The organism is Undibacterium sp. Ji42W (genome assembly GCF_049340405.1).
Taxonomy (GTDB): Bacteria; Pseudomonadota; Gammaproteobacteria; order Burkholderiales; family Burkholderiaceae_D; genus Undibacterium.
Window position 1 is genome coordinate 1 of record NZ_JBMPOV010000009.1, and the last position, 57,068, is coordinate 57,068.

The following is a 57,068-nucleotide window of genomic DNA, read 5'->3' on the forward strand; positions in this document are numbered from 1 at the left end:
GGGGCGGTGGTTTCACTTCTTCGACCAGCTTGACTTCTGCTGGCTTGATCACCACTTCCATCGCTTTGCGCGCCAATCCAGATACCAGGGCATATACCACCAGTACGTGAAATGCGATAACCAGCCCTAAGCCTATAAACTTCTTCCCCGGCTCTTGCTGGCGATTTGAAAAATCCATTCCGGCTGTCTCCTCGATCTTAGAATATGAAGGCGGTAATAATAACCGCTGTTGGTGTTAAATTTACGTTTCTTGACTGAAAACTTTTCATATTTTTTGTAGCAAGCATATGAATCTCTTCCCTAAATAATCGGCGGCTGCTGATTTGTACCCCGTCGCAGGCAATTTCCTTGTGTATTTTCACCTTCAAAATAGCTAAGCAATAAGCAATATTTGAACCATGTTGAAGGCTACCTTTCTCGCCAGTAAAGCATCTATATGGAAAAATTTTGCACTGCATGACGCCTGTTGCGCACCAAAATCAACATTACACACCTGAAGTTATGCGCCAAAAAGATAAGGCTGACTTCTACTTCCTTCCTATTGTCCTACAAAGCCTACAGCACTCAGGGCGGGAATCGTACACCGCCCACTGATACTCTCATATTTCGCTTCTGCTGCAACACGTTTATCTGTTGCTTGTGTAAGCAAATGTGTGGGGTGCAATTGATAGCTGCGCTGACTTTGTTTGTCTATCATTAATGATTGCGCTTCGGGACTGATATTGATGAAGCACATGGCAGAGTCAAAATTTGCTCCCGTCAATTGTTTGCACATCCAGATGTGCTGCAATCAGCAGGGGATTTTGCGTGGGGCCGGTATTGTAGAAATGCTGGCGCTGTGAGATATCGGATGCAGTAGACAATCTGAACAGGCTGGAGCTGGCCCTGATCTGCAATAAATCACGGAATTGATCCTGTCTGTAAGTAATATCTGCACGCGTCGGCTTACTATTTGCCTGCTTCAGTGCCGCCTTGATGTAAGGGTAAAACTGGGCATTGTCTTTTTCTGGTGGCAAGCCCGTAGCAAAATAATTGTCGCCATAGTTCCAGTCCAGCCGGTTGAACCAGTCGCCGGAATTGTAGCTATTGCTGTCCATGGATTTGGAACGCAGGATGTCAACGCCCACATGGTGCAAGGCCACGACCATTTTCCTGAATTCGATGATATGTTTGGTGCCCTCACTGTCTTCGGTGACGAGCATTACTTGCGATTGATGTAATGAGCGCAATTGTTGCAAACTGGCAGAAGAGAGCTCAACTACTTTACCTGGCTTAGTAAAGTCAAAGCGTTTTGCAATGTCACTATCTAGTGCCGTGTCTGATTCGGTCAGTACAACTACTTCATCAAAGCCGTCTGGTTTAGTGTCCCTGCTCAGTTTAAGTTGCCCCATCCTGGATAGGTATAGCTTGACTTTGTTCCCCGCTGCCAAGCCTGGCCAGCGTATCAACTTACTGGAGAGCCAATAGGCATGTGCTTTTGTGGCTGGTATTGCGGCTGGCGACAAGGTGCTTTCAAACTGCCCCGCATTGCATGTGGCAATGCGTGTGTCTGACACATTGCTGGCGACAGCATGGCTGCCACAAGTTGCGACACAAGTCGTGAGCGCGCACACCATTAAAAAGCTGCGGTAGCTTTTTGGATGGGCAATTGTTTGTTCGAAAAACAAAACAGTCTCCTTGATAAAACAAGCTTCCTTACTCTGATTTTAGCCAGGTCCGAACCACTAAAAAGTAGTGTGACTACATAATTAAAATCATGTTTACAGCGAGTTTTACCGGTTTTATTGTGGTTTAAGTCAGCATCAAGGCAACATTTTTTTAAATTTTAACCTAATAATCGTAAATTTGTTAGACACCAGGTGCTGATATATGTAGTATTGTTACATAAAATTTGTTGGCGGCCTGTTTTTTTATTTCGGCACCACTCAGGCGCAAAAAACATAAATGGTGAGATGTTGAGTAATAATCTAAAAAAATCATGTAATGCTGGTCCGCGCTTGCTGGCAGACATAGGTGGCACCAATGCGCGTTTCGCCTTGGAAATGCAGAGCCATGAATTTACCGCCATTGCGGTATTGCCATGTAATGCTTATCCTGACCTGCAATCTGCCATAGCCGCCTATTTATCCAGTCCAGAAGTGATAGCGGTATGTCAGTCGCCAGTTAAAAATGCGGCCATCGCCATTGCCAATCCTGTTGATGGTGATCTGGTACGCATGACCAACCATCACTGGACTTTTTCCATAGAATCTTTACGTCAGGCTGCCGGGTTTGATAATCTGGTCGTCGTCAATGACTTCACCGCACTGGCGATGGCCTTGCCGCATCTTGCTGCCCATGAGCGCGTACAGATAGGTGGCGGCTGTGCCCAGGCCGATCGCGCCATAGGTTTGATAGGCCCCGGTACCGGCCTTGGCGTGTCGGGCATCATTCCATCTGCCGGGCACTGGGTCGCATTGTCCAGCGAAGGTGGACATGTGAGTTTTTCTCCCAGCAATGAGTTGGAGATAGCTATCCTGCGCGAGGTCTGGAAAGAATATCCGCATGCCTCTGCCGAAAGGCTGATTTCAGGCATGGGTCTGGAATTGATGTACCGCATCCTGGCGCAAATGGATAAACAAACCCATACTAAAGAAATGAATGCGGCAGATATCACCCGTCGCGCACTCGATGGCAGTTGTGCGATCTGCACACGCACTGTAGATTATTTTTGCGCCATGCTGGGCACCATCGCTGGCAATCTGGCCATGACATTGGGCGCGACAGGTGGAGTGTATATAGGTGGTGGTATCGTACCTCGCCTGGGGGAATTTTTCACCCTGTCAGCTTTTCGCCAGCGCTTTGAAGCGAAGGGGCGCTTTGCTGACTATCTGGCACAAATACCGACTTACCTGATCACGGCAGAGTATCCTGCTTTTCTGGGCGTTTCTGCAATATTGAATGAACGACTGTTGCTGGCTGGACATGCTGATACATAGCGGAGGCTCTGAGGGAAAAGCTTGATCTGGTAAGTAAAACTCTCCTTCATGTTTTCTCTTTGCCTTTCTCTGTATCCCTGTGTCTCCGTGTCCCTGTGTTGAGAGGCCTTGCTTTTCAGATTAATAATCAAACTCCATTTCCATGAATAACTCTAACAAAGAGCAAACAAGCGACTGGTGGCGTGATGCCGTGATTTACCAGGTCTATCCGCGCAGTTTTTCTGACAGCAATGGTGATGGCATAGGCGATTTGCCTGGTATTACTTCTAAACTCGATTACATCGCCAGCCTGGGCGTTGATATCGTCTGGATCTCGCCTTTTTTCACTTCGCCCATGAAAGACTTTGGTTACGACGTCGCAGACTATTGCGATGTCGATCCCATTTTTGGCACGCTGGCTGATGTTGATACCTTGCTCAAGCGTGCGCATGAGCTAGGTTTGAAGATCATGATAGACCAGGTCTTGTCGCACTGCTCGGAAGTGCACCCCTGGTTTGTTGAAAGCCGCAAGAGCCGCGACAACCCCAAGGCCGACTGGTATGTCTGGGCCAATCCCAAGGCAGACGGTTCACCGCCGAATAACTGGCTGTCTGTATTTGGAGGTTCTGCCTGGCAGTGGGATGCACGCCGTCGTCAATACTATATGCATAATTTTCTTGTCAGCCAGCCTGACCTGAATTTCCACAACCCGGAAGTGCAGCAGGCGCATCTCGACAATATGCGTTTTTGGTTGCGACGTGGTGTGGATGGTTTCCGTCTCGATGCTTGCAATTTCCATTTTCATGACCAGGCTTTGCGGGATAATCCACCCAGCCAGGTGCGCGATAACAAGACTGTGCAGGACAATAATCCCTATGGCATGCAGGCGCATATTCATGACAAGACACAGCCAGAGAACTTGGCCTTCCTGGAAAAAATTCGCAGCTTGTTGAATGAATATGGCGCGATCGCCATCGGTGAAGTAGGGGCCGATGATTCGCTGGCCGTAATGGCAGATTACACCGCCCATGGCAATAAATTGCAGATGGCCTATAGCTTCAATTTGCTGACAGCGACTTACTCTGCTGCCTACATCCGCCAGCAAGTGGAGGAGTACGAAGCGCGGGTCAAAGGTGGCTGGGTATCCTGGTCCGTGGGTAACCATGATTCTGTGCGCGTCATGACGCGCTGGGGTGGGGCAGGGGCGACGCCGCAATTTGCCAAGATGCTGCTGGTCATGCAAATGGCCTTGAAAGGCACACCCTGCCTGTATCAGGGAGATGAGCTGGCGCTGACAGAAGCCGACATCGCCTATGAGGATATACAAGACCCGTACGGCATTACTTTCTGGCCAGAATTCAAGGGCCGCGACGGTTGCCGCACGCCCATGCCCTGGCAGGCAGATCAAGTAAATGCCGGCTTCAGTTCTGGCAAACCATGGTTGCCGGTTCCGGCTGAGCATGCGGCACATGCAGTTTCTGCACAAGATCAGGATGATCAGTCTGTCTTGAATTTTGCCCGCCATATCCTGGCATGGCGCAAAAAATATCCGCAACTCAGCCGGGGAGAAATCAGTTTCTTCGATGCCCCTGAGCCGGTATTGGCGATACGCCGTGACCTGGCTGGCAGCAATAGTTTGCTGGCCGCATTCAATCTCGGGAACCAGCCCGTCAGTTTTACATGGCCAGCGGTGGCAGGTGCTACGCAATTGAAGGAAGCAGGTCTGCCAGGAAACGTCAGGGACGATGTCGTTGAGCTCCCGGCTTATGGTGCCTGGTTTGGGGGATTGTCAGCATAATTTTTATTGCAGAGCGCTTGACAGGGTTGTACGAAGTTCGTGCAGCCCTTTTTTTCTGGATTTGAAATCTGAGCATTACAACAATGTGTGTGCATCGATAGAAAATTGCTTGCGATAATTGCCGGGACTGTTCGCAACGATGCGGCGGAAATGGCGGCGCAGGGATTCTTCTGAACCAAAGCCTGCCAGCTCGGCGATCTTTGGCAGGCTGCTTACTGGTGACTCCAGCAATTCCTTGGCGATGGCAACGCGTTCACGTATCAGCCATTCACCTGGTGCCATGCCTGTGCTGTCCCTGAAATGACGTTGCAGGGTGCGGGTACTCATGGCAGCTTTCTCGGCCATTGAGGCCAGATTATGCGGCAGGGCAGGGTTGGACCTGACCCAGTCCATTAATTTGGCCAGACGTGCATGTTCATCTGCGGGCATGGGGCGTGGTACAAACTGTGCCTGCCCACCTGCGCGATGCGGCGGTACCACAAGGCGTTGTGCGACCATATTGGCGACCTTCGCACCATAATCCTTGCGTACCAGATGCAGCAACATATCCAGCCCTGCGGCAGAACCTGCTGAAGTCATGATTTGCCCCTGATCTACATACAAGGCGTTTGCCTGAACTGTGATTTCTGGATAGCGTCTCAGCAATTTTTCGGCATAGCGCCAGTGAGTGGTGACGGTTTTGCCATCGAGTATGCCAGCAGCAGCGAGGATGAATACGCCAGAGCAGATAGTACAGATACGCGCACCACGCGCATGTGCCATGCGGATTTTGTCCAGCAAAGCTGGCTGCGGTATTTCATCTGCGTCCCGCCAGCCAGGGATGATGATAGTGTCAGCCTGATCCAGCATATCCAGGCCATGTGGCACTTCTACCGTAATACCGCCGGCGGCCCGCAACTTACCAGGCTCGGCAGCGCAGACGGCGAAGTCATACCAGTTTACACCCAGTTCCGGGCGGCTCAGGGCGAATAATTCTACTGTGCAGCCAAATTCAAAGGTGCACAATTGATCATAGGCAAGGGCAACGACAAGATGTGGTTTCATGGCCTGATCTTACCGCATCTTTAGATTTGCGACATATTCCATGCTGCCAAACTGATTATTCGCGCATCCAGTCACGCAATTCATAGTACCAATAGGCGCATTGCGCTCCCATCAAGCCCAGGCTGCCAAAGGCGGGCGGCAAGCCGTAGTGATCAAGTCCGTGAGGTAAAGTTTGCTTGTGAGCGATTGCCTGCGCCACGACTTCGCCTGCCAGCGTGGTTGGTGCTATGCCATGGCCGCCAAAACCCATGGCATACCAGATACCGTCAGGCAGGCAGCCAATTTGTGGCATCTTGTGCTGGGCATAGCTCATCAAGCCGCTCCACGCATATGCGACCTTTGTTCCAGCCAGTTGCGGATACACCTTGAGCATGTCACCGTATAGCAAATCGGCGACTTCGGCGGGCTGCCTGTCGCGTATAGAAATACGCCCGCCCCAGAGCAGGCGGCTGTCTGCCAGTGGCCGGTAATAATCAAAGGCAAAGCGGGTATCATAAACCGCAGCGCCGGTTTGCATCGCGCTTGCCAGTTTGTCGCCCAGTTTTTCAGTCGCCATGACATAGGTGGCGATAGGCAGCACCGAGCGCCCCAACTGTGGATAAAGCTTCTCTATGTAGCCGCCACAACAGACGACCACATGTTGCGCTTTCACCGAGCCATTTGCAGTGCGCACGATCTTTTCAGCGCTACCAGCATCGATTGCGCTTACGCGGCTATGCTCATGAATGCGCACAGCCCCGACGCTCAACACCCTGGCCAGAGCCTGGACATATTTCAGTGGGTGGAAGTGAAATGCATTCCGTTCATGCAAGGCACCAAAATACCGCTCAGTATGTAACACGGCACGGGTCTGTTCCCGGGACCACGGCGTCCAGTCGACTTCAAATTCGCGCAGCATGAAATCTCTTTGTTGCTCGAGCTTTTTCGCATTATCAAACCAGTTGGCCAGCAAGACTCCGTTATCGTTGACGTCGCATTCCATCTGATGTTGCTTGATGCGTTGGCGTATCAGGGCAACTGCATCCAGCGTCAATTGATACAGCTTGCGTGCAGGTTCAGGGCCAACTTGCTTGATCAGGTTTGCATTGTCGAGGCTGAAACCGCCAAACACAAAACCACCATTGCGGCCAGAGGCACCGTGGCCTATCTCTTCCGCTTCCAGCAAAACGATATTGCGGAGTCCACGCTCCAGCAATCCCATTGCCGTTGCCAGACCAGCAAAACCACCGCCGATGATGCAGACTTCGCAATCAAGGTTTTCTTGCAGAGATGGGTAGTCAATAGCCGCAGTACTTGCCTGATAAAAGGTATGCTGCAAATTTTCCTGGAGGGTCATGAGCGCTTGTTTACAGAAAAGCCGTCAAATTACACGCAATAGCATTGGCAAGGCAAGCATGCACGCTTCTCTGTCCCTTGATTTGCTTAATTTTAAGCAGTTGAACAATTTTTATTGCTCCCACTGATTAAAAAATAATCGGTTCAGTGTTCAACTGAACCAAAACCTTCGTCAGATTTTGCAAAAAAATGCTGATCTGGTGAAGGGATTTGGTTTAACTGAACACTGAACAGGGCAGTGGTTCGGCTACTTGACTAGCGGGGCTAATAGGTGACCCCAATTTTAATGGGTGACCCCGGCTTTTCGAAAAATTGATCGGTTCCGCGCTAAGCACTGTCTGGTTTTGTTGCGCAACTCTGCTAGCCTGAGTCAGCGAGAAATGGCGGGAAATAGCAGGAAACAGAAGCCAAGTAGAAACATCTGCTTACAAGTAATTACGATTTATCACGTACAAATCATTGTGAATTTTATATTATTGTTTTTTGTAAATATATTTTCTGATGATGCATGAATTTTCATTCATTGTCTTAATTCGTAACAATGAATGCCGCATTTCTACAAGTAGTAAAAGACCGCAAACTTGCCCATGAACTGAGGCAGGTTGCGGATGATTTTGAAATCCTCGATTTTTTCAGGCAATACGGTAGTTGCTGTTTTGCGATGTCTGCCATGTTGACGCACATACTATCAAAAAAAGGCTATGCAGCCAGAGTACAGGGATGCTATGCCGAAATCACGCAAAATAACGGTGTTTTTTACATAGGCTTTAAGGGTTTTTCGCATGAGCAGCAAAAGGAAGGTCATGCTGTCTGCATAGTCGATGAGCAGTACCTTATCGATTTTGGACTGGGAACTTTAAGAAAGTTTTATGCCGAAGATTTCAGTCACGCGCTGGCCTGCGAAATTTCGGGCGGCAATCCAGTGCTGGGCCATCTTGAACTGGATAATGGCGCAATAATGACTTGGCGTACAGACTGGATTTCACCCATCGTGAGCACAAAACTGGAACACCAGCTTGCGACAGTCGAACTTATATTAAATGGTTATGACGACTTCCAGAAGAACCGCATGGCTTACCTGGTCAAGAAATTATTTGCCGGGGAGAATACTCCCTTGGCGCCTCCTGCCTTATTGAGCAGAGTCAATGCCAAGCCGCAGGCACTCCTAAAAACGCAAAAAAGTGAGTTGCCTGCCGCGCGCGATTAAGCAGATTTTTCGACGGATTTTTCAACAGACTTTTTCTCTGCCAAAGCCTTGCTTTCTTTTTTCAGGGACTTGGATACCGGGCACACTGCCTGCATGAAACTAGCCAGTGTATTTGCCAGATTGTCCCCCTGCAGACGATAGAAAACAAATTGCCCGCGCTTGTCGCTGGCAATCAGTCCTGCTGACTCCAGTATGCGCAAATGCTTGGACAAGGACGGTTTGGTCATCTCGAAACGCGCAGCAATTTCCCCGGCAGACAATTCTGTCTCCGATAAATAAGCCAGAATCTTCCGGCGTGGCGTCGATGCCAGGGCTTCAAATACTTTTTCCATAATACGTAAAAACTGTTGATTACCCATCATAGCATTTTGGCTGGCAATGTGAAGTTAATTAGATAATTAGGCATTTAGCTAAATAAGGTATATGCTTGAATCGTGAACTGAAGAAAAGCAGACAGGTATCATGGAAACTGACAAAGACATTGCAGGCAGCACGACGGTCTATTACAACAGTGCCTGCCCTGTATGTGATGCTGGCATACGCGATCAGCGCGGGCGCATGCAGATTTGCAAGATCAACTGGGTAGATGTGCATACTGACCCTGATGCAGTAAAAGAAATCAACAGCGAGCTGGAAGCCGTACGCGAGCGCCTGCATGTGCGCAATGCCAATGGCGAGCTGCTGACAGGTGAGCAGGCATTGGCTGCCTTGTGGTCGCAAACCAGTGGCCGTCGCTGGCTGGCCTGGCTGACATTAAGGCTGAGTTTTTTCACGCGGCCACTGTATAACTTCATCGCCAGACACCTGTACCGCTGGAACCGCAGGCGCGGTCACTGGTAAGACCCTGATTCGATTATCATCAATCAATAGAAAATGTCATGAGCACAATTCATACGATAGCAAGCAATGCCGACCCAGCTGAACTGGCACGTTTCAATAGCCTGGCAAGCCGCTGGTGGGATGAGAATTCAGAATTCAAGCCTCTGCACAGAATTAATCCACACAGGCTGGAATGGATAGACAGCCTGGCTCAGCTGGCAGGCAAGCAGGTGCTGGATGTGGGTTGTGGTGGCGGTATTTTGGCAGAATCCATGGCGCGCAAGAGTGCCAAAGTCACAGGCATAGACCTGGCTGATAAACCCTTGCAAATCGCCCAGTGGCATGCGCAAGGCCAGGATGTGGATGTGCATTATGCTAAAAGTAGTGCCGAGGCATGGGCCGGGGGACATGCTGGACACTACGATGTCATTACCTGCATGGAAATGCTGGAACATGTGCCATCTCCCGCTGCTGTCATCCAGGCCTGTGCAGAGATGGTCAAACCTGGTGGCTGGGTATTTTTCTCAACGATCAACCGAAATCCCCTGAGTTATGCGCTGGCGATTGTGGGGATGGAATATTTCATGCGGATCCTGCCGCGAGGTACCCATCAATATGCGCGATTTATCAAACCAGCAGAATTACTCGCCATGGCAAACAGCAGCGGCCTGGCGTTGCAGGGCCAGCATGGCCTGGGCTATAACCCGCTGACTCAGCACTTTCGCCTGCATGGTTTCATGGGGGTAGGCTATCTGCTGGCGATGCAGAAACCATTGCAGGTGCAAGTTCCAGCAAGCCAGAGTAACTGAGCAGCAAGCCCAGGCCAGGCATGACAAAGCCTACATAAAAACGATAGCGTCCATCTTCTATGCATTTATAGGCCTGCGATTGCGGAAACAGCTTCACTGGCAAGGGTATGCCATGCAGGTGTGCCGCAAGAACGCGCCAGCTCCAGCCGCCGCCTTCAAGAATGTCTACCGTCAGGCGGAAATGCATCAACCCTGTGCTTTCTTGCCAATAAGCATGCGGATATTGGCCATGCGGCGTAAACACAGTGACCAGTTTTTCTACCTTGCCATCCGGCGCAATGAATTCTCTGGCCCAAATCAATTGTCCTGGCGCATGGGTGATACTGACCTTGTAGCCTGATCGGGCATGTGTGGTCGGTATGCCCAGCTTCTTTGCCAGCCCGCGTCCCAGAAAGCCAGCCAGCCCCTTTCCCAGCTTGATATCTATCTCGCCTTGCAGCGAACCGCCATGGAGATGGATTTTCTGCAGGAGAGGATGCAAATTGTTGAAAGAATCACCAAACCACTCACGAACCGAAGTAAGAGGGGGACTCTGCATCGTGGTTTCTGTAGTCATGCGTGCCATTGTAATGCTGCAAACCAAGCCTGCAAAGTAAGCCAGAAAAATAAAAAAGCATCGCTGACACTGTTCGGTGTGGCCCTGATTTATCTTGATTGCAGAGGCGCAGTAAAATGCCTTAGCCACAGGCAAAACAGGCTTATGCTTCTTTTTTACAGCACATGGCATTAAAATCCCGCACCAAACATATATTTTGTTCAAGAGCTGGCCATAGATGGAAATGGCGGGCGCTGTGATCATCGAGTACAAATAAGCAAGCACAAGAGAAAGTACAAAACATGGTTTTTAGTACGGTGAGTTTTTTATTTTATTTTTTACCGATCTTTCTCGTCTTGTATTTTGCATTGCCGTTTCACCATATCCGCAATATTGTCTTGCTGCTCGCCAGTCTGATATTTTATGCCTGGGGAGAGCCAAAGAACCTGCCCTTATTATTGATGTCCATCCTGCTCAATTACTTGTGCGGGCTGGGCATGGGCCGGGCGCAAGAAAAAGGCCGTACTCGAAAATCCATCTTCATCGCAGGCATAGGTTTTAATCTCCTCTTGCTGGGTTACTTCAAATATTTCAATTTTGTGCTCGATAGTCTGTACGCCGTGCTAAATGGTGTCGGCATTGATATGCCCAAGGCAGAGGCAGTTACGCTGCCGCTGGGTATTTCTTTCTTTTGCTTCCATGCGATTTCTTATCTGGTGGATGTTTATCGCAAAAAGACGACACATGAAAAGAATTTGTTTGCCCTTGCCATGTATATCACTATGTTTCCGCAGTTGATTGCCGGGCCCATCATTCGTTTCTCTACGATCGCCAGGCAATTACACCAGCGTCACCATACTGTGCGCAGAGTGGAGTTGGGTATCAAGATTTTTATTCTCGGCTTGGCGCAAAAAGTCTTGATCGCCAATAGTGTGGCCTTGCCTGCTGACCAGATATTTTCATTGGCACCAGAATCTTTGGGGCTAGCCAGCGCCTGGCTGGGCATCACTTGCTATACCTTGCAAATCTATTTTGATTTCTTTGGCTATTCGAATATGGCGATAGGTCTGGGCCTGGTCACCGGTTTTACGTTTCCGCGCAATTTCAATTATCCTTATGTCGCGCAATCCATCACGGAGTTCTGGCAACGCTGGCACCTGAGCTTGTCACGCTGGTTCCGTGACTATCTGTATATACCGCTCGGTGGGAACCGTGGCTCCAGTCTTACCACTTACCGCAATCTGTTGATCGTTTTTTTCCTGTGCGGGCTCTGGCATGGCGCAAGCTGGACCTTTGTGGCCTGGGGCCTCTATCACGGCGCTTTTCTGGTGCTGGAACGTACCGGTCTGCAAAACGTGCTGGAAGCCTTGCCCAGAGCATGCAGGCATGTGTATACGATACTGGTGGTGATGGTGGGCTGGGTATTTTTCCGTTGCGACAGTTTTGTCCAGGCCTTGCATTACCTCCTTGCCATGGCAGGTGGCATGCCCGCAGATAATGCAGTCGCTCCTGTCATGAGTTTCATGAATGGAACGGTCATTACGGCTCTGTGCATAGGTACCCTGGTGTCTACTCCTGTCGTCCAGGTGGTAAATAAATCGCTGGTAGCTGTCAGGATGATCGCACCTGCTCTTAGCCTGATATTGTTTGTCTTGTCGGCAGTCAGCCTGGCGACCGGGGCTTACAATCCTTTTATTTATTTTCGTTTTTGAGACTGGAAGCAAAAGATGAAATCATCCAGTTCAGCCACCTCATCCACAGGCTATAAAAAAAGTTTTTATAGCAGGATAATCTTTATCTTTGTTTTCTTTGGCTTGTTGATAATGCCAGTCCTCATTCACCTGAGCGGCAAATGGCAGGGCAGCAACACGGAAAATCGCGTCCTGGCAAGCGCACCGGTATTGCCTGCGAATATGGCAGATGTGTTGAAATTCCCAGCCTTAGCCGACGCCTATCTGAACGACCATTTTGGTCTCAGGAATAATCTGGTTGCATGGAATAACAGTCTGCGATATCACTTGCTGGGTGACGTCAATGCAGTGCAACTGACTGCAGGTAAAGATGGGTTTATCTTTTTTAACTCACATGCCGCCAATGCGCCCTTGAGTATGGTGCATTTTCTGTGCGGGAAAAATGTGAGTGTGCAAGACCGGGCAGGCATGGTGGAAACTGCATCTCGCTTCATGCAGACAGCCTTGCAGCTAAAGGCAGATAGCTATCTGCTGATGGTACCTACAAAGCCGGTAGTGTATGCAGAAAAAATGCCTGACTGGGTACAGCGTCAATGCCAGTTGTATACCCCTACATTGCCTGGCGTGATTGCCCGCCTCAATGAGGAACCAGCACTGGCAGGCAGGGTGATATATCCTTTGCCTGAAATGCACGCACTCAAGGCAAGGGGTGAGGTCTATCCAAAGAACACCTTTCACTGGACAGGAATGGGACCGCAACCAGTGGCACAGTGGTTGTCTGAGACCTACTTCAAGCATCCCAGATTAACTAGTCTCACAGGTAAAATGCACGATGTACCCTCTGACATACAGCAGTTCTTACCCGGTGTGACATTGAATGTACCCACCAGGGATGTCGATTACGCGCTGGCAGGTATACATGCTTGTGAAGGTGTAGCCTGTTTCCCTGAATGGAAGGGAGTAGCGGCCGCACTGGGTGATGTGTCCCGCTTCAGCCGCCTTAAAAAGCAGGGGCCAAGATTGCTCCTGATCTCAGATTCTTTTGGGCACGGAATTGCTGGTTTTTTTTCTGAATACTATGGTGAAGTCTGGCACCTGTCCATGAACAGCATTAATTTGCTTCCGGAAGCAGAGCGCGCCCGTTTGAAGAAAATTGTATTTGAAGATTTTGCGCCGGACCAAGTGCTGTATGTATTCCACGACGCAGCCATCTCTTATTTTGAACGGGCACCAAGCCTGCTTTTAAACGCAAAAGACTGACTGCTCCTACACAGTGTTACTTTGAGGTAATGTTGTAATGTTGCCGCATAAAAATGCATGCGATCTTTTTAAGTCATTGATTTTTAAGGATGATGGCGCTGTTTTTTCAAAACAAGCGCTGCTAAATCCATGCTCATTCTCAGCCTGTTTTGTTGTCAATTTCTTCTTGTCCTACAAACCCACAGTCCCGCGTCCTATATCTGCTCACCAAGGGCGATGCTACGATGCAATCCATGAACTGACCTTGCAATTCACTGATCAGACGAACGATCAGGCGAGGTGAGTCAGAAAAGAAGATTGGTGAATTTGTGTAATAGCTTTGTGTGGAATGAGCCGCAAAATTTCAAGAACCCCAGGCGCAGTTTTGCATGAGAACTGCACGATGAAACCAGCCATCAATCTCAAATGGTCTTTGCTGTAAGCATTGTATTTTAATTAAATAAGTTGTGACTAAGTGGCATCCGACAATATGAATGATGTCATTGAATGCGCCAAATTCTAACTTTAAAAGGAAATATCATGAAAAAATTATTCTCTGTCCTGATGATCTCTGTTGCTGGTATCACTGCAAGTTCCATGAGTTTTGCAGCAACCAGCGAAGCAAAAGCAAACTTCAAAGCTACTGAAGAACGCGCTGAAGCAGACTACAAAGTAGCCAAAGCCAAATGTGATGCATTGAAAGACAATGCAAAAGATATTTGTGTTGAAGAAGCCAAGGTAGTGCGCACCCGTGCCAAGGCAGAGGCCCTGGTTAACTACGAAAATACACCAAAAAACCACGTAAAAGCAGCGAAAGACGTGGCAGATGCAGAGTATGCACTGGCTGAAGAAAAATGCGATGACAAATCCGGCAATGATAAAGATGTGTGCAAAAAAGAAGCTAAAGCTGCACAAAAAATAGCAATTGCCGATGCTAAAGCAGGCAAGAAAATTTTTGATGCCAAAGTAGACGCCGTCGTTACAGCTAATGATGCCAACTACAAAGTAGCAGTTGAAAAATGTGATGCAATGTCTGGCGCTGCTAAAGACCAATGCGTTGCAGCAGCAAAAAAACAGTATAAATAATAGTGTATTCAGTGCTATCCGATCGACTCACGGGCTGGCGCATGGCTGCTAACACCGACAAGGCCAGCCTTTGTTGTACCTTTGTTTTGTTGTGCCTTTTTGCAGTAGATTCTCAAGCAGTTGTTGAAATATAAATAGAAGTAACAATGCAGTATTTACAGTATTAATAGTTAATAACCCACTCAAGGAGTATAAAAATGAATAACTTCGTAAAAAAAATCATGGGCATTTTTCTGGCTAGTATGATGGTTTTCATGGTCGGCTGCGCTTCAACATCCAAGCAAGAAAGCACTGGCGAATATATTGATGACACGCTCATCACGACCAAGGTAAAAGCCGCTATCGTGAATGAACCAACGTTGAAAGCAAGTGAAATCAATGTTGAGACTTACAAAGGCATCGTTCAATTGAGCGGCTTTGTCGCTGATCCAGCTTCTTCCAGCAAAGCTGTGAGTGTAACGAGTGAAGTTAAAGGCGTGAAATCCGTCAAAAACGATATCCGCGTCAAATAAGCACGCTTGTGGCGTGAGTAGATTCTCCAGAATTTACTCACGCTGGAATCATATGCCAGGAATATGCCAGGAGTTCAAAGACTCAGCTAATTTTGCAGTACGTTTCTCAGGAGTAGTTTATGCAAACTAATACAATCGCCACCAAAACAAATACCGCACTTGATGCGGCCAATAATTTAGCCACCCATGTTGGCAGCTCGGTCGGCAACGTCCTTGGCGTTACCAAAGCAGCGGGCAAGCAAATCAGCTCTGCCGCGCATGATGAAATGCTGAATTTGAAAGCAGATCTGGATGAGCTGATTGCACGCCTCCCATCACTTTCTGATGTTGATTTAAACGCTGCAAAAACAGCATTGCTGGAAAAAATTGCCAGCACTAAAGAAGCCGCGCTGGATGCGACATCTGACGTCCGCGCCCAATTCAATGACAGTGTCGATAGCGTAGGCACTTATGTCAAAGAGCGGCCATTACGTTCTGTGGCCGCTGTCGCTGGTGCAGGGATATTGATCGGTTACCTGCTGGCAAAGAAATAGGATGGCCTAGCGCATGCCGCATCATTAATTGCAAGCATGCTAGTGCCGGCGCAAGCGTCGGCACTTTGTTTTTTAACCCATTGAAAACCTATCTCTTTGGAGAATGCTGTGTTTGAAACCATCGATAAAGCCAGGCAACTAGCCGTCATTGGCCTTGACCGCATCGTCGATTACCTTGAATTGCTGCGTATCGAAATTGACATACAGCGTCACGATGTCGCAACCCGCCTGATAAATCTGGTGGCAAGTATGTTGTTCATTTTAATGGCTGGAATATTTCTCGGATTTGCCATCATCGTGACTTACTGGGAAAGTGACTACCGTATCATTGCCGCCTGGTGCGTAGCTGGTTTTTATATTCTCTTGGCCCTCGTGACTTTTTGGAAGGCTAACAAACATAGTCCTGCACCTCCAATGTTCGCGACATTAAAGCAAGAGATGCAAGATGACATGAAGATGCTCAAGGACTTGTTATGAGTACTTCATTGCCAGATTTAGAAAAAGAAAAGCAGGCAGTGTTAGAGCGTTTGCGTAACAGCCGTAAAAAAATGCGTAGCCAATTTGCATCAGAGACAGAAGATGATGCAGTTGATCATCACCCAGGCAATAAACGGAGTAAGGCAGATGGTTTTCCGCAGAGTCATGTCATGCAACTGATCCTTGCCCATCCAGGCTGGGTACTCGCGGGTACAGTGCTATTGTTCGTGATAGGCCCAAGAAAAATAATCAAGGCAGGCTTTGAAACCGGAGTGACTATGCTCACGACTGTGATTGCCAGCAAAGAAGTCAGGCATATATTTAGTCAGATGCTGCCAGATTTACTTCCTTATTTGTTGCAAATATTCTCTTCCACGCAATCACGCGACAGCCAGACGTGATTGCCTTGCGCTCCACAATCAGAATTTTTTTCAGATTGTGGAGTTTTTTTATTCCTGCGTTCGCTAGCGCACCGAAGTAATTTTTACTCTCACATACACTGAGTCTACTTCAATACTGTGCTGTGACAGATTCGCAATTTACTATGCATGTCCAGAGCGATTGAAGTAATAAACTTTTTATGCAAACAATCTTTTAAACAGGAGTTTCAACATGAATTCTGATCAAATCAAAGGCGAAGCAAAAAAAGTAGCAGGTAAAGTCCAGGAAGAAGCAGGCAAACTGGTCGGTAGTAAAGAGCAGCAAGTCAAAGGCGCTGCAAAGCAAGTAGAAGGTAGCGTGCAAAAAGGTTTTGGTAATTTGAAAGAAGCACTCAAAGATAGCCAAAAGCACTAAGCGCATGACACTTCCCGGACTTTTGCAGCAACTTTGTTGATGCAAAAGTCCGGAAATTTCTTATTCATTGAAAGAGTTCGCGATTGCTGTTTTTTAGTTTTAGAAATCAAGACCAGGTCAATATTTAAACGCTTACGACAAGCGTTTATGACAAGCGCTTACAAAATAATGTAAATAAAATTAAAAATAATTAAAACAGGCGGGCTCAAGCGATGGACATACCAATATCAGATGATCGCATTGCGAATGATAGCAAGCCAAATGTCGCAGCCACTCCAGATTCAATCTCAGCCCCATCTCCTGCCGAGAACGATGCTGTGCTTGAGGACCCGGCAATTGCCACACCTGCCGAAACCCAACCCCAATTATTTCCAAGAGTCCATGTTGATGCGCGCGGCGTTGCGCTGACGACATTGGCCATAGTCGCTTTTGTCTTTGCTTTACGCGAAGCACAACGTTTTTTCATACCGCTGACCTTTGGCATCTTTATTGCATATACCCTCACCCCACTAGTCGATGCATTGCAACGTTTTCGCATCCCACGCGTGATTGCCGCAACTCTGGTGATGATCAGTATGGTGTCCATGGTTGCCATGCACATTAGCTCTTTGCACACCGAATTTGATGCAATCCTCGATCAATTGCCGGTAGCAACCCGAAAATTCTCTAATGAAATGAGTAAACTGCAATATGGGCAAAATAGCCTGATGCAGAAAATGCAGACTGCTGCCACAGAGATAGAGAAAGCAACCACCCAGGCAACGGCTGGCGCTGCGTCCAACGTAAAAAAAGCTGTAGTGAATGAAGCCCCGGTTGTCCGGCTACGAGAGCTATTGCTGGCTGGATCACTGGGCATCATGGATTTGCTGGGGCAGGCCACCATGATGATATTTCTCATTTTCTTCTTACTGCTCTCTGGCGACAAATTCAAACGCAAGCTGGTCAAGATCACGGGTCCCTCGTTGACGCAAAAACGGATCACCGTACAGATACTCAGCAAAATCAATACCTCAGTACAGCAATACATGTTCATGCTGCTGATTACCAATGGCATGCTGGCCCTGCTGACCTGGATCGCTTTTCATCTGATTGGCCTGGAAAATGCCGGTGCCTGGGCAGTGACTAGTGGTTTGCTGCATATCATTCCTTATTTTGGCTCACTGCTCATGGCGCTGGCCGCCTTTCTGGTTGCCTATGTACAGTTTGGCACCTTATCAATGGCCTTGATCGTGGCTGGTGTCTCAATCGCGATTGCAACTCTTGTAGGCACTTTGGTCACGACCTGGATGACAGGGCGAATTACCCAGATGAATGCCGCTGCAGTCTTTATTTCACTCCTGTTCTGGGGCTGGTTATGGGGTGCCTGGGGTTTGTTGCTGGGCGTACCCATTATTGTCATCATCAAAGTCGTTTCTGAGCATGTAGACGGCATGCAAGCCGTTGCTGAATTACTGAGTGAATAGCGGGTTGAGTAATCATTGAGCAAAATACCGCCAACATGAATCCGACAATTGAATAGGGAGTTGAGTGCTATCGGTAGTTTTTGTGTCTATTTTTGCATTTTTAATTAACGTCTAAAGAAAAGGATTCCCATGTTATATACCATCGCTGTGATACTACTCATCTTGTGGGTATTGGGTCTGGTCAGCTCCTATACCATAGGCGGTTTCATTCATATATTATTGATTGTTGCGATCGTCATGGTATTGGTACGTGTTATTTCTGGACGCAAGCTTTAGCTGAAATCGTATTGTAAAAAAAAGCCAGACCAGGCATTTTTGCTGAGCTGGCTTTTTGTTGCTATCACTATTGCTGGAGTAGTTAAATAAAAAGTCATGCTCTGTACAGAGCATGACTTTTTATTTTGTTCTTCAAATATTTATCTTGCTAATCTTGGGCTAATTTATTGACCAGATTTTTTCAGTTTAGCCACGGAACACATGGTTGTCTTTGACATAGACGCGATTACCAACGCGCAGATCTACAATATTATCTTGCAGGATCGTTTGATACACACCATTGTCCAGGCGCACACTAATTTGGTAGGCTTCGCGCACTTGCTGACTACGGTTGTTTTTTTCTATATTGTTCCCGACGATCGCACCGCCGACTACGCCTGCTGCAGTAGCTGCCGCATTACCCAAGCCGCCACCTACCTGGTTACCCAAAATGCCACCAACTATGCCGCCCACTACAGCACCAGCACCCGGGCCCTTACTTTCATTTGAAACCTGCACTACTTCGATGGATTCAATGACTCCATAAGTATTGTAAGACACTTGTGTAGCTGGATAGCCGGTTGTCATGGATGGCGAGCTGCTACCACAGGCGCTCAGCAGCGCAGAAGCAGCAATCGTGACAGCGACGGCAGTTTGCTTGTACATATTCATGATCATTCTCCGTTGTTGGTGACGAAGAGAATGATAGACATTGATTTCAAATATCACCGTGCGATAGCGCACCTTGTTTATTAGCGATGGCAGCTCAAAAAAATGTCCTACATAAAAACCTGTTGTAGGACAGTGAAAAAATAAGTTTAAAAAAAACCTGAAAAATAATGATTTCTCCTATGAAAACCCCGATTTTTTTAACTCATTTTTTCTTTTCCTCTTCGTCTTTTTTGATCTGCATTCAGGATTGCGTGTAGGGTTTTTCCTACATGTTGCAGCGCGTTCAGCGTACAAACCACTGCCAGACTATCTGATGTTCTCCTGGGCAGGAAAAACATAAAGTGTAATCAGTTCGACAGACATCAAAAAGTGCTTAAAAAGCAGTGATGTCTAGAAAGAAAAAATCATCGTGTACTTTGTTAAATTGCAAACACGGCACGACATTCAATATTTTTGATAAGAGGCGAAAAAATGAACAGCACTCAGACACATATTTCAATGACTGCACATCCATCGCTGTCTTCTGGCGGGACGCTCCATCGTAGATATTCAGTAGACTACACACCTGTAGTATCCATGCCTTTGGATCTGCTGGATGAACCTATACAAAATGATATTCTGGCTGCCTTGCCTGAAGATGAGCTGGCATTTTTGATGCCGCATCTGGAGCTGGTACACCTGCCTTTTGATAAAGAGCTGTATGAATATGGTGCAAAGCTGTCGCATGTATACTTCCCGACGACAGCCGTAGTCGCTTCGTTATATGTGCTGGCGGATGGCGATGTCACTGAAATTGGTGTAACTGGCCATGAAGGTTTGCTCGGCATCTCCGTTTTGATGGGGGAGCGTGCGATGGGTACAGCCATGGTGCAATGTGCAGGTGACGCCTACAAGCTGAAAGCGTCAGTACTGAAAGAAGCTAATGCCCGTGGTGGCAAGTTGCAGCAAATATTGATGCGTTATACGCAAGCACTGTTTGCCCAAATGGCTCAAAATTCTGTGTGTGGTCGCCACTATTCCATCGATCAGCAGTTGTCTCGCTGGTTACTCGACAGGTTCGATCGTTTGTATACCAATGAAATCAAAGTAACCCAGGAAATGATAGCCAATATGCTGGGTGTACGTCGCGAGAGCGTGACGGAAGCAGCGGGCAAATTGCAAAGTGAGGGACTGATCCAATACAAACGCGGCAACATCACAATGCTTGACCGCGAAGGGCTCGAAGCACACGCCGGTGAATGCTATCGCGTTTCCAGGCAAGAGTTTGAACAAATCTTGTCCATCGGCATGACACGTTAATATATCGTTTTATTTGCCTTATAAGGCGTGGTGAAAATATGGTACAGACCATGAATTGAAAAACTGAAATAGCACTCAACCTTTATTTCAAGCTGCACTATCAGACCCCGTTGTTAAAACAACGGGGTCTTTCTTTATGACTGGAAGGGAATAAAAGCCTCGACAGCCGTGCCGCGGTTTAATACGCCTGGCTTGACAGAAAAAGTACCACCCAATAGCAAGGCGCGTTCACGCATACCCAATATGCCATGCGATTTCGGCTTGGTAATGGCGTCTTTTGGTATGCCTATGCCATCGTCAAGTACTTGCAGCCACAGGCCCTTGTCAGTACGCTTCAGGCTGATCTTGACCTCGGTGGCCTGCGCATATTTGATGACGTTATTGAGTGACTCCTGGGTAATGCGGAACAAGGCAATTGACCAGGCCGGATCTATCGTATCAAAATCCTCCGTGATATCGGTGACATAAGACAAGCCAGCAATTGCAGTGGCTTCTTCACAATAGTGCTGTATGGAGGCAGACAAGCCGAGATTGTCCAGCATACTCGGGCGCAAGTCTTCTATGATACGGCGCTTCAAATCTACCGTGTCCAGCAGTGCCCGTTTGGTTCTTTGCAATTGCTTGGCCAGCTCAGGTTCTTTTTCTTTCAGTTTTTCCGTGACAACTGAAATGTCCATGCTGATCGCTGTGAGGTTCGACCCCATCTCATCATGCAGTTCACGCGCCAGTTTGGCTTTTTCTTTTTCCGAGACATTGAGCAAATGATGCGACAAAACCGACAATTGCTCAGTCCGTTTCAATACCGTGCTTTCCAGATTATCGTTAGCAACCTTCAATGCGTTTTCTATGCCACGCTGTTTGTAGAAACTACGGTAGATCAGGCGATAGAACAGGATCAGCACCAGTATGGCAATGCTATTGGTTGCCGTACCAAAAAACAGGGCGTCTTTATATTCCTTGTAAAAATTTTGGCGCCTGGCTGCCAGTACTTCGTTTTCTTCCTTTTCCATGATGATATCGAGTAGCCTGATCTCATCCATGACTTCCCGTCCTTCGCCAGCTTTGGAAAGCTCGACGATGCCTGTCAGGCCAAACTCTTTATAAGCTGAAATGCCATGTTCAAAAAAACTGGCTTTACTGTTATATAGTTTGCGCAGTTCAGCCAGGTTCTTGATCTGCGCAGGATTATTTTGCAACAATCTTTCCAGTTCCTTGAAGTCATTCTCCAGCTTGCTCTTGGCGATGTCCCAAGGGCGCAGGTAGACTTCATTACCGGACATGTAATAGCCACGGAGACTGCTCTCAGAATCCATGATGAGCAGATTGATATTCTTTAGTTTGTCCTTGACGCTCCAGTTATGTTCTACCCAGTCATTGTTGAGCTTGAGCTTTTCCATATTCTGATAAGCAGAATAGGCATTGCCAATTAAAATGACGAGACAGGTCACAAATAACACCGTGATATAAAGCGGTATTGAAGTTGATGCAGATTTTTTCATGAAAATTTCCTCAAATAGCGCGTCAAAGCATTATGTTTTTGCTGAAAAAGATTAAAACCGGTCATAGGGCATTTACAGCTATGATTTTCATTCAAGGCAGTGATTTTTTCAGATGCAGTCGATGAAAACATGCCTGAACTGATAAATTATGTGTCATATATCGTGAGAAGTCTTGTCTAGCCCCGAAGAGTTTCGAACGTAGGCTTACTCCTACAAACGATTCCGCGAAAGATTATTGCCAATCAACTTTGGTAACCTTAAAATAATCCGAATAGAGGCTCTGTAAAGCGACATTATAGTTTTATTACGGTAAATTTCAGTTCGTCAGAGTTTGGAACAAAATGAGCGACAATAAAAAATTAAAAGTATTCTTAATTGAAGATGCACAACGAATTCGTTCAGTGCTCATCGAGGTACTGCAGCAGACTGGAAATATAGAGGTCATCGGTTTCGCTGATAGTGAAAAAGAGGCTTTATTCCAGTTGCGCTCTATCGAGTGGGATGTCGCCATTGTAGATATAGGCTTGCGTGAAGGAAGTGGGCTGGCAGTATTGTCAGGTCTTAAAAATGATGGCCGTCAATATGGTTCGCGCCTGGTATTTACCAGTAATCCCAGCAATGCTTTAAAAACACGCACCATGTCGCTGGGAGCCGAAGGTTTTTTTGATAAATCCCGTGAAATGGACAGTCTGGTCGGCTATATCCAGGCACTTGTCCATTAACTTGCGCAACAATTTTATCTCCAGCGCTAACTGCTTACTCCGTCAACGCAAAATCAGCTCCAGGTCACTTCCATCAGCTCCAGGTCACTTCCAACAGCGTAAGCACTGCAGTATCCCGGCAGATTTTCTTTCCAGCACACATTCCAGACAAGTGGCGATACGGCTTTGCCGTCTCTTCCAGTGGCGTTCATTCCAGTAAATTATTTTTCATCGCGTAATAAGTCAGATCACAATTGGATTGCAAATTCATTTTCTCCATGACGCGGGTACGATAAGTGCTGATGGTTTTTACGCTAAGTGACAAGGTCACTGCGATGTCAGAGACCGACTCGCCTTTAGCCAGTCTTAAAAATACCTGGAATTCACGGTCAGACAGTTCTGTGTGCAAGGCAGTTTCTGCGTCATGATCAAAACCCTGCGCCAGGATCTCACCCACGTCTGCACTCACATAGCGGCGCCCGGTGGATACTGTCCTGATGGCCTTGATCAGCTCATCTGCATCGCATTCTTTATTCAAATAGCCATTGGCACCCATTTTCAAGAGATTCACCGCGTATTGTTGTGCCGGGTAACCACTTAAAATCAGAATAGGGAGCTCTGGCTGGCCTTGCTTGATCGTGCGCAAGGTGTCAATGCCACTTTGATCGGGCATGCTGATATCCAGCAGCATCACGTCGCAAGCCTCTTTTCTGGCAATTTCAAGCGCTTCGCGACCAGTCGTCGCTTCAGCTACCACCTCGAAATCACTGACTCCTGCAAATATTTGCTTGAAGCCGGCCCGCACAATTTGATGGTCATCACAGACAGCAATACGTATCATTCTATTCCTTCAAATGTGTGTACACACAAAATTACATCTACTTGTTTCAATACAGCAAGATACAGATGGTCAAACAAGAACGCGCACAGTCTCATATGACTATCGTACTTTTGGCATCAAGTATATTGCACACTTATTGAACACTATTTGCCTTTATTTATGCTGATAGCATAACACTTGCACCGATTAAGGGTAAGTGAGCGTATTAAATGCCTGGCAAAATCCCTGCCTCACCCCTATAAAACCTATCTTCAAAGTATGGGCAGTATTGCTTTGTGCAAGCAATTTTTGACAAAGCCGACAGGGAAATGCACATTTACAATCCATAATAAAAAACAGCAAGATAAAATATTCCTGCTGTTCCTTATTGAGTTTTGCAGCTTAAAACAGTCAACTAACAGTCGTTTTGAGTGCTTGCGCGGCCCAGTCTTGGTACTAGCAGCGAGCTAGCGCGTCTGACGGCGGAACAGGTATCCAAGTGCCACGACCGTTGCCACTGTCAAGCCCAGAACAGTCATCGGTTTTTTTCTGACCTGAATACGACAAGTATCCAGCAGCTTGGCCTGGGAGGTATATAGTTTTTCACTATGATCACTCAATTTTGATACTGCCTGGCTCGCGCCTGAGCTTAATTTAGTACTTGCCTGGTCTTTTAATACCGCCAGCTTTTCAACGACTGGTTTCACCACTTCGGCAGTTTTTTCCTGAATTTGCTCAACCAGTTGTGGTGGCTTATCGCTAGTCGGAAAAGGGATGGTCGTATGATTGATGTTTTCCGTTGTTTTTTCTGCCGCTGCCTGGCCGACAGAGGCTGTAGTATTGTTCGGGTTATTAGGCATGATTCTTCCTTTTTATTTGATCAAAACTGGTGCACTGTCATTAACAGATGCCCGACGTATTGTTCAGGTAATTGTACAGGTCAATTATTGGGGGGCGGCAGCGCTATCGCTAGCAGGACGGCTTACTCTTGGCGGCAGATTGCCGCCTTCACCTTCCCAGGTACTTAATTCGATTTTGTGCAGCTTCTTGGCCGCATGTTTTTCGTGATAGCGTTTTTTACCGAAGGCTGTCATCAAAGCCCAACTGGCGATACCGGCAACAAGGAACAAATGTTTGGTGGCAATCATATATTTCTCCAGGTTAATTGTAGTTACTTCATTTATTAAAAATCATGGGTGCTTAGGGCCGTAAGGCCAACCTATTCAGACCTGTCTGGCGTTAGGACCGTGAAACCGCTGTAAGGCTACTTTGCTGGCGTTTGATACATTGCCTGATGACTTTTTGCGCATCGCTGATGGCAAGCTGGCATCTGGCATTGGTCAGCATTTGATATCCACTTACGCATAACTGCTGCTTACCAAGCAGATGTCCCATGCTCAGACGTAGTGCGCCGTTGATAAAAAATGCCCCGCCTTTGACTAAACATGTATTCATTGCGATTTCTCCAGAAAATGGGTGAATCCTGACATCAGTGGTAAGACTGCGTTAAAGCTTAATGCGCCAGCAGATGGATTTCATGTGCTACCGACATGCAGTGCATACTAGCATCGGCTCTGTCAGCACCGTATAGGACGCCAACGCCTGCATTTGTAGGAATAGATGAAGTAAATCAGCCTCTCTCCATAGCCAAGACCCCGCAAATTATTGCTGGGTGCCAAGTCAATGATTGAGTCGACAATCATAGGTAACGCAAGCGAAATACATGCGCTAAATACATGCGAAATATTGGCAGGATCAATGTCTTGCCGTCGCTCGTCTGCCGACATCGCCAGTTCCTACATGCTTATAAGCCAGTGTCCGATACTTAAAAATAAGCAAGGCTTTTACCATGTGTCCATGTCGAAAGGGATACTTCCCTGGGACAAGAACCCTGTTACTTACGCAATCACAGTCACAGGCAGACTTATCGGCAAGCTGCCCAGCCTGCATACCGTAGTTTATATGGCAGGCAAGCAAGGACAGTATTTGTGCCGTTCTCATTCATAACCAATAAAGGAAACATCATGGACAACGACGACATCATTTCAACTTTGAACGATCTGATTGAAACCAGCAAAGATGGTGAAGAAGGATTTAAAGTTTGCGCTGAAGATGCGAGTGGCCGTCATCCACAACTCAAAGCCATGCTGGCTGAACGCGGCCGCGAATGTGCCCTGGCAGCATCTGAACTGCAAGAGCTGGTACGCAATCAGGGTGGCGATCCAGAAACTAGCAGCAGCGTATCTGGTGCCTTGCACCGTGCCTGGACCAATATTCGTACTGCCGTCACTGGCAAGGACGATGAAACGGTGCTCAACGAATGCGAACGCGGTGAAGACGTGGCCGTAAAAGCCTACCGCAAAGCCCTGGAAAAAGACCTGCCTACCCATGTACGCCTGGTGGTAGAACGCCAGTATCAGGGCGTGCTGCGCAACCATGATCTGATCAAAACCCTGCGCAATCAAGTCAGGACACATGCCTGAGTTAATTGATAATGCCGTGCAAGGCTACTAAGCCGGCTTTGCATTGCTCACCCTCTCAAAACCCGCCGGGTGCAAGCCTTGCGGGTTTTTGTTTTTGATCATCCTGGTTCATCAAACCTTGTTGTGCCTCAATGCTTGAGAGGCAATTTGCCCTAGTCTGCATCTAACTTACATCGTGCATGAAGTGCACTGTGCGCCAACGTACCGAAGTCATCGGCGTGAGCTGCCACTATGACAATCACCAGTTAAAGAATCATCTCACGCGCTTGATGGCGCGTTTGCAATCACGGAGAAAGTAAAATGCGCAAATTAGGTTTGTTATTGTCGATGATGGCTATGTTGGTACTGTCAGGTTGTGGCTACAATGGGTTCCAGAGTGGCGACGAACAAGTCAAGTCTAGCTGGTCTGAAGTCTTGAACCAATACCAGCGCCGTGCCGATCTGGTTCCTAATCTGGTGAATACCGTCAAAGGCTTTGCTGCACAGGAAAAAGATGTATTGCTGGGCGTGACCAATGCCCGTGCCAAAGTTGGCAGCATACAGGCTACGCCTGAAATATTGAATAATCCGGAAGCTTTTGCCAAGTTCCAGTCAGCACAGGGCGAATTGTCGGGGGCCTTGTCCAGATTACTGGTGGTTACTGAGAATTATCCCCAGCTCAAGTCCGACGCTAATTTTCGCGACCTGCAAGCCCAGTTGGAAGGCACAGAAAACCGTATTGCCGTAGCCCGCAACCGGTATATCAAATCAGTGCAAGAATACAATGTGATGGTGCGCTCCTTCCCATCGAACCTGACAGCCATGATGTTTGGCTACAAGGTCAAACCCAACTTCGCAGTCGAGAATGAAAAAGAAATCGCCAAGCCGCCGACCGTCGACTTTGCTGCCCCTGCAGCCAATACTGCCAACACAGGCGTCGCAAAATGAGCATCCTGCAAAAAGCCGGATATGTTATTTCTGCATGCGTGCTGCTGCTGAGCTTTGATGCCGCTGCAGAAATTGCCGTCCCACCCATCCAGACCCGTGTCACGGATCTAAGCGCGACGCTCAGCGCTGAACAAAAAGCCACTCTGGAACAAAGCCTGCGAGCTTTCGAAACTAAAAAAGGCAGCCAGCTTGCAGTATTGATCGTGCCAACCACCGCACCAGAAAGCATAGAACAATATGCCTTGCGCGTGGCAGAACAATGGAAACTGGGACGAAAAAAGGTGGATGATGGCGTCATCCTGCTGGTGGCAAAAAATGACCGCACTATGCGTATAGAAGTCGGCTACGGTCTTGAAGGTGCCCTCAATGACGCCACAGCCAAACGTATCATTGCCGAGACCATGACGCCTTATTTCAAGCAAGGCGACTACTATGCCGGCATCAAGGCAGGTACAGATCAGATCATGCGTGTCATTGATGGTGAACCCTTGCCTGCGCAGAGCCCGGGCCGTGTAGTTGATAGCGGTGGCTTTCAGCAATATGCCCCCATATTATTTGTCCTCGCTTTAGTCGTTGGCGGCGTGTTGCGTGCCGTCTTTGGTAGGTTGCCCGGTGCCATCATCACAGGTGGTGTCGTTGGTGTTATTGCCTGGTTTATCATAGGCGCAGTCTCCATGGCAATAGTGGCTGCTATCGTCGCCATGGTATTCAGTCTGTTTAGTGGTGTCCTGGGCGCGCGTGGGATAGGTGCCTATTATAGCGGATCAGGACGAGGTGGCTTTGGTGGCAGTGGTGGAGGATTCAGCGGTGGCGGTGGTAGTTTTGGTGGTGGCGGTGCATCGGGGCGGTGGTGATATGAGAAAACTCAACTTCCTGCGCATTGCAAAACATATGCTGAGTATGCATTCGCAGTTAAAGCGCTCTTTTCCGCCTGCAAGCCTGGACGCCATAGAGCGCGCCATCAAACAGTGTGAAGCAAACCACCTGGGCGAAATCCGTTTCGTCATCGAGAGTGCGCTTGACTGTGCCGCCGTGTTTGCAGACCAAACGACCAGAGAACGTGCGATAGAGGTTTTTTCCCAGGTCGGCGTATGGGATACCGAACACAATAACGGCGTGCTGATCTACGTTTTGCTGGCTGAGCGCGAGGTAGAAATCATCGCAGATCGCGGCATCTATCGTAAAACCGGTATTGATGAATGGAACCAGATCTGCCACCAGATTGAGGCGGCCTTTAAACAAGACCGCTATGAAGAAGGCGTTATCCAGGGCATACAGGCTGTTGGCATGCACTTGAACACGCATTATCCCGCTAGCGGCGAGAACATCAACGAATTGCCGGACAAACCTATTTTGTTATAGAAGACAAGCAGGCTGCTATTCAGATGCCAACAAAATCAAGACGTCCGGTTGACGACAAAATAAGCCACTGTGCCGCCGATGGACGTCATCAACGTACCCCATCCTATGTCGATCAGCGATAAAGTCAGCGACCAGCCCTTGAGTGTAGAGAGATTGGTCAGGTCATAGGTCGCATAGGCAATCAGGCCTAGTAATCCACTCAACATCAAGGCACAAGTCCAGCTTTGCTGGCCCAAGGCAGGTGTCACGGCAAATACCACCACACCCATCGCGTAGAGCAAATAAAATACTGCCGCAGGCGCAATCTTTGGTTGTGCCAGCATCATGTCACCCAAATGGGATTTATATAAGGGCCCCATCACCATGGTCAGCCACGCTGCATCCAGCGCAAGCATGCTGAGCAGGGAACTGCCATAGGCAATCAAGTACGGTTGTAGGGGCAGCGTTGTATCAAGTGACAGCGTAAGCATGGCGCGATCTTTCAGGTGAGGAGGGCGCCAATCAAAGCTACTGATTTTCAGGCGCAGGGTAATGGAGGGTGGAGCGGGAAGATGGACACTATTGAGTACCATGATCCTGCATGTGGGAGACTATTTCTATACTTTAGGCACATGCTGTTGACAGTATGGCTTCAACGTAAGAAATTCCGTTCAGCCAAAGCGACTGGCAGCAACATATGCCAGCGTACCAGCGATACCTGACAGCAGTGCACCCCAACAAATATCAATTGCCGTTAACACTGGTGACCAGGCTGTTAGCGTCGCCAAATTGCTCAAGTCATACGTTCCATACGCAACCAGACCCAGTAAGGCACACATGAGCCCGGCTTGTTGCCAGCTTTGCGCACGCAATGCAGGCACAATTCCAAATACTGTCAGCCCAAAGGAATACAATAAATAGAACAGCGCCGCTGGTATCAGCCTGGGTTGTGCCAGCATCAGCTCGCCCAGATAAGACTTATAGGTGGATGTCATCAACACTCCCAGCCATACCGCATCCAGGCCCAGCACTGCCAGCAAGGCAATGCCGTAAGCGATCAGTATTTGCTTTGCAGCAGGCGACTTGGCGGTAGACAGGATGAGCATGGCTTTGACCTTTTTTAAGAGATGGATGTGATGGCGTTTGTTAGTGATGCCTATTATCAGCGAAGTGTCTGTCTCCTTCTGTGCGGTAGATAATGTAATAAAAGCGTTGTTAAATATTGAACAGGTAGTGTCTAATGTCATATTGTTAAGCGCTCCGCTTATTCACAGCAGCAGGTACTTGTGGAATTGGCGCGCGCTTTCACCAGGTAAATTTTTCTCGAAACAACAAATGCTTATCTCCATGCCATCTAATCTCAAACAACTTTTTGCTTTCCTCTCCGTGTGTGCTGTGCTTTTTTCCGGCAATGCCACCGCCATGACCATGCTCAGGTCGAACCAGACTCTGATACTGTTTGGCAAGGTGGTGCCAGAAGACAGCCAGCTATTCCGTAAAAAACTGGAAGAAGGACCAGTCAAAACAGTCGTGATGACAGAAAGCCCCGGTGGCAGTATGCGCGCCGCCTATGACATTGCAGAACTGATCACAGAAGGCAAGATCAATACTGCAGTCAATGGCAATTGCATGTCTGCCTGTGCGCTCATTTTCATGGCGGGCACCGAAAGACGGATGCTTGCCAGCAAGCATCTGGAAAAGACAAGACTGGGTTTTCATGCTCCACACAATAAAGTCACTAAAGAAATCTCGACCGCCGCCATTCCAAGATTTCGCGAGTGGTTGCTCAAGGTTACCCAAGGAAAATTCCCTGCAGAGGTCCTGGACCGCGCCATGAATATAGAAAGCGCTGGCGACATGCTGTTCTTCTATTATCCAGACGAAAACTACCTTGGGGATATACGCTTCTGTACGCAAGGTTCGCTACGTTGCGAAGCATTGAAAGGCTACAATATTGTCAATATCGGCATCCTGACAACAGCTGAGTTGCTGACGTTGGAGAGCCTTGATAACGCAGAGCAAGATATAGCTAAACCATAGTAAAGCAGTTTTCCATCCATCAATCAAAAGGAAATGCGATGACGAAAGAAGCGATCACGACCAAGGTTCCAGGCAAATTAACTGTCTGCACTTATGGCGGCTTTGCCCCGGTTTGCTATAAGAATGAACAGGGCCAGCTTACCGGGCTTGACGTCATTTTCCTGGAAAAATTTGCGATTTCCCAAGGGCTGGAAATTGCTCTCATAGAACATGATTTTGATGGCATCTGGACCATGCCGGACGAGGACAAATGTGACGTTGCCGCCGCCGGTGTCCAAAAACGCGACAAGCGGGATACCGGGCCAGGCGGCTCATGGAGTGATGCTTATTTTCAGGTGCAAAGATCGCTGCTGGTGCGTACTGCTGATCAGCCAGCATTTGATGATTACCTCAGTCTCTCAGGCAAATCCATCGTCGTCACCCGTGGATCAACCGCCGACATCGATGCCAAAACCCGTTACCCCCATTGCAGTATCCTGTATGTCGATGATGTTGCTGAAGGTCAGCCAGATGCACAATCCTATATAGTCAAAACCCTGATCGCCAACCACCGTGCCGATGCCTTTGCCGAAGGCGATGTCAGCAACCAATACCTGCGCAGCCAGTTTGGCCGGGAGGTAGCAGGCGGCCTCGCGCTGGCAGACATTCACCATATCGATGGGGCGACAGCAGAAACCTTCAATTTCATTGCCCGTAATGCCAGTACTGGTTTGCTGGAGCAATTGAATCTCTTCATCAAAGAAAACAAGGGCAGCTACGCTCCTCAGGAATAGTTGGTATGTCCAAGGTCGTTATTTCACCCTATTCAAAAGAATGGCCAGGGCTATTTCTCAAGGTAAAGGGTGAATTGCTGGCTGTATTCGCGCCAGTTGCCGTGAGCCTGGAGCACATAGGCAGCACGTCGGTACCCGGGTTGGCAGCCAAACCTGTGATAGATGCGTTGCTTGGGGCTGGTTCACTGCAAGAGATAGAAGCAAAAATCCCGGCCCTTGCCAAACTGGGCTATGTCTATATGCCAAAGTACGAGCAAGAGTTGCCCATGCGACGCTACTTTGTCAAATCACCCGCAGACTCGCTACGCATACACTTGCATGCGGTTGTGACTGGTTCGCCGTTCTGGAATGAGCACCTGGCGTTCAGGGATATTCTGCGCACAGATGCACAACTGCGATCTCAGTACGATGCTTTGAAGCTGCAACTGGCACAAGCGCATGCCAATGACAAGGCAGCATACTCTGTCGCCAAAGGCCCTTTCATTCAGGCCGCCCTGGCTGCACTGGCAAAACCGGCTGATACGGCCTGATCAATTCCAGCTGAACTCACTGTTATAGTGACCAGACCCGGCTCTGGTGCGTCACTAATTCGGCTAAATTGCGTTGCTACTGTAACGGTATGTAGCAATGCATGTTATGAGGCAGGTGCAAAGCCAGGCAATGCCTACTCATGAGCTATATTCATATACTTATGCAGATTATGCGGCTTATCAAGCGCACTGATCTGCTTTACTATTTGTCGCTGCCAATTTCCTGGTAAGGACCTTGCTTTGCTGTTTGCTTGTGCCTGCCTTAGCTTGTTCCCAATTTTTGGTCTATCGTTTGTTATATCGTTTGTTCTACATTTTTTTATCAACCGGGGCCCTGAGGCCTCAGACCGGCGGAGTTGAATGTGCTGATTGATGCAGTCCGTGTCGCCTTGCGACGTCCTTATACTTTCGTCGTCATGGCGCTGGTCATCCTGATTGTGGGTCCGCTGGCTGCATTGCGCACGCCTACTGATATTTTCCCTGAAATACGCATGCCGGTCATTGCCGTAGCCTGGCAATATACCGGGCTGCCGCCCGATCAGATGGCGGGGCGTATTTCTACCTTGTTCCAGCGCAGCCTGACCACCACCGTCAATGACATTGAACATATTGAGGCCAACACTTACCCGGGCATCAGCGTCGTCAAGATTTTTTTCCAGCCGGGTGTGAATATTGCAGTCGCCAATGCGCAGGTGACGGCGATCTCGCAAGTGGCCTTGCGCCAGATGCCTGCCGGTATCACGCCACCGCTGATCCTGAACTACAACGCCGCAACCGTGCCTATCCTGCAATTGGCATTATCAGGGCAGGGACTGTCTGAACAAAGCCTGTTTGACCTGGGCATGAATACCGTGCGCACGCCTTTGGTCACCGTGCCCGGTGCTGCGATTCCTTTGCCCTATGGTGGCAAACAGCGCCAGGTACAGATTGATTTGAAGCCCGCTGCATTGCAGGCGCGTGGCTTGTCAGCGCAGGACGTGGCAACTGCACTGGCGGTGCAAAACGTGCTGGTGCCAGTCGGCACGCAAAAGATAGACAGCCTGGAATACACCATACAAATGAACAGCGCACCGTCCGCGCTGGAAGAACTGGGCCGCATGCCGGTCAAGGTCATCAACGGCAGCACGATCTACCTGCGTGACGTGGCCGATGTGCATGATGGCAATGCGCCACAAACCAATATCGTACATGTGGATGGTGGCCGTTCTGTATTGATGTCGGTATTGAAGAATGGCTCAGCATCAACGCTGGCGATTGTCGACAACATCCGGGCCAAGCTGGTCACCCTGAAACCATCCTGGCCAGAAGCATTGAAGGTGGTCGCCATCAATGACCAGTCACTGTTCGTGCGCGCAGCCATCCGTGGCGTCGCGCTCGAAGGTGCGATTGCTGCTGCACTGACGAGTGTCATGATCTTGCTCTTCCTCGGTAGCTGGCGTTCCACGGTCATCATTGCGATTTCCATCCCGCTATCCATACTCGGTTCCATCATCGCCCTGGCCGCTTTTGGTGAAACCCTGAACCTGATGACATTGGGCGGGTTGGCGCTGGCTGTGGGTATTCTGGTCGATGATGCAACGGTCACGATAGAAAACATCAACTGGCATCTGGAGCAGGGCAAGGATGTAGAGACTGCTATTCTTGATGGAGCACAGCAAATCGTCACGCCCGCCTTTGTATCGCTGCTGTGTATCTGTATCGTCTTTATCCCGATGTTCTTCCTGGAAGGTGTATCGCGCTTCCTCTTCGTGCCCATGGCAGAGGCGGTGATCTTTGCGATGGTCTGTTCCTTCATCCTGTCGCGTACCCTGGTGCCGACGATGGCGAATTATCTTCTGCATCCACATACTGCCGACGATGTGCATGGTGACCATGGCGTGCCTTCACGCAATCCGCTGGTGCGTTTCCAGCGAGGCTTTGAAGCCAGGTTTGAACACCTGCGTGAAGGCTATCGTGGTTTGCTGCAAAGCGCAGTTACACGTCGCAAGCCGTTTATCGTGGGTTTTCTGGCGGTGGTGGCGCTGTCGTTTTTATTGCTGCCTTTTATCGGCAGCAATTTCTTCCCGTCGGTTGATTCTGGCCAGGTACTCATGCACGTACGTGTGCCAGTGGGTACGCGGGTAGAAGAAACTGCCGTGCGCTTTGCCAGCATAGAAAAAGCGATACGCCGCATCATCCCCTCAGAAGAAATCATCACCATGGTCGATAACATCGGCCTGCCGCCCAGCAGTATCAACCTCACCTACAACAATACTGGCGTCATGGGTTCGCAAGATGGTGACTTCCAGATCGCCTTGGGTGAAGGCCATCGCCCGACCGCAGAATATGTACGTGAATTGCGTGAAGCGCTACCGCGTGAATTTCCTGATACCACCTTCTCTTTCCCGCCTGCCGACATCGTCAGCCAGATTCTCAACTTCGGCGCACCCGCACCTATCGACGTGCAAATACGCGGTAGCAATGTCGATGCCAATTTTGGCTATGCCCAGCAACTGCTTAAACGCATCAAGGCCATACCGGGCGTGGCCGATGCGCGTATCCAGCAATCCAACAAGGCACCGGTGTTCAACGTCAATGTAGACCGCACCCAGGCGCAATTGCTGGGTTTGACAACGCGTGATGTCATCAACAGCCTGGTCGTCAATCTTGCAGGCAGCAGCCAGGTTGCACCCACTTATTGGCTCAATCCTGTGAATGGCGTCAGCTACCCCATCGTCATGCAGACACCGCAATACCAGCTCGGCTCACTCGCTTCACTCGCCAACCTGCCTGTCGGTAATGGTGTGACCGCAGATGCCGCGACGCTCGGTGGCCTGGCCAGTATAGAACGCGCCAGCGGCAGTGCCCTGGTCAGCCAGTACGATGTGCAAAACATGATACAGATACACGCCGCCACACAAGACCGTGATCTCGGTGCCGTGGCTGATGATATCCGCCGTGTCGTGGCCGAGATGTCAGCCACAGTACCCAAAGGCACCACCGTGCAAATGCTGGGCCAGGCACGCACCATGGACCGTGCCTTCTCTGGTTTACTGTATGGCTTGCTGGGTGCCATCGTGCTGATTTATCTGCTGATTGTCGTCAACTTCCAGTCCTGGCTAGACCCTGCGGTCATCGTCTCCGGCCTGCCTGCCGCGCTGGCGGGCATCGTCTGGATGCTGTTTGCCACCCACACCACCTTGTCTGTGCCCGCACTGACCGGGGCTATCATGTGCATGGGTGTGGCTACCGCCAACAGTGTGCTGGTGGTCAGCTTTGCGCGTGAACGCCTGGCAGAGTTGGGTGATGCCACCGCTGCTGCGCTCGATGCCGGCTTCGTACGCTTCCGCCCCGTGTTGATGACCGCACTGGCGATGATCATCGGCATGTTGCCCATGGCACTGGGCCTGGGCGAGGGCGGTGAGCAAAACGCTCCGCTAGGTCGTGCCGTCATCGGTGGCCTGGTGTTCGCTACTGTTGCCACCCTTGTTTTTGTTCCCGTCGTCTTCAGCCTCGTGCATGATCGGGAATCTCGCCGTGCTAAATCGGCACCGCCACAAATTGCTGCTGGAGTTTCTTATTCATGAAAACTGATTCATCAAATACATCCGCCCGCTATAAAATCCTGGGTATCTCGCTGGCCATCATTGCCGCCATCGTCGTCATTGCTGGTGTAGCGACCCGCCGCTCGCAAGCTGGGCAGATTAAGGATCGTGCTATCGCCAGCACCGTGCCCACGGTGTCGCTGGTGGCGACTGCTGGCACAGGTGCGGCAAAGTTTGAGCTGCCAGCCCGCATAGAAGCCTGGGCCCGCGTACCCATCTATGCACGCGTCAGCGGTTATCTCAAAAACTGGACAGTCGATATCGGTGGTGCTGTCAAGACCGGGCAACTGCTGGCAGAAATCGACACTCCTGACCTGGATCAGCAATTGCTGCAAGCCCAGGCAGAACTTAGCAATGCGCGCAGCAATCTGGCCCTCTCCACCAGCACCGCCAAGCGCTGGCAATCACTGCTGGCCAGCGATGCAGTCTCCAAACAAGAGGCCGATGAAAAAGCCGGCGACCTCGCTGCCAAGCAATCCGCCGTCAATGCCTTGCAAGCCAATGTAGACCGCGTGCAGGCACTGAAGCGCTATACCCGCCTGACAGCGCCATTCAACGGCATCGTCACCGCCCGCAATACCGACACTGGCGCACTCATCAATGTCGGTGGAGCGCCCGGCAGCGAATTGTTTGTCGTCTCTGATGTGCAGCGCCTGCGCGTGTATGTCAACGTGCCGCAAAGCCAGGTCGCCATGGTACAAAACGGCAGCGTCGCTCAGCTCAGCGTGCGTGAACGCCCGGGCCGCGCCTACACCGCCACCGTGCAATCATTGGCACAGGCAATAGACCCACGCTCAGGCTCCATGCTGGTGCAACTGGCTGTTGAAAATCCCAATAAAGAACTGCTGCCCGGGGGCTTCGCTACCGTCAGTTTTGAGTCTGCGGCCAACACCACCAGCATCAACCTGCCACCCGCAGCCCTGATCTTTGGCAAGAACGGCACCCAGGTAGCCACGCTGGGTAGCGATAACCGCGTGGTCCTCAAAAACGTTAACATCGCCCGTGACTTTGGCAGCCTCATCGAAATCGCTGGCGGCATAGACCGCAATGATCGCGTCATCAACAGCCCGCCAGACGGCATCAGCAATGGTGACCTTGTGCGCCTGGCTGCTGACGCCAGCGCCAATCCCACCAGCAACCCTGCCAAGGCCAAACCATGAGGTGCTATGTCATCGCCGCCTTGTCCGTCTGGTGTGCCGCCTGCTCGCAAGCACCCATTACACAGGCACCCGTCATGCCGCTGGCCGCTGCATATAAAGAAGTACCAGCAACTGTCAGCGATGCAGCCATGACCCTGCCTGCACAAGAATGGTGGCTGCTGTTTGGTGATGCAGAGCTCAATAGCCTGCAACAACGACTCATAGACAACAGCCCCGACCTTGCCAGCGCCCTGGCACGTTACCGCCAGGCACAGGCAGCTACCGGCCAGTTGCGCGCCGCTGAATTACCAACGCTGGGCACCTCCCTCAACGGCCAGCGCATCCGCCAGTCAGAACGCCGCCCCCTGCGCGTACTAGGCCCCACTTCGCCCAACGAATACAACAGCGCCACGCTGGGTCTGGATTTCCAATATGAAATCGACCTCTGGGGCCGTGTACGTGAACAAGTCAATGCCGGTGATGCAGAAGAAAAAGCCGCCAAGGCTGACCTTGCTGCCGCCCGCCTGTCACTGCAAGCCACACTGACAGACACCCTGGTCGCCCTGCGCGGTTTTGATGAAGAAGCCGCCATGCTCAGCGACACCGTCACCGCCTACAGCCGCGCGGTTGACATGATCAACCGCCGCCATGATGAGGGTATCGCATCCGGCCTTGACGTTGCCCGCGTAGAAGCGCAATTGCAGTCCGCCCGCTCGCAGGCACAGCAAGTGCAGGCACAACGCGCCATGATGGAACATGCCATCGCCGCCCTGGTCGGTGCCAACGCATCCAGCTTCAGCATCGCACCCAGGGTCGTGCCTGCCACCACGCCAGTAATACCGCTGGGTGTGCCATCCGCATTACTGCAACGCCGCCCCGACATCGCCGCCGCCCAATTGCGCATCGCTGCCGCCAGCGCCAAAGTCGGCATTGCCCAAACCGCTTTCTTCCCCTCGCTTAACCTGGGCGCACAAGGCGGTTTTCAAAGCAGTGATTTCGCCAAATTCATAGAAATGCCCAACCTGTTCTGGGCAATCGGCCCCACCCTGGCTGTGAGCCTGTTCGACGGCGGCCGCCGCAAAGCACAAGTCGCAGGCGCAGAAGCAGTACTTGATGAGGCAGGCCAGCGCTACCGCACAATCGTACTAGGCGCATTCCAACAAGTAGAAGACCAGCTCGCCTTGCTCAGCCATTATGGCGAAGCCGCCAAAGAAGAAAGCCTGGGCGCAGTCGCCGCCCAACGCGCCCTGACACTAGCAGAAATCCGCTACAAACAAGGCGCAGTCAGTTACCTTGACGTCATCGTCGCCCAAACCAATGCCCTGCAAGCGCAACGCAGCACCCGCGACCTCAACACACGGCAACGCCGCGCGGCAGTGCAACTGGTCAGGGCCTTGGGGGGAGGGTGGTCAGTGGAAGCGGGAGGGAGTTAACCTCCTGGTAAAGCCAGCTACCAAGAAGCATTCAATGCTGATTGCGTCGGTATGTGTGATAAAAAAACCGCTTCAGTTGTATCTGATAAGCGGTTTTTTTGTTCATGTTGATTTCACTCCAGCGACCGGGCCTTTACTCCCGGCCAGCGCCTTCCCTATCCCCGCAAACGACACAACATTAAGCGGAAATTCCAAAAACACATGCAACAGGCTCAGGAAAAGCAGGGCCTGCATGCCAAGATTGTAATCATAAGCGTACAGTGCCATCGACAACAGCCAGATCGTCACCGTCAAAAACAGGGTTTTCTTAGGCACCTTATACCATTGTATGACGGATGTTTTTGAAAACCAGTTCAGGTAATGATAGGTATACGCAAAAGCAATAAAGCGCATGACCACAAAGCCTGCATTGCTGCTAAAAATCTCGCTGGTGTTTGACAGCGCATCAAGATGAAAAACATTGATCAGGCTGAAGTTTAATAGTTCAAACTGAAAGTAAGATTGTTGAACATAGTCACTCACCGCATAATGCAAGCCCGCTGGCTGGATAAGAAAAAAACTTGCCGCACAAACGATCAAAACCGCGATAGACAAATATCCCGAAAACGACTTTTCTTTTAATGCTCCAAACAACATGAACGCCAGGGTAAAAATAAAGACGTGAATGACAGTAGGAAGAAAAATGCCCATCAAGAGTAAATAAGCCGGGGACTTATTCACGACAGCCACCGCCAGCAAGGCGAGAACCACAAGCGCAATCCTATACAGCCTGTCTTTGACAAGCGCAAATATAAGCGCCAGTAAAACCGCAAACGCCAATACGTCTGCAACAAAAGTGCTGTCCTTAGCCAGATGTGCAAGGGCAGGGAAGAAAAACAGAGCAAAGCACAGGCCAATCAAAAAAATGAAATCGTATTTACCCTTGGTGAAATATTTTTTCTTATGCAGCCAGCCTATTTCAGTAAGGTAATGCAATGGGCCAAGCACAGCGTAAGAGAATAAAAATAGTTCGAAAGGGATGACAAACGCAATGACGCAGGAAAAAATGATGAGGGCAGTGTTAATGTAATTAATGAGGTTGGCGGTCATAATTTACAACGCTGACAAAAATAAAGCATTTTATGCACTAATTGCGTACTCATTGATATAAATCAGTGATGAATTTTTTTTATGAAAATTTTCTGTTTAAACTAACGACATTTATTCTTCTAGATAATCTTGAAACGCATGAGCAATCAATTCAATGCCATATTCCAGCACCACCTATTTTTACCAATATTGTTGATTTCGTATTGAATAGTTTGCTGAAAAGCCTCATTCGTCAATAACGAAGTCAGAATTTGATGAATAATCGAGGTTCGTCTACGTTAAGAGAATCACTTGCCGCTCTGTAAATCATAGAGTTAATTTGAAATTGAAAAAATCATGCCGCTTGCATTGATGCTTTCAAACCAGGGCATTCTAGCGTATTGTCTAAGAAAATTGCTTCAGTTCCACGATATCTATTTTGTGCACTGTAATTCAGGCTATAACTAACTGTTTGAAAGTTTTGATAAAGATTTCTGATTTCTGGAACGTCATCATAGGACACCATACAATGCTGTCTTATTTGTTGTGCTGCTAAGGCTACTGCAGCATGATCATCATGTTTATAGTGATGCTCATAGAGGTCTCCTCCCTTTACATAATAGGGAGGATCTAGATACACTAAAGTATTATCAGGCAGAGGTGGTACAACATCGTTCAGAAGAGTAATTGCGTCTAAGTTATATAGACTTATACGACTTCTGTGATCAGCAATTGTTTGAATGCGTTGAATTAAATTTTCTTTTCGAAAGCGCGCATCAATTTTAAAATTTCCAGTTTGATTTTTCCCACCTATGACGCCTGCTTTTAGAATACCGGAACGATTTGTCCTATTCAGAAAAAAAGTGGAAAATCCTAGTGAGAGTGTGTCAGAATTTTCTTTGCTTTTTTGCACTTCTTTTTGTTCAAACCAGGAATGCATATTGATAGGCGTATTTGAGATCAACCTGCAAAGATTTTCTGTGTCATTTAGAACAGAGTGCCAAAAAGACCATACAGATAGATCAATATCGTTAATATGAATATGCGTAGCAAATTCTTGGATAACTAATTCCAATGCGATTGATGCTCCGCCAGCGTACGGTTCAACATAATGACCATCCATCAGATTATTATGCCGGAACAGCGCTTTGACGTACTCCGCAAGTTTGGTTTTTCCTCCAGGATAGCGTAGTGGCGAATGGTAACTAGACAAGAGAATCTCCAATTGAAACGTGGGCGCTACTTTAACGGTTTTTTTGAAATTTTGACAGTTTGATTTAGACGTGAGTAATTAACTGCATAAACGTAGCAATATTGTCCCAAATTGTTTTTAATTCAGAGCCAATTGGAGATGCGTGTCTACTGTGAACAAAAGAGTGCAAAGTTGTGATGCTGGTAGCATCAGTTTTAGGGTCACCACCACTACCCGTGAGCCTATGTACTATGGCCTCTTGTGCCTTATCAAGCTTTCCTAGTTGCTTAAGATGTGCGGCAACACTTATTGCCTTGTCAGCTAACGTTGCTTGCTGAGCTTTAATATTTTTTTTAACAACTGTAACTTTCTCGCGCGCTATAAAATCATCAAGGCTGAGTTCGATGTAAGTACGAAGTAATACAGCAACTGCATTTTCATTTTTTTCGATAGAAAGTTGCTTAAGTTCTTTGTAAATTTTAGCTAATCTAGGGCTATTTGTACTTGTAGATATAATAAAATTTTTTGGAATCAAAGTTGTCCTAGCAGTTGTTTTCACCCGAATTTTCGTAAGTTGAGAAGTCTGTATTGCTTGAGTCGTATTTTTTTGAGAATCAATGATCCAAGCTGGGCTAGTAGCTTCTCTTTTCGGCAATGATGAACTCGGTAGCTGATGCAAGTATTTTTGGCGATCTGCTTTTGATTTAAGCTTGGTAACGTTCCAATCACCGCTTGCTAAATCCGATACAATTTGCTTTACACCTTTTTCAAGTTCAGTAAGATCTACTTTTGATTGAAGAATACCCCCTGCTATTTCAAGTCCCAAGGCTTCTCTGATTGACGGATCGCCGAGTAGTCGGTTTAAGGTGGAGATTGGAAATGCCCCACGCTCAGTAAGATCCTCATCTGTAAACCAATTATGAATTTTTCCAAAATCCAACAAATTGAGACCTACATCGCCTTTTCGAAAACGGGCACGCTGCGTTCCGTCCCACGGCACGGTGCCAGCGCCTTCATTTTCACCAGTATGTTTTAAATTTATCCATACATCGGCATCTTCCCTAGACTTAAAAGTTACAAGTCCAGTTTTATTTATCGCGCTGAGAGCCACTTGGTTAGCTAGTTGTTTCATTCTTCTTACAAAAGCCAATACTCCAATGGCTGTTGGAATTGAGTCTAATAAAAGGGGCTTATTAAGTACCTTAAGCACGGCTGTGCGTCGATTCCCTTCAAGGACAATGAATCTCTTGTTAGTGGTTTCAATTGCTGCAATGAGATCAATAGGATTTTGGCCATTTGCTGCTATATGTTCTGCGAGCTTTATTGTCTTTGCCGGATTATCTAGCAAGATGCGCTCTAGCGCTTCTCGCTGACTACTTTGCTCAGCATATCTTGGGTTTTGAAGATCAAAATCAAGTTTGCTAATAGGTACGGTGACTATGGCCATTTGATTGTCCTTTTTTAATTTTCTCTAGAAAAATTGCGTCATACATTTTCAAAATCTTTGTCGTTCAAGTATTTGAATCACTCGTCACATTATTCAAGACAGGCAATCCTTTTTTTGAATTGATCTTATTGAGTCTATCTAAAAATGTAGCAGTGAAATTGTTGTCAAATTCTGAGTGATTGCAATAATAAGTAACATATTTTTTGAATTCAGCAATATTTGAATTAGCCCATTTTTTACAATGACTGATATTGATGATGCTTTCATTCTCAATATCAGTGGCTGTTAAGGATTTAATTCCATGTTGCTTAAATTCATGCAAGAACCAAGTTTTCTCGTTTCCGAATTTTCTAAAGAATGGATCATCATTCTTTAGACTAATAATAAAATGAATAATTCTTCTTTCAATCGCAAGATTATTTGCATCTGGTAAAACAAGAAAAATCGCTGTGTTTTTTATTTGAGCGATGTCTGAATCCTTAACATCTGCATCGAAGACAACTAATGAAGTTTGCAGTAACAGTGGAAAGTTTTTGCATAGATTTACAAGTGCTGTATAAGGCGTTCCTTGGTTAACGGCGTCTTGTTTAAGATTGGAATGAAAATTGACCAATTCCAAAATATTCCGTTTTTTAATTAACTTCTTTATATAATGGATAGCCATTTCATCTTCACAAAAAATATCAATTTTTTGCGATTTAATTACATCTTGAGGCTTTTCGAGAGTGAGTTCTTTATATGCGAGTTGATACTCTGGATTAATTAAAATCGGATAATTTTTATCCTCATTTGCAGTAGCGCAACTGACGAAATTAAAAACGATCCTTTTTGTATCAAGATTGCTATTGTGCTTTAAGTATATGTTTTGAATCAGATGTAAGGAATGCGTAGTAATAACGATTTGTACCTTATAGTCCATTGCCCATTTATATAGATAATTAAAAAGGCTGACTTGAGCAATTGGATGTAAGCTGCTTTCAAATTCATCTATACAAAAAATTCCATTTCCATGAGGCTGCCCTTTTTTAAATGCGCGTTGGAAACCGACTAAGCGATTGAAGATTGCACCTAGGTTATCCTCGCCGGAAGATATTGATTCATAGTCATAAGTTGCAGTTTTCCCTGTTGGCGCGAATGTTGTCTTAAGACCTTTTTGATGTATCGGGGCAAAAATCCCATATTCAGTACTTGGCAGTACGGATTCGTAAAAATCTTTTTGCTGAAGTTTTTCTGTGCTGCTCAGTTCAAAAGTTTTATCTGAATCGGGCCTAGCTTTGGTATCAACCAACGGGAGAAGTCTTTTAAGATTTAGAAAGGAAGTGTTATATGTGAAATTGCCATCACCTTTTTCCGCCCCAGAAACAACAACGCGATGTCTATTTGTAGAAACCGCCGTGTAGTAAATTTTGACCTCCTCTTTCAGCAACGGTTCTGAATCTAATATTTCAATTAATAAACTGTATGTGTATTGTTCTTTATCGTAAATTTCTGACAGTCGGAACACATCTTTCAATACAGTTTTAAGTTCTCGACCAAATGCATCTTTCGACAAACTAGAAAAAGGATGAGCGATCAAACCCATCAACGAAGTTTTCATTGTTCCATTGCGTCCAATTAGCAAAGTAACGTGACTTCCGAGCTCTACAGTCCTACTCTGAAATGTTCTGAATTTTTCTATTTCAATTGCTTTAATTGATTGGATACGTATTTCTTTATTGTCACCCAGGCCAAGTTCTTTTTTTGACTTTGCGATTGCCGTTATCATCATGTACCTGGTTATTTTAATAATGATTTAAATAAGGGAGATTTTGTGAATATTGAATTTTGTACATTCTAGCATTGTGAATTTATCTAAACGACAACTTAATAAACATTTATTAAAATTTATCAATTTATACTGAAATTCCATTTAATCAGGATGGAGAGAGTTTTTTGTATGAGTATTTTGAAACTCTTGCTTGAATTTGATTAGACTTTATATGCATTATTGGTGTAATGAGTCTTTGACTTTTTGAGAGAGTGAATTTGGCCTGATATTGTGTTGATACGTAACTTGAATGCAAAAAACCCGCTTCAGCACAAGGCTAAAAGCGGGTTCTTTGCATCTGGCAGATTGCTCTGCCAAAAAATTCTGGTGGTGATAGGTGGACTTGAACCACCGACCCCAGCATTATGAGTGCTGTGCTCTAACCAACTGAGCTATATCACCAAGAAGCCTGCGATTATGTCAGTTTGGCTTTTGGCTGTCAATATGCAAAACCAGATTTTGATGGAAACTGCGGCTATTTTTGCTTAAAAAGCAAAGCATTTCTAGTTTTGTGTCTGAATTAGGCTGCGTAGTGTAAAAATGAGGTTCACATTGATATCTATACCAAGCTTCACATCGGGCTTGGCGTTGTCTTCATGCCTGGCTGTTCAATGCCTGTCTGACACTCTCCATGATCTGCGCCTGCGCGTCGGCTGCGAGGCAGTCGATGATGATGCGGTTTGGCATGGATCTTAGCCAGGTGACCTGGCGTTTGGCGAGCTGGCGGGTGGCGATGATGCCTAGTTCGCGCATTTCTGCGAGCGTGGTTATGCCATCGAGATAATCCCAGGCCTGGCGGTAGCCTACGCAGCGTATGGATGGCAAGTTGGCGTGCAGGTCTGGTCTTTGTTTTAGGGCTTTGACTTCATCGATAAAACCTTGCTGTAGCATGGTGTCAAAGCGCAAGGCGATGCGTTGGTGGAGTACGCTGCGCTCTGATGGTTCCAGCGAGATAGCGTGCATGTCGAAGGGGGGGGCGGCGCGTTCCTGTTTGGCCAGCAGGGCGGACATGGGTTGGCCGGTGATGGCGATGATTTCCAGGGCGCGTTGTATGCGCTGGCTGTCTTGTGGTTTGAGTCTTGCGGCGGTTTCCGGGTCCAGCGTTGCCAGTCTGGCATGCAGGCCGGTTACGCCTATGCGGGCGGCTTCTGCATCGAGCTCTGCACGTATGGCGGGGTCTGCGCTTGGCAACTCGTCAAGGCCATCCATCATGGCTTTGAAATACATCATGGTGCCACCGACCAGCAGGGGCAGCTTGCCCCTGGCTTGTATCTCGGCGACCAGTCTTTGTGTGTCCTTGCGAAATTGCGCTACCGAGTAAGACTCTGCCGGGTCGATGATGTCGATGAGGTGGTGGGGTACTGCGGCCAGTTCTGCTGCATTGGGTTTGGCCGTGCCTATGTTCATGTCGCGATAGACCAGGGCAGAATCGACAGAGATGATTTCTGCCGGGTAGTGGCGCGCAATTTCCAGCGCGGCGGCGGTTTTGCCTGAGGCGGTCGGCCCCATGATGGCGATGACTTTGTTTACTGACATATTCATAGGGGTTGTTCTGCCGGGATCAGCGCAGGGAGGACGCGGGCGGCGATAAAGATCACGCTGCCCATGCTGCAGGCGATGATGGCGAGTGGGTAGACCGTGCCATTATGCGTTGCACCAACGATGCTGCCGATGATAAAGGCGACCAGCATGTACAGCGCCCCCATGAGGCCAGCAGCAGTGCCCGCCTGTTGCGGGAAAGGCGAGACAGAATTGGATTGCGAAATAGGGAAGTTGATACCATGCGCACCCATGGTCATGAACATGATGGGCGGTATCATGGCCCAGTGCTGCATACCTGCCAGTGTCATTGCCAGAAACGTAGCGCCAGCAGCGAGAGACAGGCTGCTGCCCATGCGCATGGTGATCTTGGTGCCAAAGCGCGCATGCAGGCGGCGGCATACCACGGTGCCGCTGAGGTAGCCGGATACGCCAAAGGCAAAACAATAACCGAACCAGGCTGTTGGCAAAAGCAGCACCTTGATCAGCACAAAAGATGCACCAGAGATGAAGACAAAAATCGAGCCATACGACAAGGCACCCGGCAAGGCATATACCCAGAACACTGGTGCCCCCAGCACGATGCGGTAATTGCGCAGCAAGCCGCTGACATTGGTGGCCTTGGCGTCTTTATACAGATTGGTTTCTGGCAGGCGCAAAATGACCAGGATGAGCAAGGCCGCTGCCAGCAGGGCATGCACAAAAAATGCTGCACGCCAGCCCAGATTGACTTGCAAGAATGAACCCAGGATAGGCCCCAGCAAAGGCGCGGCAGATACCCAACTGCTGGCTTTGGAAATGACCTTGATACTGTCTTGCGGGTCGTAAGCATCGCGCACGATGGCGCGCGCAATGATGACGGCAGAACAGCAGCCCAGTGCCTGCAAGAAGCGCGCAATAATCAGCATGCCCATGCTTTGGGATGCGCCACACAAGAGGCTGGCGAGCAGGTAGAGACTCAGCCCCGTTATCACCACCGGGCGGCGGCCAAAGCGGTCAGACAAGGGGCCTATGATCAGTTGCGCACCACCAAAGCCGGCCACAAAAATGGACAGCGTCAGTTGCACCGTTGAGGCAGGCACATCAAATGCTGCTGCCAGACTGGGCAGGGATGCCAGGTACAGGTCAGTGCTCAAGGGTTGCAGCATCAGGAATGCGACAATCAAAAAGAACAGCGGCGCTGTCGAGAACTGGGCGATGGCCTGCGCTGACAGGTTCATGGCTGCTTTGGGAGTTTGCACGCTCTTGATCACGTTTTTGGTCACGCTCTTGTCCACATCACTGACCACGCAAGAACATCTTGTCGAGATCATTCAAACCCAGTTGCACCCAGGTCGGGCGGCCATGGTTGCACTGGTCTGAGCGTTCTGTGTGCTCCATCTGGCGCAGCAGGGCGTTCATTTCTGGCACGGTCAGGCTGCGGTTGGCGCGCACGGCGGTGTGGCAGGCCAGGGTGCCGAGCAATTCATTGCGCCTGTCTATCAAGACGCGTGAGCCACCAAATTCACGCACTTCACGCAAAACATCGCGTGCCAGTGACTGGGCATCGGCATTCTTCAGGAGGGCTGGCACGGCGCGCACGGCCAGCGTGGTCGGCGAGATGGCGGCCATGTCAAAGCCCAGTGCCTTCAAGGTGTCCTGGTGTTCTTCTACCGTGCCAACTTCTACTGCATCGGCAAAAAAGGTGATGGGGATGAGCATGGGTTGCACCGGCATGCTGTTTTCGTCCAGAGCGTTTTTTAATTGTTCATAGAGTATGCGTTCATGGGCGGCATGCATGTCGACCAGCACCAGGCCTTTGCTGTTTTGTGCCAGCACATACACGCCATGTAATTGGGCGAGGGCAAAGCCTAAGGGGTAGTCATCATCTGGCAGGCTGTTGGCGATCTGGTTGGCTGGTGCATAGCTGGCACCGGCTTCATTGACAGCACTATTCACATTGGGGCGGAAGAAAGCGCCGTAGCTTTCCATACTCTGGGTGACGCCGCCATTTGGCTGTGGGCGGTAGGGATTTTGGTAGGCATTGCCGTAGCCGCCGCTATTGTTTCCGCCTCCACCACCAGCATAGGGAGATGGGTTGGCAAACTGCGCTGCAAAGGTGGTCTGTTCACCGGCTATCCACGGCGTGCTTCCATTTGCAGGTGCAGCGATGCCAGAGCCAGCAGACATGGGGCCGGGGACAGTACCAAATGCTGTCGCGGATGTTTGCGCCAAAGCCCGGCTGACAGCATGGAAGACAAACTGATGCACAGAGCGGCTATCGCGGAAGCGTACTTCTATCTTCGATGGGTGTACGTTCACATCGACCAGTGCGGGGTCCAGATCCAGCCCTAGTACGTAGGATGGGTAACGGTCACCATGCAATACGTCCTGATAGGCAGCGCGCACGGCATGCGTCAGCAGTTTGTCGCGCACGAAGCGGCCATTGACGTAGAAAAACTGCGCATCGGCACGGGCCTTGGATGCTGTCGGCAGGCCGACAAAGCCGTGTATGCGCAAGGGGCCTGCGCTTTCATCAAGGGACAGGCGGGCATTGGAGAAAGCTTCACCCAGAATCTGCGCGCTACGCTTGTCGATGGCGCTGACATTCCAGTGATCGACTGCCTTGCCATTGTGGCTAAGTGAAAACGAGACATCGGGTCTGGCCAGGGCAATGCGGCGCACGATCTCGGCGCAATGGCCAAATTCTGTCTGCTCAGACTTTAAAAACTTGCGTCTGGCCGGGGTGTTGTAATACAGGTCTTGTACATCTACCGTCGTGCCTAGCGCGCCGGATGCGGGTGAGACCTTGCCGTTTTCTATCTGCCAGGCATGGGGGGCATCTGCGGTGCGGGTGGTCAGCGTCAGCAATGATACCGAGGCGATGGAGGCCAGCGCCTCGCCACGAAAGCCCAGAGTGGCGACATGTTCAAGCTCATCGAGGCTGGCAATCTTGGAGGTGGCATGGCGGGCCACGGCCAGCGTTAACTGCTCTGGCGGTATGCCGCGGCCATTGTCGGTAATGGCAATGCGCTTGACGCCGCCTTCTTCCAGACGGATGACGACATTGCTGGCACCGGCATCGAGGGCGTTTTCCAACACTTCCTTGACAACGGCAGATGGCCTTTCCACGACTTCGCCAGCGGCGATCTGGGAAATCAGGTTGTCGGGCAGGGCCAGGATGGGGCGATGGGAAGCAGGGTTCGAATTCATGTCATGATTATACCTGTCAGGCGTCGCAGACATTGCTGTCTGGTGTATGATTGCGGCGGCTTTATGCACAGACTATCTAGACCCTGGGACAATAATGGATTTTATGCAACTCCTCGACATCATTTTACATGTCGATAAAATGCTGGGCACTTTCGTTACGCAGTATGGCACGCTGGTCTATGTCATTTTGTTCGCCATTGTATTTTGTGAAACTGCTTTTGTCGTTTTCCCTTTCTTGCCGGGGGATTCGCTGCTATTCATTGCCGGTGCCCTGTGCGCTTCGCTCAATTCACCATTGAATGTCTGGGTGCTGATCGCCATTCTGGTGATCGCTTCTATCACGGGTAACTCCATCAATTACTGGATAGGCAGCCTGATCGGCCACAAGGTCATGGAAAAAGATTTTCGCTGGATAGACCGCAACGCCTTGATGAAGACGCATATGTTTTATGAAAAACATGGCGGCAAGACGGTGGTGCTGGCGCGTTTTATTCCACTGGTGAGAACCTTTGCCCCTTTTGTGGCAGGTTTTTCTGAGATGACGCACAAGACTTTTCAGCTCTACAATGTACTTGGTGCCTTGTTGTGGGTGTTCAGCGTGGTGCTTGCAGGTTATTATTTTGGTAATATCCCTATCCTGCGCGACCATTTGAATACCGTCGTCCTGATCGGTGTCGGCGCAGCGGTTGTACCTGTTGTGCTGGGTGGTTTGTGGAAACTCTTCAGAGGCAAACGCAAACCTTCTTGAAAGCGAGTCTTTATCTTGAAGCCCAGGCAAATTTCATCCACGGTTATGTGGCTACAAGCCAGTGCACCAGACAAGCCTGCCCTGGGTCAGACCTGTAATGGTTGTGGAGTTTGTTGTGCGGCAGAGCCTTGTCCTGTGGCGCGGTTGTTTTTATTACAGTTTCGTGGCAGTTGTCAGGCACTGGAATGGCATGCGGATGTGCAACAGTATCGTTGTGGGATGTTGGTGCAGCCTGCGAAGTATGTGCGCTTGCTGCCGTTTGCCTGGCAGGGCTGGTTTGCCAGGCGGGTGAGGCGGTGGATAGCGGCGGGGACTGCTTGTGATTCGGATGCTAGTGTGGGGGAGTAGGTTTTGGACGGGGTTTGGGAAATTGCTTTTCCTTAATTGCGTTTGATAAGCGGCAATTGATTGTAATTTCGTAGGTTGAGCAAGTGGCGTAGGTTGGGCTACGATTTATCAGCCCAACACTCGGCTTTAAATTACGTATACGTTTGTTAAGGCCCAGTGTTGGGCTGATACCCCGTAGCCCAACCTACGCTCCGTTTTTGACTTGGCATGTGAATACCGCCTCTCCACCTACCTGAATATCACCGGCAAGATACTCGCGCAAAACAGGGCTGCGGCGATATTGCACACAACCAGTTTGCGGGGGGCGCTTAAATCTGGTTTCAAATCATCTGCGCGCATTTTTTCTTCCAGGGCTTTGGCTATTTTTTCTGCGGTCTCTTCGCGGCTGCCTGAGCCAGCGGCAGGGTTGCTTTCCAATACCCGGCCTATCACAGAAATAAAATCAAACTTTTGCAGCAGCGAGCTAAAGACCAGCTTGTTGACGGCGGACTGTTCTCCCATTTTATTGAGTTGTTCGGTGATTTTTTCATGGATGGCCGCACTGGTGCTGCCAGCGCTATGGGCTTTGTCCAGCAACTGTGGATAGCTGTCGGTCAGTTTGCCGACCACGAACTGGCTCAGGTCAGTACCATGGCGCTCTGCCAGAAAGTGCAGGGCAGCGGCGACACCCTGCTTTTTACCCACGAAGAAATACAGGATGGGTGCCAGCAAGGTCGTCACACAAAGCAATAATAATGGCAAGCCGCTGTGGCCCCTGCCAGCCCAGCTGGTAAAAAACAGTAATAAAACCAAGTTCAGAAATACGCCAAAGGCTGTGTAACCGATGAGGCGGGAAGTGATCTTTACGCCAGCCAGGGCGCTTACATTCAAGATGGTTTTGATTGCCATAGGGGCGGATATTTCCTGTAAGGGGGAGAATTTTCCCCATGGGTTGGTCTATGGCGGTAAATCATAGCATACAGATAACAGCACTCTTGAAAAGCTGTGTCGTTAGCGCGTCATCAATAACAAACGCAAAGCCAGCAAGGACAGCACTGCCGCCAGTATGTGTGCCTGCAATTTTGCAACTTTGGCATGGCGCACCAGGGCTCGGCGTATAACATGACCAAAACTGCTCAGCAGGATATGAAAGACAATACTGATGGCAGTCAGCGTAAGGCCTAATATGACTAATTGCTGGGTGACCATGCCTGCTTGTGCGTCGACAAATTGCGGCAAGAACACCATGAAGAATAACAAGGCCTTGGGATTGAGCAGGCAGTTCAGGCAGGCACGGGCAAATACGGTGTGTAGCGGTACGGTCTTGTCGGCAGTTTGCGTTGCTGAGGCAGGACTACGTAGCGCCTTGTAAGCCATCCACAGCAAATACACTGCGCCCGCGTAACGTATCAAATCAAATGACGGTGGCCATGCGGTGATGATGGCGGTGATGCCGCAGGCAGTCAGCAGCGTCAGGAGGATGTCAGCTGCACCTATGCCCAATGCGGCAGCGATACCGCCACGTATGCCGTATTGCATGCCACAAGTCATGACAAACGCCATGTTGGGGCCGGGTGAACACAGCAACAGCAAGACAGCAATGCTGAAGGTGGTTAGGGTACTCAAGCTGATCATGGTGGCGTCCTGGTGATTGCTGAAAAGATGCAGGCAGTGTAGTCTTTTGATCTGATACAGTAAAAAAATTGTTCTAGATACTCTCTTGTTACCATCTTATGGCCCTGGCTCGCTACAAATCCATCGTTGATGATTATGCTACCCGCATCCGCAGTGGCAAATTGCGGCCCGGTGCGCAGTTGCCTACCCTGCGCAAACTTATGCAAGAGCGTGGCATTGCCCTGGCGACAGCATCACGCGTTTACACCGAGCTGGAGACGCATGGCCTGGTAGCTTGCGAGATGGGACGTGGCACTTTTGTACGCGACACCAGCCTGCCGCGCGGCTTGGGGCTGGAGCAGCAGACCTTGCAATCAGGTGCGGTGGATTTGATTTTCAATTATCCCTGTTTGCCGGGTCAGGATGAGATGTTGCGTGAAGGCTTGCGCTGCATCGCCAGCTCAGGTGACCTGGATGCCTTGTTGCACGCAGCTCCCCAAGGTGGCCGCCCGCATGAACGGCAAATCACCGCCCGCCATCTGCGCAACCGTGGCTTGCGCTTGCCTGCTGAGCAGGTACTCATCGTCAACGGTGCGCAACAGGCTCTGGCGGTGACGGTGCAGGCCTTGCTGGCACCGGGAGATATCCTGGTCATGGATGCGCTGACGTTCCCCGGCATGAAAACCCTGGCGCAATCTTCGCGGCTGGATGTGGAAGCCTTGCCGCTGGCAGAAGGCAAATTGAACTTGCCAGCCTTGGCTGCGCTGTGCAAACGGCGGCCAGTGCGTGCCGTGTATGTGATGCCCACCATGCATAATCCCATGGGTACGGTGATGACGGACGCAGAGCGTAGACAACTCGCACAACTGGCGCAAAAGCATCAATTCCTGATCATAGAGGATGGCGCTTATGCCTTCCTGGCAGAGCCTGCACCCAAGCCAGTTTTTTGTTATGCGCCTGAGCAGACTGTGTATATTTCCGGCCTGTCAAAAAGCGTGGCATCGGGTTTGCGCATAGGCATGCTGGCTGCACCACCAGTCTTGATACCAGCGTTGGAAACAGCAATCCGCGTCACATCTGGCAATACGCCTTCATTGATGATCGCCCTGGCTTGCCTGTGGATAGAATCTGGTGTCGTCGATGAGCTGGAAGTAAGAAAGCGCAAGGACGCCAGGCAGAGGCAACGGCTGGCACGCACAATTTTACAGAGCTGCGATGTCAGGTCGCATCCTTCATCTTATTATGCGTGGCTGAGTTTGAGTGAAGGCGTGCGGGCTGAGCAGATCACCGCCGAGCTTGCAAAGCAAGGCGTCATGGTCAGCACGGCAGATGCCTTTTCCGCTGGTACAAGTGCGCCGCAAGCCTTGCGGCTGGCATTGGGGTCGATACCGCTTGATTCACTGGCGAATGCGCTGCGTAAGGTACAACTACTCTGTAGTTACTAAGCGCCTGTGCATTACATCAAGTACATCAAGTACATCAAGTACATCAGGCACATCAAGGACATCAGGTCATGCGGTTTTTAGCCAGCGGCGGGTTCTTGGAAAAATATTTCTTGATACCCTTCATGACGGCATCTGCCAGTTGATCCTGGTAGGCATTGTCGGTCAGCTTGGCTTCTTCTTCCGGGTTGGAGATGAAGGCGGTTTCTATCAAGATACTGGGGATGTCAGGCGCTTTCAATACTGCAAAGCCAGCCTGTTCAACCGAACCTTTGTGCAACCTGTTGATGCCGCTGATCTCACTGAGCACGACCTTGCCCAGCTTGAGGCTATCATTGATTTGTGCTGTCGTTGATAAATCCAGCAAGACGCTGGCAAGCTGCTTGTCATGGGTTTTGATATTCACGCCACCAATCAGGTCGGCAGCATTTTCTTTATCTGCCAGCCAACGGGCGGCAGTTGAGCTCGCCCCTTTTTCTGACAGGATAAATACCGATGAACCGCGCGCACTGGAATTGACAAAGGCATCTGCATGCACGGACATGAACAGATCTGCCTGCACGGCACGGGCTTTTTGCACCCGGACATTCAGCGGCACAAAATAATCAGAGTCACGGGTCAGCATGACGCGCATATTGGGATGCTGCTCTATCTTGGCCTTGAGGCGTTTTGCAATAGCCAGGACTACGTCTTTTTCACGGCTACCGCCACGGCCTATGGCACCTGGGTCTTCACCACCGTGGCCAGGGTCGATGGCGATGGTGATCATGCGCGTCAGTTGTACCGGTTTTTCCTGTTTCTCTATGGCAGGTGCACCAGGTTTGATTTCTGGCAGGGCATCCAGCTTGACTTCTGGCTTGGGCTCAACTTTTGGCTCACTCTTGCCCGCCAATATATCTGCCGGGTTGGCGGTCGCTACCGGTGCCTGGGTGATGGCACCTGGTTCCTTGTTCCATTCCCCTTTTTCTATCAATGCAGCCAAAGGGTCGGTGGGGTTGGAGGGGTAAAGATCGAATACCAGCCTGTGCTTGTAATTGCCTACCGGTGGCAGGGTAAATACCTGGGGGCTGACTTCTTCTTTCAAATCAAATACCAGGCGCACGACATTGGGGCGGTTCTGACCCACACGCACTTGCTTGATGTAGGGATCATTCGACTTGATCTTGGCAACTAGCTCCTTGAGCTTGGCATTCAACTCCAGGCCTTCAATATCGACAAACAGGCGATATGGGTCTTTCAGCACGAAGTGATTGGTTTTGAGCTCGCTGTCATTTTCCAGCGTGACGCGGGTATAGTCTTCTGCCGGCCAGACGCGCACGGCCAGTATCTGCGCCGCCCTGGCAGCAGGTGCCAGGACAGAGAGCAGCAGGGTACCGCCTGCCTTGAGCAGGACGCGGCGTTTTTGGGAGCGCGCTGTATCAGTACCAGGCGTACTTTCAGGCTTTTCAGCGTTTACAGATTCGGGGCGAACTTGAGTGATGCGAGACATGCGATACCTTTAGCAGACAACGCGTGCAATTCTACCTCACGACCGTTACCAGCGACGCGCAAAAATACATTCAAATCGGGTTCTGGCAGTACGCCATCGGCTTTTTCTGGCCATTCAACGACGCAGATATTGCTGTCATTAAACTCTTCCCTGAAGCCTGCTTCGGCAAATTCATCTGCACTGATCATGCGATACAGGTCAAAATGCATGATGGTGACAGTCTGTCCCTTGAGTGTGACCTGGTAAGGTTCCGCCAGGGTATAGGTCGGGCTTTTGACATTGCCATTGTGACCGGCGGCATGGATCATGGCGCGGGTCAGGGCGGTCTTGCCTGCACCGAGGTCACCATGCAAAAAGATGCTCATGCCCGGCGTCAGCGCATGCGCCAGGCATTTACCCAGTGCCTGGGTAGCTGCTTCATTGGCGAGTGTGGTCTTATAATGTGACATTTCCTGCAAAGTTCCTATTCATGAATCTGCCTAACATAGCACAACACCCTCAATCTGTGTACTACAGAGGGCTTAGCGCGTGAGTCTGGACAGCACAGCCCTAGCCGACTTGGCGGGGCAAATACGCCTGTGGGGCAAGGAGCTGGGCTTTGCCGAGCTGCGCATAGGTGACGTCGATCTGTCGCATATAGAAGGCAGCTTCCAGGCCTGGCTGGATGCGGGCTATCATGGTGAAATGGCCTATATGGCCAGCCACGGTACTAAACGCACCCGCCCGGCAGAGCTAGTGCCGGGCACGGTCAGGGTGATTTCTGCCCGTATGAACTATTTACCCAAGACTGAAAGCTGGCGGGCCGAAGAGCGGAACCAGGCTGACGATAAGGCTGTCATTTCCTTGTACGCGCGTGGCCGCGATTACCACAAAGTCTTGCGCACTCGCCTGCAGCAACTGGCTGACCGCATAGAAAAAGCCATAGGCCCCTTCGGCTACCGGGTATTTACTGATTCAGCCCCGGTCATGGAAGTGGCGCTGGCCGCCAAGGCTGGCCTGGGCTGGCGCGGAAAACATAGTCTGTTACTCAGTCGCGAAGCGGGCTCCATGTTCTTTCTGGGTGAAATCCTGATTGATATCCCTTTGCCTGTTGATGAACCAGTTGGCGAGCATTGCGGCCAGTGCAGCGCTTGCATGGATGTCTGCCCGACCAAGGCGATCGTTGCACCTTATACCGTCGATGCGCGCTTGTGCGTGTCTTACCTGACCATAGAATTGCACGGCAGCATACCGGTGGAATTGCGCCCGCTGATAGGTAACCGTGTCTATGGTTGTGATGATTGCCAGTTGGTGTGCCCCTGGAATAAATTTGCCCAGGCCGCGGCTGTGGATGATTTTTCTGTCCGCAATGGACTCGACAATGCCCGCATGGTGCATTTGTTTGCCTGGACGGAAGAGCAATTCTTGCGCATGCTGGAAGGTAGCCCGATACGGCGCATAGGGCATGAGCGCTGGTTGCGGAATATTGCGGTTGGGTTGGGGAATGCGGCGGTGAGCATGTGCGGGGATGTTGAAATCGTGGCCGCTTTGCAGTCTCGCTTGGTACATCCGTCTGAGATGGTGAGGGAGCATGTGGTTTGGGCTTTGGAGCAGCATGGGGTGGACAGTTAATCCCTCAAATAGCGACTAATGAATACGGTATTCATAAACCGAACTCGTAATGTCGTCGCTCCAGCGAAGGCTGGAGCCTAGGGCGTTTGTTGCATATTTGTGTCGCGTGTAATGCGATTGCACTTCGTAGAGCCAAGCCGGGTTTCGGCCCGGCAGCCGAAATTCTTACTTTGCGTCGCCAAAGAAGGAATTCAAAGAAAGGCGACCCAGGCATCATCGCCCCCTGACGGGGTTCCCGTTTTTGCAATACAAAAAATGGGAAGCTCCGAAACTCGCTAGGCTCGGACAACGGTCATTTCTTGATCCATTTTCTGTATTGCACAAACGGCGTCTACACATGGGAACTGCCAAGTTCAACAACAACCCCAAAGTCAAACCAAACACCAACAGCAACGCGACCTGTAGGCAGTTGTGACGCTAATTTGTTGCTTCCACACCCTATGTGGCGTAGCTAACAGTTTTCTGCGACAATCATCTCTTATCATGCTGCCATGGCTTGTATGACAGCAGACGTTCATTAAATATATCTACACACAGCTTATCATGCCCCAAAAACGCATTTATGCAGCTGTATGTTCAGCTCTCCTGTTATTGCTTTCCCCAGTCAGCGCGCTGGCGCTGGAGGGAGATGCTGAATTGCCTGTGCTTTCTCTGGAGCAATTGAGCGAAGTTGTCATTACATCCTTGTCCCGCCAGGAAGAGAGGCTGGGCAATGCGGCGGCCTCGATTTATATTATTAGTGCAGCTGAAATTGCCCGCAGCGGTGCGCGTAGTTTGCCTGAGGCCTTGCGACTGGCGCCGAATTTGCAAGTGTCGCGGGTCGATGCGCGTAATTATGCGATCACTGCCCGTGGCTTTAACAGTGCGTTTGAAAATAAACTGCTGGTGCTGATTGATGGGCGCAGTATTTATTCTCCCCTGTTTTCTGGCGTCTTCTGGGATGCGCAGGATGTGCTCATGGCGGATATTGAACGCATAGAAGTCATCAGCGGCCCTGGTGCGACTATCTATGGCGCGAATGCAGTCAATGGGGTCATCAGCATCATCACCAAGTCAGCCAAGGATACGCAGGATGGTGTCCTCGGTTTTGTCGGTGGCAGCAAAGACCGCGTGGGTGGGTTCCGTTATGGTGGCGAATTATTTGACAAGGGCTATTACCGGATCTATGCAAAAGCCACCGAGGTAGATGATACTTTCACGGCTGCCGGGGGCAACACCCACACTGGGTTTCGCCGTTTGCAAGCGGGTTTCCGGTCTGACTGGCTGATCCGTAATTATGGCATCTCTCTCTCGGGCGATGCCTACTCTGGCGAACTGGGCCAGACGAGTACGGCTGACATACATATCAGTGGCGCCAATCTGACAGGTGCCCTCAATAGCAAGCTCGACAATGGTTCTGACTTGCATCTGGGCGTTATATTCGACCATACTGAACGTAATCAACCAAATGCCTTTGCCGAGCGCCTTGGCACAGTGGATTTACAGGCGCAACATAATCTGCATCTTGGCGATACACACCGTTTTTCATGGGGTGGTGCGTACCGCTATTCAAGTGACCGCATCAGCAATGGCCAGGGCTTCGGTTTTTTGCCAGGCGACCTGAGCATGCATTGGGGCAGTGTGTTTGCCCAGGATGAAATTGCCATCGACAAGCGTTTGAAGGTCACCATAGGACTAAAGTCAGAGCATAATAATTACACGGCCTGGGAACATTTGCCCAATGTACGCCTGGCCTGGATGCCAGATCAGTCTAAATTGATATGGACCAGCCTGTCACGTACAGTGCGTGCGCCGTC

At 49.5% G+C, this 57,068-nt stretch carries 57 protein-coding genes and 1 tRNA gene (1 of these 58 running past the window's edge); 32 read left to right on the top strand and 26 right to left on the bottom strand.

Annotated elements, in window-relative coordinates:
• Window positions 1-538: 538 nt before the first annotated feature.
• Together ACO0LG_RS19425 and ACO0LG_RS19430 are read right to left on the bottom strand one after the other, a co-directional pair.
• Window positions 539-775: an alpha-1,6-glucosidase domain-containing protein gene (locus ACO0LG_RS19425; protein ID WP_423029209.1), complete on the bottom strand. Its 237-nt coding sequence runs from the start codon at window positions 773-775 to the stop codon at window positions 539-541.
• Window positions 744-1,667: an alpha-1,6-glucosidase domain-containing protein gene (locus ACO0LG_RS19430; protein ID WP_423029210.1), complete on the bottom strand. Its 924-nt coding sequence runs from the start codon at window positions 1,665-1,667 to the stop codon at window positions 744-746. The genes ACO0LG_RS19425 and ACO0LG_RS19430 overlap by 32 nt, the downstream gene beginning before the upstream one ends.
• A gap of 285 nt (window positions 1,668-1,952) precedes the next feature.
• On the opposite strand from ACO0LG_RS19430, the gene ACO0LG_RS19435 reads away from it, so the two are divergent.
• Window positions 1,953-2,978 (top strand): glucokinase, encoded by a 1,026-nt coding sequence (locus tag ACO0LG_RS19435; protein WP_423029211.1) that lies wholly within the window; start codon window positions 1,953-1,955, stop codon window positions 2,976-2,978.
• Between the two features lie 142 nt (window positions 2,979-3,120).
• Window positions 3,121-4,755, top strand: coding sequence for an alpha-amylase family glycosyl hydrolase (locus ACO0LG_RS19440; protein ID WP_423029212.1), 1,635 nt, complete (start codon window positions 3,121-3,123; stop codon window positions 4,753-4,755).
• A gap of 75 nt (window positions 4,756-4,830) precedes the next feature.
• Here ACO0LG_RS19440 and ftrA read toward each other — a convergent pair whose 3' ends face one another.
• Together ftrA and ACO0LG_RS19450 are read right to left on the bottom strand one after the other, a co-directional pair.
• A complete protein-coding gene (ftrA, locus tag ACO0LG_RS19445) occupies window positions 4,831-5,799 on the bottom strand; it encodes a transcriptional regulator FtrA (RefSeq protein WP_423029213.1) in 969 nt (322 codons plus the stop codon).
• 55 nt (window positions 5,800-5,854) lie between these two features.
• Complete coding sequence (locus tag ACO0LG_RS19450; RefSeq protein ID WP_423029214.1) at window positions 5,855-7,135, bottom strand: NAD(P)/FAD-dependent oxidoreductase; 1,281 nt, start codon at window positions 7,133-7,135, stop codon at window positions 5,855-5,857.
• 540 nt (window positions 7,136-7,675) lie between these two features.
• Between ACO0LG_RS19450 and ACO0LG_RS19455 the strand changes: the two genes are divergently transcribed.
• Window positions 7,676-8,341, top strand: a complete 666-nt coding sequence (locus tag ACO0LG_RS19455; RefSeq protein ID WP_423029215.1) for a hypothetical protein — start codon at window positions 7,676-7,678, stop codon at window positions 8,339-8,341.
• Here the strand turns inward: ACO0LG_RS19455 and ACO0LG_RS19460 are convergent.
• Window positions 8,338-8,703 (bottom strand): metalloregulator ArsR/SmtB family transcription factor, encoded by a 366-nt coding sequence (locus tag ACO0LG_RS19460; protein WP_423029216.1) that lies wholly within the window; start codon window positions 8,701-8,703, stop codon window positions 8,338-8,340. The two genes, ACO0LG_RS19455 and ACO0LG_RS19460, sit on opposite strands and share 4 nt — an antisense overlap.
• A gap of 100 nt (window positions 8,704-8,803) precedes the next feature.
• Here ACO0LG_RS19460 and ACO0LG_RS19465 point away from each other — a divergent pair, with 100 nt between their 5' ends.
• The gene (locus ACO0LG_RS19465; protein ID WP_423029217.1) at window positions 8,804-9,181 is read left to right on the top strand and encodes a thiol-disulfide oxidoreductase DCC family protein; all 378 of its coding nucleotides are present in this window, start codon (window positions 8,804-8,806) and stop codon (window positions 9,179-9,181) included.
• A gap of 38 nt (window positions 9,182-9,219) precedes the next feature.
• Window positions 9,220-9,969, top strand: a complete 750-nt coding sequence (gene ubiG, locus ACO0LG_RS19470; RefSeq protein WP_423029218.1) for a bifunctional 2-polyprenyl-6-hydroxyphenol methylase/3-demethylubiquinol 3-O-methyltransferase UbiG — start codon at window positions 9,220-9,222, stop codon at window positions 9,967-9,969.
• On the opposite strand, the gene ACO0LG_RS19475 is transcribed toward ubiG, so the two are convergent.
• On the bottom strand, window positions 9,896-10,534 hold the full coding sequence (locus tag ACO0LG_RS19475) for a DUF4166 domain-containing protein (RefSeq protein WP_423029219.1): 639 nt from the start codon (window positions 10,532-10,534) through the stop codon (window positions 9,896-9,898). The genes ubiG and ACO0LG_RS19475 overlap by 74 nt on opposite strands.
• A gap of 272 nt (window positions 10,535-10,806) precedes the next feature.
• Between ACO0LG_RS19475 and ACO0LG_RS19480 the strand changes: the two genes are divergently transcribed.
• The 10 genes from ACO0LG_RS19480 to ACO0LG_RS19525 all read left to right on the top strand — a co-directional run bounded on the left by ACO0LG_RS19480 (window position 10,807) and on the right by ACO0LG_RS19525 (window position 18,576).
• Complete coding sequence (locus ACO0LG_RS19480) at window positions 10,807-12,216, top strand: MBOAT family O-acyltransferase (protein ID WP_423029220.1); 1,410 nt, start codon at window positions 10,807-10,809, stop codon at window positions 12,214-12,216.
• A gap of 111 nt (window positions 12,217-12,327) precedes the next feature.
• Complete coding sequence (locus ACO0LG_RS19485) at window positions 12,328-13,455, top strand: hypothetical protein (RefSeq protein ID WP_423029221.1); 1,128 nt, start codon at window positions 12,328-12,330, stop codon at window positions 13,453-13,455.
• Between the two features lie 519 nt (window positions 13,456-13,974).
• The gene (locus tag ACO0LG_RS19490) at window positions 13,975-14,520 is read left to right on the top strand and encodes a hypothetical protein (RefSeq protein ID WP_423029222.1); all 546 of its coding nucleotides are present in this window, start codon (window positions 13,975-13,977) and stop codon (window positions 14,518-14,520) included.
• A gap of 197 nt (window positions 14,521-14,717) precedes the next feature.
• Window positions 14,718-15,032, top strand: a complete 315-nt coding sequence (locus ACO0LG_RS19495) for a BON domain-containing protein (protein ID WP_423029223.1) — start codon at window positions 14,718-14,720, stop codon at window positions 15,030-15,032.
• Window positions 15,033-15,151: 119 nt separating this feature from the next.
• Window positions 15,152-15,565, top strand: coding sequence for a DUF883 family protein (locus ACO0LG_RS19500; protein WP_423029224.1), 414 nt, complete (start codon window positions 15,152-15,154; stop codon window positions 15,563-15,565).
• 108 nt (window positions 15,566-15,673) lie between these two features.
• Window positions 15,674-16,042, top strand: coding sequence for a phage holin family protein (locus ACO0LG_RS19505; RefSeq protein ID WP_423029225.1), 369 nt, complete (start codon window positions 15,674-15,676; stop codon window positions 16,040-16,042).
• A complete protein-coding gene (locus ACO0LG_RS19510) occupies window positions 16,039-16,443 on the top strand; it encodes a hypothetical protein (protein WP_423029226.1) in 405 nt (134 codons plus the stop codon). The genes ACO0LG_RS19505 and ACO0LG_RS19510 overlap by 4 nt, the downstream gene beginning before the upstream one ends.
• A gap of 211 nt (window positions 16,444-16,654) precedes the next feature.
• Window positions 16,655-16,837, top strand: coding sequence for a CsbD family protein (locus ACO0LG_RS19515; RefSeq protein WP_423029227.1), 183 nt, complete (start codon window positions 16,655-16,657; stop codon window positions 16,835-16,837).
• Window positions 16,838-17,049: 212 nt separating this feature from the next.
• On the top strand, window positions 17,050-18,300 hold the full coding sequence (locus tag ACO0LG_RS19520) for an AI-2E family transporter (protein ID WP_423029228.1): 1,251 nt from the start codon (window positions 17,050-17,052) through the stop codon (window positions 18,298-18,300).
• Between the two features lie 129 nt (window positions 18,301-18,429).
• On the top strand, window positions 18,430-18,576 hold the full coding sequence (locus ACO0LG_RS19525; RefSeq protein WP_423029229.1) for a lmo0937 family membrane protein: 147 nt from the start codon (window positions 18,430-18,432) through the stop codon (window positions 18,574-18,576).
• A 186-nt stretch (window positions 18,577-18,762) separates the two neighbouring features.
• Here the strand turns inward: ACO0LG_RS19525 and ACO0LG_RS19530 are convergent, their stop codons facing one another.
• A complete protein-coding gene (locus tag ACO0LG_RS19530) occupies window positions 18,763-19,227 on the bottom strand; it encodes a glycine zipper 2TM domain-containing protein (protein ID WP_423029230.1) in 465 nt (154 codons plus the stop codon).
• 576 nt (window positions 19,228-19,803) lie between these two features.
• Between ACO0LG_RS19530 and ACO0LG_RS19535 the strand changes: the two genes are divergently transcribed.
• On the top strand, window positions 19,804-20,526 hold the full coding sequence (locus tag ACO0LG_RS19535) for a Crp/Fnr family transcriptional regulator (RefSeq protein WP_423029497.1): 723 nt from the start codon (window positions 19,804-19,806) through the stop codon (window positions 20,524-20,526).
• A gap of 134 nt (window positions 20,527-20,660) precedes the next feature.
• Here the strand turns inward: ACO0LG_RS19535 and ACO0LG_RS19540 are convergent, their stop codons facing one another.
• Window positions 20,661-22,025, bottom strand: coding sequence for a CHASE3 domain-containing protein (locus ACO0LG_RS19540; RefSeq protein ID WP_423029231.1), 1,365 nt, complete (start codon window positions 22,023-22,025; stop codon window positions 20,661-20,663).
• Window positions 22,026-22,366: 341 nt separating this feature from the next.
• On the opposite strand from ACO0LG_RS19540, the gene ACO0LG_RS19545 reads away from it, so the two are divergent.
• A complete protein-coding gene (locus ACO0LG_RS19545; protein WP_423029232.1) occupies window positions 22,367-22,747 on the top strand; it encodes a response regulator in 381 nt (126 codons plus the stop codon).
• A gap of 187 nt (window positions 22,748-22,934) precedes the next feature.
• Here ACO0LG_RS19545 and ACO0LG_RS19550 read toward each other — a convergent pair whose 3' ends face one another.
• The 4 genes from ACO0LG_RS19550 to ACO0LG_RS19565 all read right to left on the bottom strand — a co-directional run bounded on the left by ACO0LG_RS19550 (window position 22,935) and on the right by ACO0LG_RS19565 (window position 25,001).
• On the bottom strand, window positions 22,935-23,567 hold the full coding sequence (locus ACO0LG_RS19550; protein WP_423029233.1) for a response regulator: 633 nt from the start codon (window positions 23,565-23,567) through the stop codon (window positions 22,935-22,937).
• Between the two features lie 446 nt (window positions 23,568-24,013).
• Complete coding sequence (locus ACO0LG_RS19555; protein ID WP_423029234.1) at window positions 24,014-24,406, bottom strand: hypothetical protein; 393 nt, start codon at window positions 24,404-24,406, stop codon at window positions 24,014-24,016.
• 84 nt (window positions 24,407-24,490) lie between these two features.
• A complete protein-coding gene (locus tag ACO0LG_RS19560) occupies window positions 24,491-24,694 on the bottom strand; it encodes a hypothetical protein (RefSeq protein ID WP_423029235.1) in 204 nt (67 codons plus the stop codon).
• Window positions 24,695-24,785: 91 nt separating this feature from the next.
• A complete protein-coding gene (locus ACO0LG_RS19565) occupies window positions 24,786-25,001 on the bottom strand; it encodes a hypothetical protein (protein WP_423029236.1) in 216 nt (71 codons plus the stop codon).
• A gap of 569 nt (window positions 25,002-25,570) precedes the next feature.
• Here ACO0LG_RS19565 and ACO0LG_RS19570 point away from each other — a divergent pair.
• From ACO0LG_RS19570 to ACO0LG_RS19585, 4 genes are all read left to right on the top strand, one after another.
• Window positions 25,571-26,029 (top strand): PA2169 family four-helix-bundle protein, encoded by a 459-nt coding sequence (locus ACO0LG_RS19570; protein ID WP_422953616.1) that lies wholly within the window; start codon window positions 25,571-25,573, stop codon window positions 26,027-26,029.
• Window positions 26,030-26,329: 300 nt separating this feature from the next.
• On the top strand, window positions 26,330-26,956 hold the full coding sequence (locus ACO0LG_RS19575; protein WP_423029237.1) for a LemA family protein: 627 nt from the start codon (window positions 26,330-26,332) through the stop codon (window positions 26,954-26,956).
• A complete protein-coding gene (locus ACO0LG_RS19580; RefSeq protein WP_423029238.1) occupies window positions 26,953-27,810 on the top strand; it encodes a TPM domain-containing protein in 858 nt (285 codons plus the stop codon). Before ACO0LG_RS19575 ends, ACO0LG_RS19580 begins: the two co-directional genes overlap by 4 nt.
• A 1-nt stretch (window position 27,811) precedes the next feature.
• Window positions 27,812-28,318, top strand: coding sequence for a TPM domain-containing protein (locus tag ACO0LG_RS19585; protein ID WP_423029239.1), 507 nt, complete (start codon window positions 27,812-27,814; stop codon window positions 28,316-28,318).
• Window positions 28,319-28,353: 35 nt separating this feature from the next.
• On the opposite strand, the gene ACO0LG_RS19590 is transcribed toward ACO0LG_RS19585, so the two are convergent.
• Both ACO0LG_RS19590 and ACO0LG_RS19595 read right to left on the bottom strand, forming a co-directional pair.
• Window positions 28,354-28,890, bottom strand: coding sequence for a DUF2177 family protein (locus ACO0LG_RS19590; RefSeq protein WP_423029240.1), 537 nt, complete (start codon window positions 28,888-28,890; stop codon window positions 28,354-28,356).
• Between the two features lie 78 nt (window positions 28,891-28,968).
• The gene (locus tag ACO0LG_RS19595) at window positions 28,969-29,403 is read right to left on the bottom strand and encodes a DUF2177 family protein (protein ID WP_423029241.1); all 435 of its coding nucleotides are present in this window, start codon (window positions 29,401-29,403) and stop codon (window positions 28,969-28,971) included.
• Window positions 29,404-29,644: 241 nt separating this feature from the next.
• On the opposite strand from ACO0LG_RS19595, the gene ACO0LG_RS19600 reads away from it, so the two are divergent.
• The 6 genes from ACO0LG_RS19600 to ACO0LG_RS19625 all read left to right on the top strand — a co-directional run bounded on the left by ACO0LG_RS19600 (window position 29,645) and on the right by ACO0LG_RS19625 (window position 37,796).
• Window positions 29,645-30,337 carry an ATP-dependent Clp protease proteolytic subunit gene (locus tag ACO0LG_RS19600; protein ID WP_423029242.1) on the top strand — a complete coding sequence of 231 codons (693 nt, stop codon included), beginning with the start codon at window positions 29,645-29,647 and terminating at the stop codon, window positions 30,335-30,337.
• 38 nt (window positions 30,338-30,375) lie between these two features.
• Window positions 30,376-31,110, top strand: a complete 735-nt coding sequence (locus ACO0LG_RS19605; RefSeq protein ID WP_423029243.1) for a substrate-binding periplasmic protein — start codon at window positions 30,376-30,378, stop codon at window positions 31,108-31,110.
• Between the two features lie 5 nt (window positions 31,111-31,115).
• Entirely contained in the window at window positions 31,116-31,640 is a 525-nt protein-coding gene (locus ACO0LG_RS19610) for a GrpB family protein (RefSeq protein ID WP_423029244.1), read from the top strand.
• 365 nt (window positions 31,641-32,005) lie between these two features.
• Complete coding sequence (locus ACO0LG_RS19615; RefSeq protein WP_423029498.1) at window positions 32,006-35,206, top strand: efflux RND transporter permease subunit; 3,201 nt, start codon at window positions 32,006-32,008, stop codon at window positions 35,204-35,206.
• Window positions 35,203-36,384 carry an efflux RND transporter periplasmic adaptor subunit gene (locus ACO0LG_RS19620; RefSeq protein ID WP_423029245.1) on the top strand — a complete coding sequence of 394 codons (1,182 nt, stop codon included), beginning with the start codon at window positions 35,203-35,205 and terminating at the stop codon, window positions 36,382-36,384. Before ACO0LG_RS19615 ends, ACO0LG_RS19620 begins: the two co-directional genes overlap by 4 nt.
• Window positions 36,381-37,796, top strand: coding sequence for an efflux transporter outer membrane subunit (locus ACO0LG_RS19625; protein WP_423029246.1), 1,416 nt, complete (start codon window positions 36,381-36,383; stop codon window positions 37,794-37,796). Before ACO0LG_RS19620 ends, ACO0LG_RS19625 begins: the two co-directional genes overlap by 4 nt.
• Window positions 37,797-37,898: 102 nt before the next feature.
• Here ACO0LG_RS19625 and ACO0LG_RS19630 read toward each other — a convergent pair whose 3' ends face one another.
• The 8 genes from ACO0LG_RS19630 to mutL form a co-directional block, all read right to left on the bottom strand.
• Window positions 37,899-38,615: a hypothetical protein gene (locus tag ACO0LG_RS19630; RefSeq protein WP_423029247.1), complete on the bottom strand. Its 717-nt coding sequence runs from the start codon at window positions 38,613-38,615 to the stop codon at window positions 37,899-37,901.
• A gap of 604 nt (window positions 38,616-39,219) precedes the next feature.
• Window positions 39,220-40,077, bottom strand: a complete 858-nt coding sequence (locus ACO0LG_RS19635) for a DNA adenine methylase (protein ID WP_423029248.1) — start codon at window positions 40,075-40,077, stop codon at window positions 39,220-39,222.
• Between the two features lie 64 nt (window positions 40,078-40,141).
• Complete coding sequence (locus tag ACO0LG_RS19640) at window positions 40,142-41,503, bottom strand: hypothetical protein (RefSeq protein ID WP_423029249.1); 1,362 nt, start codon at window positions 41,501-41,503, stop codon at window positions 40,142-40,144.
• A gap of 64 nt (window positions 41,504-41,567) precedes the next feature.
• Window positions 41,568-43,268, bottom strand: coding sequence for an AAA family ATPase (locus ACO0LG_RS19645; protein WP_423029250.1), 1,701 nt, complete (start codon window positions 43,266-43,268; stop codon window positions 41,568-41,570).
• Between the two features lie 367 nt (window positions 43,269-43,635).
• Window positions 43,636-43,712 (bottom strand) — tRNA-Met (locus ACO0LG_RS19650).
• Window positions 43,713-43,904: 192 nt separating this feature from the next.
• The gene (gene miaA, locus ACO0LG_RS19655; RefSeq protein WP_423029251.1) at window positions 43,905-44,852 is read right to left on the bottom strand and encodes a tRNA (adenosine(37)-N6)-dimethylallyltransferase MiaA; all 948 of its coding nucleotides are present in this window, start codon (window positions 44,850-44,852) and stop codon (window positions 43,905-43,907) included.
• Window positions 44,849-46,114, bottom strand: coding sequence for a multidrug effflux MFS transporter (locus ACO0LG_RS19660; RefSeq protein ID WP_423029252.1), 1,266 nt, complete (start codon window positions 46,112-46,114; stop codon window positions 44,849-44,851). Before ACO0LG_RS19660 ends, miaA begins: the two co-directional genes overlap by 4 nt.
• Before the next feature lie 13 nt (window positions 46,115-46,127).
• The gene (gene mutL, locus ACO0LG_RS19665) at window positions 46,128-48,041 is read right to left on the bottom strand and encodes a DNA mismatch repair endonuclease MutL (RefSeq protein WP_423029253.1); all 1,914 of its coding nucleotides are present in this window, start codon (window positions 48,039-48,041) and stop codon (window positions 46,128-46,130) included.
• A 94-nt stretch (window positions 48,042-48,135) separates the two neighbouring features.
• Between mutL and ACO0LG_RS19670 the strand changes: the two genes are divergently transcribed.
• Window positions 48,136-48,789 (top strand): VTT domain-containing protein, encoded by a 654-nt coding sequence (locus tag ACO0LG_RS19670; protein WP_423029254.1) that lies wholly within the window; start codon window positions 48,136-48,138, stop codon window positions 48,787-48,789.
• A gap of 45 nt (window positions 48,790-48,834) precedes the next feature.
• A complete protein-coding gene (locus ACO0LG_RS19675; protein WP_423029255.1) occupies window positions 48,835-49,137 on the top strand; it encodes a hypothetical protein in 303 nt (100 codons plus the stop codon).
• A 228-nt stretch (window positions 49,138-49,365) separates the two neighbouring features.
• Here the strand turns inward: ACO0LG_RS19675 and ACO0LG_RS19680 are convergent, their stop codons facing one another.
• Complete coding sequence (locus ACO0LG_RS19680; RefSeq protein ID WP_423029256.1) at window positions 49,366-50,025, bottom strand: hypothetical protein; 660 nt, start codon at window positions 50,023-50,025, stop codon at window positions 49,366-49,368.
• Window positions 50,026-50,127: 102 nt separating this feature from the next.
• Window positions 50,128-50,751, bottom strand: coding sequence for a LysE family translocator (locus tag ACO0LG_RS19685; protein WP_423029257.1), 624 nt, complete (start codon window positions 50,749-50,751; stop codon window positions 50,128-50,130).
• Between the two features lie 98 nt (window positions 50,752-50,849).
• Between ACO0LG_RS19685 and ACO0LG_RS19690 the strand changes: the two genes are divergently transcribed.
• Window positions 50,850-52,175 (top strand): PLP-dependent aminotransferase family protein, encoded by a 1,326-nt coding sequence (locus tag ACO0LG_RS19690; RefSeq protein ID WP_423029258.1) that lies wholly within the window; start codon window positions 50,850-50,852, stop codon window positions 52,173-52,175.
• Between the two features lie 61 nt (window positions 52,176-52,236).
• On the opposite strand, the gene ACO0LG_RS19695 is transcribed toward ACO0LG_RS19690, so the two are convergent.
• Together ACO0LG_RS19695 and tsaE are read right to left on the bottom strand one after the other, a co-directional pair.
• Window positions 52,237-53,661, bottom strand: a complete 1,425-nt coding sequence (locus ACO0LG_RS19695; RefSeq protein WP_423029259.1) for an N-acetylmuramoyl-L-alanine amidase — start codon at window positions 53,659-53,661, stop codon at window positions 52,237-52,239.
• A complete protein-coding gene (tsaE, locus tag ACO0LG_RS19700) occupies window positions 53,625-54,110 on the bottom strand; it encodes a tRNA (adenosine(37)-N6)-threonylcarbamoyltransferase complex ATPase subunit type 1 TsaE (RefSeq protein WP_423029260.1) in 486 nt (161 codons plus the stop codon). Before tsaE ends, ACO0LG_RS19695 begins: the two co-directional genes overlap by 37 nt.
• 79 nt (window positions 54,111-54,189) lie before the next feature.
• Here tsaE and queG point away from each other — a divergent pair, with 79 nt between their 5' ends.
• Window positions 54,190-55,272 carry a tRNA epoxyqueuosine(34) reductase QueG gene (gene queG / locus ACO0LG_RS19705; RefSeq protein ID WP_423029261.1) on the top strand — a complete coding sequence of 361 codons (1,083 nt, stop codon included), beginning with the start codon at window positions 54,190-54,192 and terminating at the stop codon, window positions 55,270-55,272.
• Between the two features lie 543 nt (window positions 55,273-55,815).
• Window positions 55,816-57,068: the 5' portion of a TonB-dependent receptor plug domain-containing protein gene (locus ACO0LG_RS19710; RefSeq protein ID WP_423029262.1), read on the top strand. 667 nt of this gene lie beyond the right edge of the window; 1,253 of the gene's 1,920 nt are visible here — the first part of the coding sequence; it begins with the start codon at window positions 55,816-55,818; its stop codon lies off the right edge, out of view.

Coding starts and splice junctions, on each gene's coding strand:
- ACO0LG_RS19680 (WP_423029256.1), bottom strand. CDS start 50,025: ATGGCAATCAAAACCATCTTGAATGTAAGCGCCCTGGCTGGCGTAAAG.
- ACO0LG_RS19465 (WP_423029217.1), top strand. CDS start 8,804: ATGGAAACTGACAAAGACATTGCAGGCAGCACGACGGTCTATTACAAC.
- ACO0LG_RS19560 (WP_423029235.1), bottom strand. CDS start 24,694: ATGATTGCCACCAAACATTTGTTCCTTGTTGCCGGTATCGCCAGTTGG.
- ACO0LG_RS19580 (WP_423029238.1), top strand. CDS start 26,953: ATGAGCATCCTGCAAAAAGCCGGATATGTTATTTCTGCATGCGTGCTG.
- miaA (WP_423029251.1), bottom strand. CDS start 44,852: ATGAATATGTCAGTAAACAAAGTCATCGCCATCATGGGGCCGACCGCC.
- ACO0LG_RS19555 (WP_423029234.1), bottom strand. CDS start 24,406: ATGCCTAATAACCCGAACAATACTACAGCCTCTGTCGGCCAGGCAGCG.
- ACO0LG_RS19645 (WP_423029250.1), bottom strand. CDS start 43,268: ATGATAACGGCAATCGCAAAGTCAAAAAAAGAACTTGGCCTGGGTGAC.
- ACO0LG_RS19525 (WP_423029229.1), top strand. CDS start 18,430: ATGTTATATACCATCGCTGTGATACTACTCATCTTGTGGGTATTGGGT.
- ACO0LG_RS19595 (WP_423029241.1), bottom strand. CDS start 29,403: ATGCTCATCCTGTCTACCGCCAAGTCGCCTGCTGCAAAGCAAATACTG.
- ftrA (WP_423029213.1), bottom strand. CDS start 5,799: ATGAAACCACATCTTGTCGTTGCCCTTGCCTATGATCAATTGTGCACC.
- ACO0LG_RS19455 (WP_423029215.1), top strand. CDS start 7,676: ATGAATGCCGCATTTCTACAAGTAGTAAAAGACCGCAAACTTGCCCAT.
- mutL (WP_423029253.1), bottom strand. CDS start 48,041: ATGAATTCGAACCCTGCTTCCCATCGCCCCATCCTGGCCCTGCCCGAC.
- ACO0LG_RS19695 (WP_423029259.1), bottom strand. CDS start 53,661: ATGTCTCGCATCACTCAAGTTCGCCCCGAATCTGTAAACGCTGAAAAG.
- ACO0LG_RS19605 (WP_423029243.1), top strand. CDS start 30,376: ATGACGAAAGAAGCGATCACGACCAAGGTTCCAGGCAAATTAACTGTC.
- ACO0LG_RS19530 (WP_423029230.1), bottom strand. CDS start 19,227: ATGAATATGTACAAGCAAACTGCCGTCGCTGTCACGATTGCTGCTTCT.
- ACO0LG_RS19520 (WP_423029228.1), top strand. CDS start 17,050: ATGGACATACCAATATCAGATGATCGCATTGCGAATGATAGCAAGCCA.
- tsaE (WP_423029260.1), bottom strand. CDS start 54,110: ATGTCACATTATAAGACCACACTCGCCAATGAAGCAGCTACCCAGGCA.
- ACO0LG_RS19510 (WP_423029226.1), top strand. CDS start 16,039: ATGAGTACTTCATTGCCAGATTTAGAAAAAGAAAAGCAGGCAGTGTTA.
- ACO0LG_RS19495 (WP_423029223.1), top strand. CDS start 14,718: ATGAATAACTTCGTAAAAAAAATCATGGGCATTTTTCTGGCTAGTATG.
- ACO0LG_RS19515 (WP_423029227.1), top strand. CDS start 16,655: ATGAATTCTGATCAAATCAAAGGCGAAGCAAAAAAAGTAGCAGGTAAA.
- ACO0LG_RS19570 (WP_422953616.1), top strand. CDS start 25,571: ATGGACAACGACGACATCATTTCAACTTTGAACGATCTGATTGAAACC.
- ACO0LG_RS19545 (WP_423029232.1), top strand. CDS start 22,367: ATGAGCGACAATAAAAAATTAAAAGTATTCTTAATTGAAGATGCACAA.
- ACO0LG_RS19440 (WP_423029212.1), top strand. CDS start 3,121: ATGAATAACTCTAACAAAGAGCAAACAAGCGACTGGTGGCGTGATGCC.
- ubiG (WP_423029218.1), top strand. CDS start 9,220: ATGAGCACAATTCATACGATAGCAAGCAATGCCGACCCAGCTGAACTG.
- ACO0LG_RS19640 (WP_423029249.1), bottom strand. CDS start 41,503: ATGGCCATAGTCACCGTACCTATTAGCAAACTTGATTTTGATCTTCAA.
- ACO0LG_RS19685 (WP_423029257.1), bottom strand. CDS start 50,751: ATGATCAGCTTGAGTACCCTAACCACCTTCAGCATTGCTGTCTTGCTG.
- ACO0LG_RS19480 (WP_423029220.1), top strand. CDS start 10,807: ATGGTTTTTAGTACGGTGAGTTTTTTATTTTATTTTTTACCGATCTTT.
- ACO0LG_RS19675 (WP_423029255.1), top strand. CDS start 48,835: ATGTGGCTACAAGCCAGTGCACCAGACAAGCCTGCCCTGGGTCAGACC.
- ACO0LG_RS19670 (WP_423029254.1), top strand. CDS start 48,136: ATGGATTTTATGCAACTCCTCGACATCATTTTACATGTCGATAAAATG.
- ACO0LG_RS19620 (WP_423029245.1), top strand. CDS start 35,203: ATGAAAACTGATTCATCAAATACATCCGCCCGCTATAAAATCCTGGGT.
- ACO0LG_RS19550 (WP_423029233.1), bottom strand. CDS start 23,567: ATGATACGTATTGCTGTCTGTGATGACCATCAAATTGTGCGGGCCGGC.
- ACO0LG_RS19485 (WP_423029221.1), top strand. CDS start 12,328: ATGCCAGTCCTCATTCACCTGAGCGGCAAATGGCAGGGCAGCAACACG.
- ACO0LG_RS19600 (WP_423029242.1), top strand. CDS start 29,645: ATGCCATCTAATCTCAAACAACTTTTTGCTTTCCTCTCCGTGTGTGCT.
- ACO0LG_RS19590 (WP_423029240.1), bottom strand. CDS start 28,890: ATGGTACTCAATAGTGTCCATCTTCCCGCTCCACCCTCCATTACCCTG.
- ACO0LG_RS19475 (WP_423029219.1), bottom strand. CDS start 10,534: ATGGCACGCATGACTACAGAAACCACGATGCAGAGTCCCCCTCTTACT.
- ACO0LG_RS19425 (WP_423029209.1), bottom strand. CDS start 775: ATGTGCAAACAATTGACGGGAGCAAATTTTGACTCTGCCATGTGCTTC.
- ACO0LG_RS19460 (WP_423029216.1), bottom strand. CDS start 8,703: ATGATGGGTAATCAACAGTTTTTACGTATTATGGAAAAAGTATTTGAA.
- ACO0LG_RS19500 (WP_423029224.1), top strand. CDS start 15,152: ATGCAAACTAATACAATCGCCACCAAAACAAATACCGCACTTGATGCG.
- ACO0LG_RS19575 (WP_423029237.1), top strand. CDS start 26,330: ATGCGCAAATTAGGTTTGTTATTGTCGATGATGGCTATGTTGGTACTG.
- ACO0LG_RS19625 (WP_423029246.1), top strand. CDS start 36,381: ATGAGGTGCTATGTCATCGCCGCCTTGTCCGTCTGGTGTGCCGCCTGC.
- ACO0LG_RS19450 (WP_423029214.1), bottom strand. CDS start 7,135: ATGACCCTCCAGGAAAATTTGCAGCATACCTTTTATCAGGCAAGTACT.
- ACO0LG_RS19690 (WP_423029258.1), top strand. CDS start 50,850: ATGGCCCTGGCTCGCTACAAATCCATCGTTGATGATTATGCTACCCGC.
- ACO0LG_RS19535 (WP_423029497.1), top strand. CDS start 19,804: ATGCCTTTGGATCTGCTGGATGAACCTATACAAAATGATATTCTGGCT.
- ACO0LG_RS19490 (WP_423029222.1), top strand. CDS start 13,975: ATGAAAAAATTATTCTCTGTCCTGATGATCTCTGTTGCTGGTATCACT.
- ACO0LG_RS19585 (WP_423029239.1), top strand. CDS start 27,812: ATGAGAAAACTCAACTTCCTGCGCATTGCAAAACATATGCTGAGTATG.
- ACO0LG_RS19610 (WP_423029244.1), top strand. CDS start 31,116: ATGTCCAAGGTCGTTATTTCACCCTATTCAAAAGAATGGCCAGGGCTA.
- ACO0LG_RS19435 (WP_423029211.1), top strand. CDS start 1,953: ATGTTGAGTAATAATCTAAAAAAATCATGTAATGCTGGTCCGCGCTTG.
- ACO0LG_RS19540 (WP_423029231.1), bottom strand. CDS start 22,025: ATGAAAAAATCTGCATCAACTTCAATACCGCTTTATATCACGGTGTTA.
- ACO0LG_RS19565 (WP_423029236.1), bottom strand. CDS start 25,001: ATGAATACATGTTTAGTCAAAGGCGGGGCATTTTTTATCAACGGCGCA.